Genomic DNA, 55,524 nt, shown 5'->3' with positions numbered 1-55,524 from the left:
TTCGGTGCTTGTTGATTGAGAGTATTGTTCACCAATCTCTGCTCTACTTATCGTTAAGGCATATGTCGTTTCGAAAAGGCATTAGAAATATTTTTCCGAAACAGGGCGAAATATTGTTGTCGTTATGACCAATATGCGACTAGAATCCGCGCTAAATCACAACCTCATATCGAGCTTCGTTCGAGTCACTATTTTTAAACTGCTTCACAAAATTGTGAGGCAGTTTTTAGTTGTAGGAAAGGTTACAAGCATGCCTAAAAGCCAAAACATCAACCAACGAATGTCCATCGTGGCATTAGCTTGGCCAATTCTTGTCGAAATTTTGCTACGGACGGCTTTAGGAACCAGTGACGTGTTCATGCTGAGTGGCTACTCAGACAAAGCCGTATCCGCTGTTGGTGTGATCACGCAGATTACCTTCTTTTTAATCATCGTTTCGACCTTTGTCAGTAGCGGTACGGGGATTTTGATTGCCCAATACAATGGCGCTGGACGCGAGCAAGAGTCAGTGAGCGTTGGTGTTGCGAGTATTGCGTTGTCTGTGCTCGTCGGTGTGCTATTGAGTGTGATTGCCGTGCTTGGTGCGATATATCTACTCCCGTATTACGGCTTGGAAGCGCAAGTCGAGCAGTACGCTCATGAATATCTGCTGATAAGCGGTGCGATGACGTTTAACGTTACGATTGGCGTTGTTTTTACAACTATTCTGCGTAGTCATGGTTATTCACGTTCCCCAATGGTGGTGAATTTGATCTCGGGTGTGTTCAACATCATTGGTAACTATATTGCGCTTTACCAGCCATTTGGTTTACCTGTGTATGGCGTGCAAGGCGTGGCAATAGCAACCGTCGTCAGCCAAGTCATCGGTACGTTAATGTTATGGTTTATTCTCGCGCGCAGCAGCATTGAGCTACCAATGTCGACCATGAAACAAGTGCCCGTAGAGATTTACAAAAAGATCTTAAAAATCGGCGGCATGAACGCGGGTGAGGTGCTGTCTTACAACGTGGCGCAAATCTGCATTGTGTATTTTGTGGTGCAAATGGGGACGGCATCGTTAGCGGCTTTCACTTATGCGCAAAACATTGCCCGTTTCTCGTTTGCTTTCGCGCTGGCAATTGGTCAGGCAGCGCAAATTCAGACTGGTTACTACATCGGTAAAGGTTGGGTGAGCAGCATTTTAAAACGCGTACAAATCTACTTCTTAGTAGGATTTGTGGCATCAACGGCGGCAACCACACTGATTTACCTGTTTAGAGAAGAGATTCTGCGCGTATTTACCGATCAACCAGAGATACTCGCATTGGCAGGTTCGTTAGTCATGGGCTCAATTTTGCTCGAGGCCGGACGTGTGTTTAACCTGATTTTTATCGCGGGGCTCAAAGGCGCGGGTGACATCAAGTTCCCAGTGCAAATGGGGATTTTGAGTATGTGGGGACTAGGTGTGCTTTTCTCTTACATCTTTGGCATTCACATGGGGTATGGCGTTTTAGGGGCTTGGATGGCAATCGCACTCGATGAATGGGTGCGTGGTATCATCATGGCAAGGCGTTGGCGCTCTCAGGTGTGGACCAAGTTTAAGGTGAGCTAACGGTTTTCGGTATCGCGCATCACGCTTATTCTGTTGTTAGAAACCAAAAAAGGCACTGATAGTCAGTGCCTTTTTGTTATTTAAACTCGGGAAGACGTTAGAATTCGCACTCAGCTTTGAACACCATGCGCTCTTTGCTGTATGGATGATCCAGCTCTAGCATCTCAGCATGCAGGTGTAAGCGGTTGGCTTTTTCGCCGTATAAACCATCACCAACCATCGGCATGTTTAACCCCATGTGATGAGCACTGTGTACACGTAGTTGGTGAGTTCGCCCGGTTTTCGGATACATGTATACCTTGCTGCGCCCATCTTTGACTTCAATCAGTTGCCAGTAGGTTTCTGCATGTTTCCCGTGTTCAAAACACACCAGTTGACGTGGGCGGTCGTCGGGGTCACCACGCATTGGCAGTGAAATTTCCCCTTCAGGCTCGTTTAATACGCCTTCGAGCAGTGCCATATAACGTTTTTGTACGCCGCGAGCCATAAACTGTTTTTGCAGACTTTTGTTCGCGCGCTTAGTTAAGGCAAACACCAAAATGCCAGAGGTCGCCATGTCGAGACGATGAATCACAAACGGCCCTTCCACATCAGGGTACATCGCTTGTAGGCGCGTATAAGCAGAGTCCTTGATGGTTTTACCAGGCACTGAAAGTAAGCCCGAGGGCTTGTTGACGACGACCATAGCGTCGTCTTGGTAGATTATCTCTAGTTCTTTGTCTTCTGCCCAATTCTCCGCCAATGGATTAGGTTCGACATCCAGCCCTTGCATCATATGGCCCAAAATCGGCTGACATTTGCTGTTGCACGATGGGTAGAATTTTTTGTGTTGGCGAACTTCAGACTTTGGCGACACACCCCACCAAAATTCTGCCAGCGCCAGCGGTTTGAATCCGTATTTAAACGCGTATTGGAGCAGTTTTGGCGCAGCACATTCCCCTGCACCTGCTGGTGGTATTGGGTTTGTGGTGTCCGCAAAAATGTCCACCAAGTCGCGTGCTTCGCCATGGCTGTTTAGAAAGCGGTACTGTTTATGCAGTTTGTGCTGTAAAGCGTTGGAGAGCGTTTTGCGCTGTTCTTTCAGATGAGCAAGTTGCTGCTCTAACTCAGCCAAGCGCGCTTCTTTGATTGCAAGCTTTTCATCCCACGCTTGCTTTAAGTATTTGAGAACGTTTTTCTCGGCGACACTTTGCTTACCCAACTCATCCAATAAGATTTTGAGGTCATCGGCATTGAGTGTTTGCTCGCCCTGTTGACGCTGTCGTTTGCGTGCTGCTCGGCCATCAATCATCACTTGGCGTTGTGTTTGCTCCTCTTGCTGATAAGCGGCTCGGTCGGCTTGTATTTGCGCTTTAAGATCCGCTAATTCCGGATTCGCGGCACAGGTTTTGTACTCCGCATTGGCGGCGTTGATGGCATCCGTTTCTGCGCGGAAGAAGCCTTCATCGGTCAGCATGTCATACACAGGAGGGACAAACCCTGGAATCAAGTTTTGGTCAGCAATTTTGCCAGAAAACGCACTTAAAAATCCGAGTTCGCCTTGAGGGTTTTCTACCAGCAATACGCCAAACATTTTGCCTCGCCCCGTTTCTTCATTAACCAAACCAAAATCGTGTTCGAAGTCGGTTTGCGCTAATAAGTGCTGTTGCAATTGCTTTGCGGCCATAACGCAAAGAGGATGCGGCGTGTAGTAGAACGGAAACGTAAACTGCGTTGGCAATTCATAGCCAGAAATATCAGCAGTAAAACGAGTAAAACAATGTTCAGGCGAGTGCATGGTGGGTATCCGCGAGAGTAAAAAATCGAGCGAGGATTGTACCTGTTTGAGTCAGGATTGCCATGTCGGTGTTGGCACTCGCTCTTGGATTAAGAACAAGAGCGAGTGGGGAAGAGCTTATCGCAGTTTTTGTAATGCAAGCTTCCACTGTGCCGGTTTGTCGTAGTAGGCCGAGTGCGGCAAGGTCAAGTACTCGCCATTTACTTCTGCAATCAGGGTTGGATAACCACCAACGTGTAACTGTCGCATCAATTGTCGGCTAGAGCGAATTCTCTCATCTAGTTCGGCTTCGCTTAACGCCATGTTTTGCTCCCACGCATCACTTGCTAAACCTAGCGATTCTGCAATGGCTTTGAGCGTCGATGCTTCATTCACTTTTAACCCGAGCTGATAATGCGCAGATTGGATGGCCTTTAGCATGTGCCATGGATTCAGCCCCATTTTTTCCGCACTCAAGATCGCTTGTGTTGGTAGATAAGAATCAAGAACAAACGCATCTTCGCTTTTCACGCGTTGCAGATATGCTTCACCAAACGTCGCTCCGGTTTCGGTTGCAATACGAGCGTCACTGTTGATGATGTGCTGACGAAATTCAGGTTCAATCGCGCGTTTCTCAATCATACCGCCGGGATGAAGCTCTACCTTAAATTGAGAGGTGTCCATCAAGGCTTCGATGAGTGGTGATGCCCCGTAGCACCAACCACACATGGGATCGAAGAAGTAATGCACGGTTACCATGACATTTCACCAGTATGCACTTTCGCACCGATTTCTAGCGCGATTGGCAATTGAGCTTCTGGGTATTTCGCAGACATGGTGTCAATGAGTTGAACACTGTTATTGCTGTGTTTTTTCGCTTGCTGAAAATCCTGCAAGTATTGTTGCGAGTAGCGAATGGTGTCTGCGTTCAGCTTTGTGCCTGCTTTCATGTGACCAGGAATGACCACTTGAGGTTTAAGCGCAAGCATCTCGCTAAGTTGCTGCTCCCAAGCATTGATGGCGGTCTGGTCAGCGGCATCTGCCATCCACAAATGTACGTTTGAGTACACGGCTACGTTACCTAGAATCGCTTTGTTATCTGGAATCCATAGGTAAGGGCGGTGTGCTGATGTGCCATGGTTACCACGAATTTCAATCTTATGACCTTCTAGCTCCAATGATGCTTTATCGTACGCGACAGGGATCACTGGTTTTACCGGTGCGTTTGCGCCAAGCTTTGGTCCCCAGTACGCCAGCTTTCCAGCCAATTTCTCTTTAATAATTTTTTGAACCGCAGGCGTTGTGATGATCTGCGCATCAGGGAACTGTTGGTGTAAGGCCTCTGCGCCAAAGTAGTAATCTGGGTCCGCTTGGCTGATAAAAATGGTTTTAAGCGTTTTGCCTGAGTCCAACATTTTGGCGGCAATGCGCATCGCGTCAGCTTTGGTGAAGCCAGTGTCGATGACCATGGCATCAGTCTTACCGTATACCAAGGTTGAGTTAACGTGGAAGCTGTTACCGTCGGCGTTGTAAACCTCAAGAGTAAGGGGAGAGGCTAGGACAGGGCTTGCCATTAAAATGGATGCAGCAATCAAAGTGAATTTTTTCATAATAAGTTCCTAAAGAATTTGGGGCCAAGCGACCATGGCTTGGGAACGGGAGCTATATTAGGAAATTGATACGCTCGGAAAAATACACAATAATGTGCATCACTATTTCTTATTTCGAGCAAATGTATGGACAGAGTAACGGCAGCAAAAGTATTTGTGGATGTGGTGTATTCTGGCAGTTTTACCGCGACCGCAGAACGGTTAGACATGTCTCGGCCAATGGTGACTCGTTACGTAGAGGTGATGGAGAACTGGTTGCAAACTCGTTTGTTGCACCGCACTACGCGCAAGGTGTCGCTCACCACCGCAGGGGAGCGCAGCTTGCCTCAGATTGAGCGCTGGTTAAAACAGGCCGATACATTAACGTCGAACATTGCCGCTGATGGTGAGCTGTCCGGAAAAATCCGTCTTGCGTCTAGTACTTCATTTGGATTCTCACAGTTGATCCCCGTAGTAAACAGTTTTATGCAAAAGCACCCCAAAGTGCATATCGACATAGATCTGCAAGATTCAGTGAGTGATCTAACCGAACAACGTATCGATCTGGCGATCCGAATTGCGTCAGATCCCGATCCTTCTTTGATTGGTAAGCCGATTGCGGTGTGCGAATCGGTGTTGGTAGCATCACCGCAATATTTACAAACTCACCACGCGATCGCGCATCCGCGAGATTTATCTTCACACGACTGTTTGGGTTACAAAAACTTTGAGCGTCACGTGTGGCATTTGTCTCAGGGCGACCAGTTCGAATCGGTGGGAATTGAGTGTCGTCTAACCAGCAATGAGGCCACGGCGTTATTGCATGGCGCTTTACAAGGCATGGGTATTTCGATGTTGCCAACTTACTTGAGCAATATCTATCTCAAATCGGGTCAGCTTGAGTCGGTGTTGCCGGATTGGAAGCCAAATGATCTCAACATTTACGCGCTGTATTCATCACGTAAACACTTGTCTCCTGCGGTGAGAGCTTTCATCGATCACAGTGAAGATTACTTTAAAAAGCACCCTTGGTGAATGCGAAAAGCGTCGTCATCCCGACTTGAGATTCATACAAGATCCTGTACCTTACATGGATATATTTTCGCAGCATCATTTAGAGTTTTCGTTAATGTCACAAGTTTGCATCAAATTTATTGCTTCCGATATGGATGGCACATTGCTTGACCAGTACGGTCGTTTGGATCCAGAGTTTTTCGATCTGTTTTTGCAACTGGAAGAGCAAGGCATTTTGTTCTCCGCTGCGTCTGGTCGTCAGTATTACAGCCTGCGAGACACGTTCGCGCCAATCAAAGACAGACTGTTGTATGTGGCTGAAAACGGCACCTTGGTGATGTACCAAGACAAAGAGCTCTACAGTTGTACCATTCCTAAAGCGGAAGTGTTGGAGATTGTGAAAGCGGCTCGTGAGATTGACGGGGCGAACATCGTATTGTGTGGCAAGCGCTCGGCGTACATCGAAACGCATGATCAGCAATCGCTGGAAGAATTTCAAAAGTACTACCACCGCTGTGAATATGTGCCGGATTTGCTTGAGGTCGAAGACGAGTTTATTAAGGTAGCAATTTGTCACTTTGACGGTTCGGAAGAGCTCCTGTTCCCGACCATGAACGCAAAGTTTGGCGCAACGCATAAAGTCGTGGTGAGTGCAAAAATCTGGCTGGATGTGATGAATGCCGAGGCCTCTAAAGGTGCGGCCATTCAGCATCTTCAAGAGACGATGAATTTTACTCCGGCAGAAACCATGACGTTTGGTGACTACCTCAATGACCTCGAAATGCTGCAAGTCAGTGAGCATTCGTACGCGGTTGCCAACGCGCACGAAGAGATTAAGAAAATTGCTCGTTATTCTGCGCCAAGCAACCAAGAGGCTGGGGTACTCAAAGTGATTAAAGAGAAAGTATTAGCGAAGTAACGCTCATTCTTTCGATGTTATTTTCTTCTTCACGTAAAAAGCCCCGCAGTGTATGCGGGGCTTTGTTTTTTTTGTGTGTGTGGTGGGAGGGGGTAGTAATGTTCCCGTTTTAGCGTACGTACTTGGCGGTTGCACTGACTAAAAAGTGTTGCAATTTCCCGTCTGATTTTGGCACCCACAAGTCGTTATGATAATGGTAAATACGGCCATTGACGGTCACAGACAAGGTATTATCACCCGTTTTCTCCATGCGAATAAACTGATCCGAAGTGACCAAAAACGGCTCTTGCTCTTCAATGCTCTGGCCCGTTGCCAATACGAAGTAGCCGAATCGGTTGCCAGCATCCGGATCGGTTGAGTAGATTCGATGTCCAACTAGGCTGTAGTCGTCGTTGAGTGCCTGCTCAAGCGTTTTTTGCCCGATGGTTTCGTGCGATGGAATAAATACCCAAGCCAACACACCTGCCGCAATGACTGCCAGTAGAAGCAGTACTTGCATGAACTTTCTCATCATATATACCGTTTAACGTTGAAATTTCATTTTGTACATGCGCTTATCCGCTATGCTGATAAGAAAGTCAACATTGTCACTGTCTTTAGGGTATTGCGCTAAGCCCATGCTTGTTGAAAGTGTTGAGACTTTATCGGAGTTTAATATTTGTGCATCAAAGACGGTATTTATCTGCTCACGTACGTTCTCTTCATTGAGATGTTCACCTTCAAGGATAACCGCGAACTCATCTCCTCCCATGCGATAAACAGTAAAATCATTGAGTGCCATAGAATTAAGTCGCCTAGCGATTTCCCGCAGTACAGTGTCGCCAACTTGGTGTCCGTGTGTGTCGTTGACTTCTTTAAAACCATTTAAATCTAGAATCCAGAGAGAAAAGGGCCTTTTTTCTTGAGTAAATTTGTTTAGGGTTATGAATAGTGCATTGCGGTTCCCTAGGTTCGTCAAAGGGTCGCTGAGCGCCAATTTTCTATGAAAATGGGATTCACGATAAAAGAAATAAGTTAGAGAGATAATCGACAAAACGAACGTCGCAAACAACATATATTGTGCTTGCATTAAGCGCTGGGTTTGACCTTTTTGTGCTTCATAAGCTTTACTGCTTAGACGGAAGTTTTGATTAACGAAGTCTATTAAGCCTAAATATAGTGTTTGAGTTGAACGATAAAATGCAGCAGCAGCTTGGCTATCACCTGTTCTAGCTTCTACTAGTTGTTTTTCTAGCTCTTTGAACTCTTCAAAAAGGTTAATGAAGTAAAGGTGCATGTTGTTCCGAGAAAAGAACTTATTGGCTTTCGTGCTACTGGTCAATAAGTCAAAGCGACTCCACGCTAACTCGTATTGAAGCTCTGCACCATCAATATTCAATACGTTTTCATCTAACCGTCTGGCCTCGCCGACAAGTTCTGATAGTTCTTTGGAGAGTTGGAATAAAAACCAAGTCGCTTGTTTTTGTTCGTTATTAAAATTCTGTGAGAGTGAACGTGTTTGCTGTAAAAGCACGACATTCGCGAGAAGCAAAGAAACGGCAAACACCACCAGCAGCATTTTGCTGGTGGTAGAATATTGCAATATTCTTTGTTTCTTAGAATAGGGTTCTGATAACTTCATTCTTATTATTTTTCTTTTATTTCATTTACTTGCCATACCATTTGCGCATGATATTTATTGTAGTTTAGCTCTGGATAGAGATTGAGTGGATATATCACCCAGAAAGGGCCTTTATTCCTGACTTTTATGTAATTCTGATCTTGTTGATAAGCCAGTATTGGTTGATATCGAAGAATATCTTGTCGGGACAATGTCGAGTGATAGTCGTTTAAGCTGCTGATATCAACCTGCTCTGGTACCTTTCCGTAGACGTGTGTAAGAAGCGTGCTGAGTTTAACGCCTAAAAACTCTGACGAGGCAGGAAGCCAAGGCAATGTCATCGTGTAGCTAGTGGTAGGTAAAGCTTGGATCTCTTCCAGTTCCAGTATGACACTAGGCTGCTGGCTACTACTAAATACGATCGTATTTGCAGACAAGAATGGCGCAACAAAAAACAGACCTAGCGCGACTATCTTTTTCATCATATGCCCTTTTGAGTTTTATTCTTTTTTCTTAGCTAGGACAAAGGTGCTAGCGGTAATTTATTTATAATTATAGAGCCAACCGGATGAGATTTTATAATACGTTATGTTTCAAAAATAACTGTCGGTTTACGTCACGTCAAGGTTATTAAGTTGCTTCTTAATTAAAAGCTCAGAGTATTGGGATGATGGTAGAGTTTCGTAATGATTTCGCGGTATTTAATTGGTTTTTAGTGCAACTTTGTGTCATTTTTAATAAAGATACTGTGTCGGAAATGAGAATTTAATAAGGCGAGAAATGGGATGTCGAATTTGTTCTTAAGTTACATTATTTTACATATTTAAATCATCGATATTCAGATATGTATTTGTTAGTACGTAAAGAAAATAAAGTCACCTAGTTTTGGTGACTTTATTTTTTATTTCATGAGCTTACTTAATTTAACTATGCAAACAAATATTTTGCATGGAAGTTGAGGTGCTCTTCAATAAAGCTTGAGATGAAGTAATAGCTATGGTCATAGCCTGGTTGCATTCTCAAGGTTAGGTTTGAATCGTGTATTTTTGCCGCAGCAATCAGCGCTTCCGGTCTAAGCTGCTCATTTAAGAAGCCATCAGCATCACCTTGATCAACCAAAATTGGTAATGGTGATTGTTGTTGTTTTAGAAGTTCACTTGCATCGTATTGCTTCCAGCTTTCAAGCTCCTTGCCTAAGTAAGCAGTAAAGGCTTTTTGTCCCCAAGGGCATTGCATTGGGTTACTGATTGGACTGAACGCTGAAATAGAACGGTACTGTTCTGAATTTTTCAGACCAATGGTGAGCGCTCCGTGGCCGCCCATGCTGTGACCGGAAATTGACTTCACGTCAGAGACAGGGAAGTTACTTTCGATGATCGCAGGTAACTCCTCGGTCACATAGTCGTACATGCAGTAATGCAGTGACCAAGGTGCTTGCGTCGCATTAAGGTAAAAGCCAGCTCCTTTTCCTAGGTCATAGCTTTCGTCGTCAGCGATACCTTCGCCTCTCGGACTTGTGTCTGGTGCAATGATCGCAATGCCAAGCTCGGCCGCCATACGAAATGCGCCCGCTTTCTGCATAAAGTTCTCATCGGTACACGTTAAACCAGAGAGCCAGTATAGCGCGGGTACGGGATTTGATTTCGTTGCGTTAGGTGGCAAGAATATCGCGAAGCGCATGGTGCAGTTTAGGGCATTGGATTCGTGTGTATATTGCTTGTGCCAACCGCCAAACACTTTGGCTTGGCTTACATTTTCAATGGTCATGAATAAACTCTCTAATTAGCAGAAGGAATTCAGGCTCCCCAAAAGGAGAGCCTGAGGCAGCATTATTGATCCATATGGATAACTGTTCGGATGCTCTTACCTTCATGCATCAGATCAAACGCTTTGTTGACGTCTGCTAATCCCATTGTGTGGGTAATGAACTCCTGTAAGCCGAATTCACCAGCCATGTAACGGTTTACGATTTCTGGAAGCTCAGAGCGACCTTTAACGCCACCGAAAGCGCTGCCACGCCATACACGACCAGTTACCAGTTGGAATGGACGAGTTGAGATCTCTTGACCTGCACCAGCAACACCAATGATGACTGACTCACCCCAACCTTTGTGACAGCACTCAAGTGCTTGGCGCATCACGTTTACGTTACCGATACATTCGAATGAGTAGTCAACACCACCGTCTGTCATTTCAACAATCACTTCTTGAATTGGCTTGTCGAATTTTTGTGGGTTGATGCAATCAGTTGCACCAAGTTGTTTCGCTAGGTCGAATTTGCTTTCGTTGATGTCTACACCGATGATGCGGCTGGCACCAGCCATGCGAGCACCGATGATTGCAGAAAGACCGATACCGCCGAGACCAAAGATTGCCACTGTGTCGCCTTTTTCAACTTTAGCTGTGTTTAATACCGCACCCATACCAGTGGTTACGCCACAACCGAGAAGACAAACTTCTTCAAGTGGTGCTTCTTTGTTTACTTTCGCTAGTGAGATTTCTGGAAGAACCGTGTACTCAGAGAAAGTAGAACAACCCATGTAGTGGAAGATAGTTTCGCCGTTGATAGAGAATCGGCTTGTGCCATCTGGCATTAGGCCTTTACCTTGAGTTTCACGAACGGCCTGACATAGGTTCGTTTTGCCAGATTTACAGAACTTACACTCACCACATTCAGCAGTGTAAAGTGGGATAACGTGGTCGCCAACTTCAACGCTTGTTACGCCTTCGCCAACCATTTCAACGATACCGCCACCTTCGTGACCAAGGATTGAAGGGAAGATACCTTCTGGATCGTCACCTGATAGTGTGAATGCGTCAGTGTGACAAACACCAGTTGCTACGATGCGTACTAGCACTTCGCCGGCTTTTGGAAGTTGTACATCCACTTCTTCCATTTTAAGCGGCTCACCTGCAGCCCAAGCGACCATTGCTTTTGATTTTATGTGAGTTTGACCAGGTTTGATTTCAAGCGACATTGGATGTTTCCTTTATATTTTCAGTATATGGAGTGACGTAATAAGCGTAGTTAAGGTTTGCTTACCGCGCTTCGTCGTTTTGTTGGTGCTCATTTTAGGTGTTTCAGTAAAAATGATAATCCGTCCATTTTGAAAATGATTTTTACATATGCGTAATAATGATAAGGTGAGCGTGTAAAAAGAGTGCGATGCCTCCTTAAAGCGGAAGGGAAATGGAAAAGGTGATTGACCTGAAGTTAGATAGAGGGGCTAAAGTAGAAAACTGTCAAACCATCAGCTAAGTAAGAGTGATTATGAATAAGACGGATCTGAGTGCCTATTTAACCAAGCTAGGCTTGCCTAGTGAATTGCCCGCCGATTTGGAGTCATTGCACAGAATTCACGTGGCGCAGCATCGTTGCCTGCCGTTTGAGAATTTTGACATCGCATTGCAGCGAGGCGTCTCTGTTGAGATTGAAGATATTATTCAAAAAACCGTGTACCACTCTCGCGGTGGTTACTGCTTTGAATTAAATGGTTTAATGCTTGATGTGCTCAACACTCTTGGGTTTGAAGCGCGAAGTTTGGTAGGGCGTGTACATGTGTCTGGTACACCAACAGGTCGTAGTCATCAAATCACGTTAGTGACGTTAGAGGAACAAACATGGATTGTCGATGTGGGTTTTGGCTCCAATACCCCTCGAGCGCCATTGCCATTTATCCTTGACCAAGTGATTCAGACGGATTTACAAACCTTCCGTTTTGTCAAAGATGCTCAGTTTGGTTATTTCCTCCAAGTGCTTTCAACCGATGGAACGGACACGTGGAACAATCTATACAGCTTTGACCTAGAGTTTGTGTTTGCTGGTGACATTGCATGTAGCAACTTCTTTACCTCGACTTCGCCTAATTCGCGTTTTACTAGCGCAAGAGTCGCTGCTAGAGCGACAGAAAGTGGGTTGGTGACGCTGCTTAACTACACACTCAGATGCACCAATCATGAAGAGCTAACAGAAATAGAGCTAGAGCCAGGTCAAACCTACCTGGATGCGTTGAAAGAATATTTTGGCATTGAGCTTGATGCGCAATACGACGATCTTCGTCCGTTACCTGACGCGTAAAGTTTTCCAGTTTTCAAAGCGTAGCGCGACGAGAACAATGTAATCACTATTTGTCTAGAAGAGGTCGACAGGAATACAGCATGGCGAATTGGGAAGGAGTCAGCGAGTTTGTTGCCGTAGCGGAAACTAACAGCTTTACAGCTGCCGCGGCTAAACTGAAAACGTCAGTGGCACAAATCAGTCGCCGCGTATCGGCACTTGAAGAGCGTCTTGCGGTCAAGTTACTGCATCGCACGACGCGAAAAGTTTCTCTGTCTGAAGCTGGACAGCTTTATTATCAGCAGTGCAAACATTTGGTCGAAGGGCTAGAACTGGCCGAGCTTGCTGTAACACAAATGCAGACCGAACCGCGAGGTTTGCTGCGTGTGACAGCGCCTGTGACCTATGGGGAAATGAACCTCGCGCCGCTCTTGCATCAGTTTTTGGAGAAGTACCCGCGTGTGGACCTCGATTTAGTTCTGACCAATCAAAAACTGGATTTGATAGAGCAAGGGGTAGACGTGGCGATTCGTCTTGGCCGCCTGCAAGATTCCAGCATGATCGCAAAGCGTCTTTCGTCGCGTCAAAATTACGTGTGTGCTAGCCCTATGTATTTGGAGCGATTTGGCGAGCCTCACACATTATCCGAACTGGCTCGACATCAGTGCTTGGTTGGTTCGGTCGATTATTGGCATTTTAAGGAAAATAAACGCGATAAGTCTTTGCGCGTGTCGGGGAGGATTAAATGCAATAGTGGTTTTGCGCTAATGGGCGCCGCCAAACGTGGTTTGGGTTTAGTGCAGTTGCCGGACTATTACGTTCAAGAAGCCCTAGATAACGGTGAGCTAGTCGAGGTGCTGACCGATTACCGAGACGACCGTGAAGGCATTTGGGCACTGTATCCACAAAGCCGAAATTTATCGCCCAAAGTGAGGTTGTTGATCGACTTTTTAGCGCAGGAACTAGCGGATTAGAGTTTTCATGAACTTTAATACAACTGAAGTTGCTAAAACGCCCGGTGATGCCGGGCGTTTTTATTAGGATGAGAGCTGGAATCGAAAAGACATGAATCACTATTGGTTGGATTCCGCGTCTTCACGTTTAATCACTTTGTGCCCATCTTCAGACACGCCTTGCTTCCAATAGCTGCTGATGTAGATATTCTCGCGATCGACTTCTTTCTCGTTGCGGAAATATTGGCGCAGCGCGCGCATTGAATCGAACTCACAGGCACACCATACCGAAGCGTTACCGTCTAACCATTCCAGTTCGCGAACGCTATCAGCCAAGGTTTGCTGTTCAGTTAGCCAAATCAACTCCATACCGGCTGGCGCGTGTAGGGGTTGAATGTCGGCTGGAGACATCACGCTGATCACAGCGTAGCCTTTGGCCTCTTCTGGCAGCGTACGAATTTTCGCAGAAAGTGCTGGAAGTGCTGTCATATCGGCAGCCATGAAGAACCAATCCGCCTCAGTATTTAAGTTGGAGATGCTACCTGGCCCAACAATGCTGATCGTGTCGCCTTTTTGCGCGGCCATTGCCCAACGCGCTGCAAATCCGCATTGCAGATCTTGCGTTACGTGTCGGACGAAATCCACTTCGATTGAACTGGTTTCTGGATGAAAGCGTCGGATAGTGTAGGTGCGCATGATTGGTCGGTCGTCTTCTGGCAGGATGCTCAGATCCGCGCCGCCCATATCGTTAAACAGTAATTTGATGTAACTGCCTTCGCAGTCACGAGGAAAGTGGCTCAGCGCCTCACCTTGCAAGGTAATGCGCTGCATGTTTGGAGTGATGGTTTCTGTGTCTGTGACAACAAGCGTTTTAGGTTGAGGCTTCTTTTTCATTGTTACTTTACTCGATAATTATTCTCTTTCTCATTTAAAGATTATCAAGTTCCCTAACAAGAGGGTAGCGTCTTTAAACAAATTTACACTGTGAATTAACGCCAAAGCCTCAAGAAAAATATTACCTCTATCCTTTCTCTAACCACGTAAAGTGAGTCGTTTTTTAACCATAAATGGACTTATATCATTGGAATCGTAGACAAAAGCAACAGCGCAGCCATGCTGTAGTTGAACCCCTTAACGCGTTTATCGGTGGTCAACCAACGCTGCAATTGCATACCTGCCGCCGTCCAAAATGTCACCGATGGCAAGTTGGCTAAACAGAAGATACCGGCGATAAAAGTCAGTTCGAGCCAAGAACCGCCACTGCTGTATACCGTAATGGCCGTCAACGCCATCGACCAACCTTTTGGGTTCACCCATTGGAATGCGACAGCCCCTAAAAAAGACATTGGGCGAAAATCGTGTTTTGCTTCGGTTTTGTCGCTGGTGGCGATTTTGTACGTCAAGTACAGCAAATAACTCAAGCTCAACACTTTCAAAATGGAGTGTGTAATTGGATATGCGTGGAACAGGCTCATCAAGCCAATACCCACCAAAATTAGCATGGCACCAAAGCCGAAGGTAATGCCCAACATGTGTGGGATAGTGCGTTTAAAGCCGACATTTGCCCCTGAGGTCATCAACATAATGTTATTGGGACCCGGCGTAAAAGTGGAGACAAAAGCGAACAACGCCAAAGCGCCCAGTTGATGATATTCCATAGATTGTTCCTTGAATCAGTTCTCGATAAGTTGAGAACAACTATAAGTAGAACTGAGGTCAATATTGTGCTTTTATTTGATGATTAGAAACTAAATAAGCAATGAAACATCATCATGGATAGATTTGACGAAAGAATATTGCAAGTGCTCAAACGAGATGGAAGAATCTCCAATGTGGAGCTGTCGGAACGCGTTGGTTTATCTCCGTCTGCAACCTTACGCCGAGTGCAAGATTTAGAGCGTAAAGGCGTGATCAAAGGCTACCGAGCAGTACTGGATAATCAGCAACTTGGCGTGGGCTTTGTCGCTTATGTGTCGATTGGTTTGGCCTCGCACTCTAAGCAGGCACAGCTGGGTTTCGAAGAGCATGTGCGTTTTGTAAACGAGGTGGTGGAATGTCACAACATTACGGGATCTAACGAATATCTCATACGCGTAGAGACGCAAAATCTCGCCGCTTATAAAGCGTTCCATGCTGATGTGTTGGGTGAGTGCGAACACGTCAAGTCGATCACAACGATGGTGGTGATGGACACACCAAAAGACGAGCGATAGCCAAACGAGAGTGACAGTTTTTGTGGCACATGAATTTGAAGTGACTCGAAAGAGTCAGTCGAGTATGAGAATGGTTCACAACAAATGCTGGAAAGCAGATGGCACTCTTACAATTTCCATATTTATTCTCACCTTCTAAATAATCCCATCCTGCTAGTTTTGCTTAAACCGCTTGTGTTTCAGAGCGGCGAGTCAGCAAAATTAAGGATGAACGATGAAATCACATGTAACACTTCCTCTTTTGAGCTTAAGCGCTGTTGCCGCATTGAGCTCATTTAACGTCAACGCCCACGGCTGGGTAGAGTTTCCAAGTGCTCGTCAAAATACGTGTTATTTAGACGGTGGCTTTTGGACCAACGAGATCCCTAACCAAGCGTGTAAAGCGGCTTTTGATGAATCTGGCGCGTATCCGTTTGTGCAGCGTAGCGAAATTGCAGCAAACGTACCAAATTACCGAGATATGGAGCATGTGAAAGCCGTGGTTCGCGACGGTGAGCTATGTTCTGCTGGCGATACAGCTAAGAAAGGCTTGAACATTCCTTCTCCAAACTGGCAGCGCACCAATGTTACGCCAGATGCAAATAACCAGATTGAATTGGTGTTTTACGGCAAAGCGCCGCACAACCCATCGTACTGGGAATTCTATCTCACCAAGCCAACTTATGATGATTCAAAACCTCTTACTTGGAGTGATTTAGAGCTGATCGACACCGCAGGTGATGTGTATGTTGATGCGGAAAAACGCTACCGTATTCAGGTGACTTTCCCTGCTGATCGTTCGGGCGATGCGGTACTTTACACTCGTTGGCAGCGTATTGATGTCGCTGGGGAAGGTTTCTACAACTGTAGTGACATTACGTTAAACGGAACAGGCACGACGCCACCGACTGACCCTGTTGATCCAACCGAACCGGGCAATAATCTGACATCTCTAGGCTACTTTGTTCAGCAAGGTTTCGGACCAGTAGAAGCGGGTGACACCATCCGTTTTCGTACGTTTAATGCGACAGGCAATGAAATTGTCGATATTTCACTACCAATCAGTGCGAACAATACGGCGACTTGGGCGGCAGAAATAGCAGATCAATTTAACGCGCAGCAAACGGGCGATTGGTATGTGGGCATTTGGCATCAAGAGATGAGCCACTACATGTTCGATAGTAACAACGTGAATGCGAACCAAGTATTAGCGCCAAGCGCAGACTTCAGTTATGCGTTGTCACTGATCAAAGCGGATGTACCGCCACCAGTTGAACCAACCAACTTGTGGGACAAGACGGCTGTTTACGACCAAGGTGATGTGGTGACGCACAACGGTAAAGAATGGACCGCTCAGTGGTGGACGTCTGGTGAGGAACCAGGCACAACGGGTCAATGGGGGGTATGGCGTTAAGCCAGTTATTCGGGCCCTGATCAATAAAACCCTTCTCATGTGAGAAGGGTTTGTTTTTTTAGCCTAAAACGATCACTTTGGTCGAGTGGTTGTCTTGAAAATCAGAGCACATATCGTTATTCGCTTGCTCTCCACTCGCTCCAGTTGAGCATCGCGTAGTCTGCCAGTTTGAGCATCGGAATGTCTTCGTGTGTATCACCGTAGGCATAAACAGACGCAAATTCGTCGAGCGAAAACGTGGCCCTAACGCGCGAGACTTTTTTTTCTAAACTACAATCACCTTGCTGGTAAAAGCCACTCAGTTTTGGCTGTTCTGAGATCAGTTCACTGCACAGCAAGTGGTAACCGTTCGCTTCACACCAAGGCTTGAGATACGCATTGAGTGATGCCGACACCACCACAATGGTATCGCCTCTGTGCTGATGCCACGCCAACCTTTCCATCGCTTCTGGCCGTAAGTACAGCGGGATCACTTCATGGGCAAACTGAGTGCCAATCGCTTCAATTTTCTGCGTTTCTTTCCCTGAAAATGCAATAAAACTGCTGAGAGGGCGCATAACACGAGCGGGTAACACTCCGAGTTTGTACAGCGCATAAAATGGCATGATAGCGACCTTTCCTATTCGTTTGCGCAGGCCATAAGCAGAATAGTGGAGGAAAAGGCTAAACATATCCTCTCGGGTGATGGTGCCATCAAAATCAAACAGTGCCAGTGACGGCTTAGTAGTATCGAGCAAATTCAGCGCCTATTTTTTGGTTTAAGATGGTTTTGTGTTTATTGATAAAACACCGCCAACCAGATGGTTTCTTGCGTTGGGTCAGTCCAGCTCACTTTGTGTTTGGTATGAGCTGGAATCGTAACGTGATCGCCTGCCTCAAGTCGTTGCACGACACCTGATTCAAAAGTCAGCTCTCCTGCTCCTTTAAGAACCAAGACCCATTCATGTTCTTCTTGATCGTACCAGCCACTTTCGGGCGAGGTTTGCCCCGTTGAGACAATGCGTTCTATACGCAGGTTTTTGTGGGTCAGCAGGTCTTCGAACACTTCCTCGTCGAGGTTATTCGGTAAGTCTTTAAACAGGTTCATGGCCTTTCCTTAGAGAATGATCAGTCCAAAAGGCGCAAGCAATTGCTCTTGTTGCCAATCACAAATTTTAACACCAAACAGAGAAACGCGGCGAACATCCAGCCCGTCTAGTTCGACATGAGTCAGATCACACTGCTCAACGTTAAAGGTTCCCCATTGTTCTGGCGAGAATTCGCAGCGAGATAAATCCGAGCCTTTGAGAGTTGCCCCTGCGAGGTTCGCACCGTTCCAACGGTTTTCAAAGAGGTCACATTTTTCTAGTAACACTCGCTCGAAGTTACAGTAGGTGAGGTTGCAGCCAGTAATAAAAGCAGAACAGAAAAACATGGTGTTACTGACGCGATTAGCAAAGTTCGCACCTTGGAAGTTTGCCCCTTTGAGATCGCACTTACGTAGCTCCAAGCCCATACAATTTGCGCCGTTAAACAGGCTCATCGCCAACATGCAGTTCGTAAAGCTAGCGTCTTTTAAGTTCGCGAAGCGAAAACTACACCCTTCTAGCGCTTTGGATTCGATAAAGCGACAGTCGATGAACTTAGCATCGCGCAGATCGGCATGGTCGAAACAGCACATATAAAAGTGGCAGTTTTTAAAGGTAGCATTCTGAAAATCGTGATGAGAAAAGTTTTCTCGTTCAAAAATGAGATCGGTTTTTAACATGTCTTCTCCTTAGCTGCGAGCAGACTAGCACTCCAAGTGACTGATTTTCCATAAAAATAACTTCTTGTATTTCAGTGCTTTACAAACCCCTCAAATCGCGATTTTAAGGGGGCAAACGAGCGTTTTAAGTGGGTTGTTTTTTGAAAATAGAATACGTAGAGGACGAAAAAAGTTTTTGCTGGCTACGAGCCTTAACGAGAGGATTCGCATTTATGGGTATGCATGGCAACTCACACGCACAGTTTGCATTACAGAATTGTATCCTATTTGCATAATTTGTTGATCAATATGGCGTTTCTCCATACAAAAAACCTATATTTTTCACAAATTGATTTCCATCAAAATAGTAGGGTTTCTATGTGCTAGATTGCGCACAGCTCAAAAAGATATAGATACCCGTGTGCTTCAAGGCGCTGAGTTTACTTGAAATCTCAGATCAGTTAGTAGGCACCCCTTTGGGTACGACATAACGAAGCCCTACGAAAGGAAATAAAAATGAAAAAAACAATCTGCAGTCTAGCAGTGGTTGCTGCACTCGTGTCACCAAGTGTTTTCGCTCATAAACAAGGTGACTTCGTTCTTCGTGTTGGTGCGGCGTCTGTCGTTCCAAATGACAGCAGTGATAAGATTCTTGGTTCTCAAGAAGAGTTAGAAGTTGACTCAAATACGCAGCTTGGTTTGACGTTTGGCTACATGTTCACAGACAACATCAGTTTAGAGCTTCTAGCAGCAACACCATTCAGCCACGACATTTCGACAGATTTGGTTGGTAGTGATATCGCGAAAACCAAACATTTACCACCAACGCTAATGGTGCAGTACTATTTTGGCGAGTCTCAAAGTAAGTTCCGTCCATACGTTGGTGCAGGTCTGAACTACACCATATTCTTTGATGAAGATTTCAATAGTACGGGTAAAGGCGCTGACCTGTCAGATTTGAAATTAGATGATTCATTCGGTCTAGCAGCGAATATTGGTGTGGATTATATGATCAACGATCAATGGTTCCTCAACGCCGCTGCGTGGTACGCAAACATTGAGACAGAAGCAACTTATAAAGCAGGTGGAGTGAAGCAAAAAACCGACGTCAAAATTAACCCTTGGGTATTTATGATCAGCGGCGGTTACAAGTTCTAAGAAAAACCAGTAGTTACACGCACATTACTATTATTGGCATGACTTTGGGGGCGGTTACGGGGACTGCCCCTCTTTTTTATCCTCGTTTTGATTGCACATCATTTACTCCACTTAGCAACATGCAAAATTGGATCTTTACCTTGCAGATCATTTTATTGTCGGAAGATCGAAAAGTCCTACACTGATCACATAATTGAACAAGTGGACAATATAAATGAGCGACGACATCGCAAAGCATTCCTCCTCCAGATCTAATCTGGTAAAAACTCTTTTCTTTACTCTCTGTGTTATCGCATTTGGTGCGATGTATTGGTCTTGGCAGTATTCAGACAGTCACCCAAGCACGGAAGATGCCTACGTTAGGGCAAAAATTTTGTCGGTAGCGCCTCAGGTAAAAGGCCAAGTGGTTTCTGTGGATGTCAAAGACTTCCAATCTGTTAACAAAGGTGACCTACTGCTGAAGATAGATTCACGCCCATATTTGTTGGCAGTGAAGCAAGCAAAAGCGGCATACCAATTGGCGGTCCAGCAACATGACGTTGCCGATAAGCAGGTAACTGAAGCTGTTGCGGGCTTAGATGCGGCGCGCTCTAACCTGATAGAAGCGCAAGTAGAGTACAAACGTACGGATTCCCTAGTGAAACGCAAACTGGCGTCGGACCAAGATTTAGATACGGCGAAAAACAAACTCGCCAATGCCCAAGCGAGCCTAGAGCAAGCACGTGCGACGGTAGAAAAAGCCATTGCGAACCGTGGTGAAGAAGGCGCAGAGGCTGCGGTCGTTCAACAAGCGGCAGCACAGTTAGCGCAAGCGGAGCTGAACTTGAGCTACACCGACATTACGTCACCAGTGGATGGCATTGCCGGTGAAATCAATACGCACGTAGGCTCGGTCGTTAGCGTGGGTCAAACGTTGTTCCCTGTGATTTTAAAAGACAGCTATTGGGTACGCGCGAACTTTAAAGAAACCGATCTTACTCATATTAAACCTGGCATGCATGCGGATGTGGTGATTGATATGTACCCAGACGTGGTTTGGAAAGCAACGGTAGAGCAGCTGTCGCCTGCGAGTGGTACATCGTTCTCCTTGATGCCACCAGAAAACGCAACGGGTAACTGGGTTAAAATCAAACAGCGTTTCCCTGTCCGTTTGGCATTAGAAGTACCGGCCGATGCGCCGCAACTTCGCGTGGGTGCGAGCTCAGAAGTCACCATTGATTTGCAAAGTAGCGTGCAATGAGCCATCAAATTACGGCAGACAAACGGGGGATTGCCACCGTTGCCGTGATGCTTTCTGCCATCATGGTGTTAATCGATATGACCGTTGCGAACGTGTCGCTATCGCACATGATGGGCGCGTTGGGCGCAACGGCAGACCAAATTACTTGGGTGCTGACGGGTTACAGCATGGCGGAAGCGATCTTCATTCCGATGACCAGTTTCTGGGTGTCGCGCTTTGGTGAACGCAAAGTCATGCTGGTTGCCGTGGTCGGTTTTGTGATTGCCAGTGCGCTTTGTGGGCAAGCACAGTCTCTTGAAGAGATGGTGCTGTTTCGCATTATCCAAGGCGCTTTCGGCGCGTCGGTGATTCCATTGGCGCAGTCGACGTTAGTGCAGATTTATCCGTACGAACAAAAAGGCAAAGCGATGGCGATTTTCTCCATCGGCATTTTGCTTGGTCCTATTTTGGGCCCAGTCGTGGGTGGTGTGATCACCGACAACATTAACTGGCGCTGGATTTTTTACATCAACTTGCCATTCGGTTTGATCTGTACCTCTTTGATTTATCGCTATATCCATATCGACAACAAATCCAAACCTAACTTTGACTGGTGGATCATCGGTTACATGGCGTTAGGTGTGGGCGCGTTGCAGTTTGTGTTGGATAAAGGGAATGAAGACGACTGGCTCGACTCACGTATGATTCAGACGGCGATATTGCTCGCAGTCATGGGATTGGTGATGTGGATCTATCGCAGTTGGAAAACCAAAAGTCCAATAGCGCCATTGTGGCTACTGAAAGACCGAAACCTTATGGTCTCGTCATTGATGATTGCCGTGGTGTCGATGGCGATGTTTGGTCTGACGACTCAACAACCAATGCTGTTGGAAAGCTTGCTGGATTATCCGGTCTCAACCACTGGCTTATTAATGGCACCGCGAGGGTTGGCGTCGGCGGCGATGTTGATTTTAGTGATTAAGCTCAATCCGCAATTCGATCCCAGAATCAAAATAGTCTTTGGCTTAAGCTGCATCGGGATTGGTAGTTATTTGATGACGCAATACTCACTGCAGATCGATACATTTTGGATTGTGATGCCGAGTATGATTCAGGGGATGGGGCTTGGTTTAACCTTCTCGACGCTATCCACCTTGGCGTATTTAACGATTCCGAAAGAGCAATCTGTTGCGGCGGCGAGTATTTACAATCTGTTCCGTACCATTGGTAGCTCGTTTGGTATTTCTATCGCCACCACGTTCCAATATCGTGATAGTCAGCAGCAATGGCATGCGCTGGGAGAGGGTATTAATCCTTATAATCCTAACTTGCATGACTGGGCGGCCAATCAGGGGCTTTCTATTACCGATCCGGTTGCGTTAGACCAATACCAACAGATGTTGCAGCAGCAATCGCAAATGGTCGCGTTTGTGCACACCTTCCAGCTTGTGGGAGTGATGTTCGTGATCATGATGCCGATGCTGGTTTTCATCCGGTCGCGAGAATAACAACAAGTTCCGGTGAATCGTGTAAGAGAACGCCTCTCAAGTTGTATTTGCTTGAGAGGTGTTTTTTATTGGACGGTGTCAATGAAAGACGGACGTTTACTCAAACGTCACTTCATCAAAATGCGGATTGGCTTTGAGCGCGCGCATTGCGACTAATTGTTCAGTCGGGAAAGCGGTGTGCTCACCATCCATATCTAAAAACAAGCACTCTTGTCGCTGCATGTCGTAGCCTGTGTCGAACGCGTTGCCCTGATGAGTTTCACCATTTTTTAGCGTGATCTCGATAGGGAGCTTAAACATACAGGCGATTTCAATAAAATCGTATTGGCTGCAAGTCACCATAGTTTTCTCCTTTCAAACCGACGCAGTATTCAGAAGGTTTGAGAACCGCTTCCTTAAATAGAAGACGTTTGATTGAAACTGAATCTTCATCTTACACCTCATTTTGGTCACGAAATAGACATACACGCACGTTTTAATAAACCTACTGTTGAGCGTTCACAAGCGAGACAAAATAACGATATGTCTGAGACGATACTTAAGCGCACATACCTAACGAGTGAACAAAAGCCAAGTTCACTGATTCCGCCTCAAACCTACCATGCGCAGTTGGCGCACCGTGTTTACCACTCGCCTCAATTTGAAAACGGCCGCGTTAAAAACGAGATGCCAAATGTCCCTAGCCCGCAATCATTCTGGCAGGTGTGTTGGAGCTATCTTGGTGGTAGAACGCCATTGAGTCCTAACGAACATCTGCCACATTTCCCAATTCAACCTACGCAGTTTGCGCAGCGAAGTGAATCGATGCGCGTTACTTGGCTGGGCCATTCCACCATGCTGGTGGAGGTCGATGGCATTCGAATTCTGACTGATCCGGTATTTGATTACGCTTCTCCGTTCATCGCAAAAGCGTGGTTTGAACGCAATATTCCCAATACCCATGCCAGAGATTGTTTGCCGATTCCTGAAATTATCGTGATTTCGCACGATCATTACGACCATTTAGAAGCATCGACCATACGTTTCTACGCCGATAAACCCGTGACGTTTTATGTACCCTTAGGGGTTGGCAAGCATCTGATAAAGTGGGGCGTTTGCGCAGACAACATCGTGGAATTCGATTGGTGGGATAGCGTGCACTATGCCGGAATCGAACTGATTTGTACGCCCGCTAACCATAATTCTGGTCGTACTTATTTCGATAAAAACTCGACCTTGTGGGCTTCTTGGGTCATCAAAGGTAAAGAAGAGACGCTCTATTTTAGTGGCGATTCAGCTTACGATTCGCACTTTTCCGAGATCGCACTGCGATGTGGACCAATCGACATTGCCTGTTTGGAAGTGGCTGCTGATGTGAAAGGCCAAGGTTATCCGGTCGAAAACTGGGGGCACATGCAGGCTCATCATACCGTGCAAGCGTTTCGCGACTTAAATGCGAAAAAACTGTTGCCAGTACATTGGGCTACATACGAACTGTTTACTCACCGCTGGGACGAACCGATTTTAGATTTGCTTACCCATTGTCAAAAAGAACATATAACGCTGCTGACGCCAATGCCGGGGGAGAGTTTTTACGTTCATCAAGAACATATAAATAAACAATGGTGGCGAGAAAAAGAAATAGGTGAGCCAGATATAATTTTGACTTAATAATATGTTCTTACTTCAATAATTATTTTAGAAATTAACCTTGTTATTTTCAGAATATAACAAGGTTTTTACTCGCTTACTCATCAATCACTTGAGGTTTTAACTCGACGACATTTCCTTCCGGATCATGAATATAGAGTGAGCGACCGAATCCTTGTGCGCCGTAGCGTTTCGCAAACTCTTCGGTTTCAATGCCGCGCGCACGCAGATATTCCAGTAATTCATCCTCGGGAAAAGGCGCCAATTGCAGGCAAAAATGGTCAATATTACGACCATTTTGAACTGGTGGCTTACCGCCGAGTTGGCCCAATTCGCTGTCTACCGTCACTACATCAATTAATGCGTTACCTGCCCTAAGTTGAGTTAAACCAAGTTCCGTTACTTCGCGTTCGACAGGGCAGCCCAAAATGTCTCGATAGAAATGCAACATAGCATCGAGGTTACAGGTCCTTAAAACAACATGATCAAGCGCTTTGATGGCGATTGGATTTTTGGTGGGCATGCTTCACTCCTTTTTGCATTGTGTTGAGGTAAGTATAAAGTGACCTTAAAAGTGGTGAGAGAAATGATCAAATTCCAGATGTTTTTTTCTAGAGCGAGTGCAGAAACACTGCAACTCAAAGCAAACAAAAAAGGCTAGCGTATTGCTAGCCTTTTGGAATATGGATGGGGCTATTACTCGTAATCAGAAGCGTAAGTTTCTTCGTAAGTGTGTGAGTAAAGCTCGAATAGGTTGCCGAATGGGTCTTCTAGGTAAACCATTTTCGCAGGCTTATTATCGTCTTCTGGGTGGTAACGCATGATGTCCATGCGAACTTTGCCACCTAGTGCTTCGGTGCGTTTGATAGCACCTTCAAAATCGTCTGTCTGCAAACAGAAATGGAAGATACCGATGCGAGAAAAATCCACTTCATGGCGCTCTTGACGCTCTTTCATTTCGAATAACTCAAGGCCAATGCCATCACTTGTCACAAGGTGCGCAATGTTGAAGCCTTTAAAGCCTTCCCCAAAGACCGCAATACACATTCTGCCAATTGCCGTTTCGCGTTCTTCAATCACTTTCGTGTTGCCCATAACGACTTTTAGACCTAGCGCTTGCGTGTAAAACTCAACCGCTTTGTCCATATCTCCGACCATAATACCGACATGATTCATTTTCATTTGTTTGCTCCCAACATGTGTGTTTGAACGTTGTCTTGTTTCGATGTGGGAGAGTATATGGCGTGATATTGATTACATGAAATTATCATAAATTATAAAAATGATAATTTTATTTAATGATGTGCGTATTGGGATTGATTTAGTGAGCTAAGGCCTCAACAGCTTGCCTCACCGAGGTGAAATGAATCTTGATAATGCACCGTTGCGCGAGGCTGAATTCATGCGATTGGATTAATGACGTAACCTCTTCTACGGACAGCGTTCGTTCTTTTAGATGTAAAAGAGTGGTGTTCGAGCCATTGTTTTTCAATTCAAACGTGTTGCCATTTGAGTCGATAACGTAATCATCTTGCCCAAAAATGAGGGCTTCGCATTCAGAGTCTAAGTCGGACTGGGAATGCGTGTAGATCAGCTCATCGTCGCCGTCTAGTTTTAGCAAGCATGGCCAACATACTGCGTGGTCTCTCATGGTTAACTCATTATTCATTGTTATTTAGAAACTTGACCCAGGTTGTTGCAAAAACGCTAACTCTTCGGGAGTGCTCTTTCTTCCCAGTATCGCATTGCGATGAGGATAGCGCCCAAACTGGTCGATGATGGCTTTGTGTTTTAGCTCAAAATCGTAGTTATTTTCAAGCCCTGATGCGCGAAACAATTTTTCAGCTTGGACATGAATGAGGCGAGATTCGCTGTGCATAAACGGCATGTACAAAAAGCTTAGCTGCTCGGGCGCTAATTCTTTGTCGTGACCTAACCGAATTGCCTCTTGAGCCAATGCTAATGCGAGTGGGTCTTGTGCAAACGCTTTTGGGGTGTTGCGATACACATTACGTGAAAACTGGTCGAGGACGATGATTTCGGCCAATCGTCCTTGTGCGCTGTCACGCCAATTAAACAGTTCACAACGAGCGGCTTGTTCTAATACCGAGGCAAATCGCGATGTAATACGCTTGTCCAGTTCTGGGTTGTTTTCAAACCAATTTTGGGGCGATAGCTCCTCGAACCAAAATTTGATGACTTCTTGGTACATGGATCTTCCTTCCTATTGCATTAGCTAAAGAATAAAAAGCCAGAAGGCGAGCTCCTGGCTTTCTGCGTGTTATCGACCGTAAGTCTCTACGATGTAACGTTCAAAATCGTCACACATTTGTTCGTCAGAGATGGTGTTGCTTGCCAGCTCTTTACTGCCGTCGACGACTTTAATCGCGGCGTTCAGTGAAGCGACTGATGCTCGCTCTCGCGTCGCAAGTGAGTCGATTTTCTTCTGCTGCACTTCCCATGCCTGTTCTGGCGACAGGTTACACACGTCTGCAAGGTATTTGGCATTGAAGCCTTCGCCAGTCAGGCTGACAATGGTTTCGTTGTGCGACAAGTGATTGCCTGCGTGCCAGTAGTGTTTTGCCAGCAGTGGGCCAATTTCTGGGTTATCCGTCAGGTAACCAAACTTCTCAAGGAAGTATGCACGGGTCTGATACACCGCCATGTGCGCGAGTAGATAACCTTGATACGCACAAGCTGCTTCGTCGGATAGCAAATGTGGAATCGCCATCAGTGGGCGAGGGCTGCATTCCAAACCAAGGATCTGTTTTTCACAATCGCGAGCGAGCTTAGTGATGCGCTCTGGCGTTAACTCGTCATCGCTCAATTGATACAACGCGCGCTCAAAATATGGCACAACCAAGATGCTACGTTCTTCATAAGCTTTGAATGGCTGACGACTGTTGATCATCGCTTGAATGATCTCATTAGGAACCGAATTCCCTTCATCATCCAGTGCGTACTGTTTTAGCCAATCGGCATCGGTTAACAGGCTGTCACAGAACATCGACTGAGTTTCTGCATAAGCCATCGACGTCGGCGCAAACTCCTGCGAAAAACAAGGCGCGTTCATTTTTACGTTCGCAAAGTGTGCTGCGTGACCACCTTCGTGGAACAGCGTGTTTATGCCATCGTAGCCGCTGCCCACTTGGTCTGGTTTGGCATTGCTGGTGAAGTTCACCTGTGCTGCGACCCATTCGCCTTGATTGTAGAATGAAGGGATAGGGCCGTGGCAGAACCCGTTCGGGTACTTACCTTTGCGGTCTAACAAATCCAGCGTTAGCGTCGCGCCAGAGTAATCAATATTCAGACGACCAAACGATTCTACCCAGCGTCTCAGAGATTTAGAGAACGGCACGTATGGGTCAAGGTCACGCATGACGTCACCCGCGAACGAGTAAACAAAGTTGAAGCCGGTGAGTGCGCTTGCGCCTTTCTCTTTCGCCAAGTTTTCTAAGCTGTTGAGGTGCGCATCTCGCGTGCGTTGTTCGAAATCTTCCAAAATCTCGAATAGCTGCTCAGAGCTCATCTTTTCCGTTTTTTGCACGGAGTAATCAAAGAAGGTCGCATAACCCAGTGAGCGAGCGAACTGGTTGCGTAGTTTGATCAGTTCTATAAAGCCGTTTTGCAGTAGCCATTGTTCAAGGTTCAGCAACGCTTGATGAGCCGATTGGCGAACTTCTTCATGATTGTTGGTGCGAATGGTTGAGCTCAATACTGGCAGTGAACCTTCCACTTGCTCGCCGTTTTCATCGGTAAACGTTTGTACGTGGTTCTGTTTTTTCTCGAACAGCTCAGCTTCAAAGGCAATGAGCTGATTTTTCAACGCTTGTGCTTTTTCGCCCTCGATAGCGTGAGATTCAAACATCGCCAGCCAACCAGATAGACCCGTCATGGTTTGTTGTTTCTCTTGTGGGTCGGTAATTGAGTCCGCGGCTTCAAGCTGTTGTTTGATGGCAGTAATTTGCTCGGCGTTGCTTAAAAAGCTTGTCCATGCCGTTTGTGCTTGCGTCGAGCCATCATGGTCATCGCTGATCCCCATGTAAGTTTCCCAAAAGAAATCTTCTTTGGTGCGGTGAATCGCAAGGTAACGTTGATTGAGGTCGTTGAGGTAATCCGTTGCGGTCATTTTGATCCTTCAAATGGTTTCGTTATGTAGACAGTTGATTATTGCACGCTTGGTCGCGAGAAAGGAACGCTAATCTCATTTGTCGATTTTGCATCGCGTAAAGGTGATTTTACTATTTGTTTACCTTTGGGTGAGTTAATAGGAGTTCTGAGCTTGCAGTATTAAGACTGGTATGGAGTTTACAGTTTATTAAGTAATTAATCCGCGATGCGCTATCGATGATCCTTATCAGGTGTAATAAGATTTCCATATCGTGGCGATACAGTTGGAAACAATATGATAAATAAAACAAAAGTTACGTTATTGGCGGTAGGTACGATTTTAGTTGGATGTTCTACAGTCGCGCCACCAAGAAATGATGCGGTTGAAAGCATTCAACAAAAGTGTTCTGTGATTTTAAGCAATGATGTTGCTGGCGACCAGCGCTGGCAGACTTATAACGGCTTGCTTGTAGAATATGCCGTGCATGGCGTTAAGAGTCAGGCGCAACTGGAACGTTTTGAAGCGTTTGTGCAGAGAGTGCAAGATGATGAGTCTGGACAGTTAGTTACAGAGTTGATTGAGGTCACCGACTGGGGATGCTCAAACGGCAACTATCTTGAAGAGATGAGCTTGTTTATTCAAGAAGTTCAGAAGTAAAAAACCGAGCGTTAAGTCGCTCGGCTTTTCTGTTTGTGGAGCGCTTTTTTGCGCTGGTTCGTCAGGACGTTTACTCCTCTGGATACTCGCCCATACCTTGCGTTTTACCTTCCGCTTTCCAATGCTCTCCAGGAGCAAATGCTTCATCGCATAAATCTACGGTGTAGCCCATTTCTGTGATTTCCTTCAAAGTGAGGTTATCAGCAATATTTGCAACTTCCCCCGATTTATTCCGTAACTCCATGTTGATCTCTCCTCTGTAGGTAGACGAGTGGCATCAATGCACAGTGAAGAATGCATTGGTAACCTTTGTTCTAAGTATATAACCCGCTGCTAAAAATGAAGGTTAATCCACTTTTTAAATATGGGTAATTGGATAATGCTTTGAGCTGCTTCCGTTATTTAGAACCGCAGCATCGCGATAGTTTGCCATTTGTGATTTATTGAGTGATTAAACGGTCAATTTGGAAACTCGAAATGGTGATTCTCGACCACGCTTTAGCACAACAAATTGTTGATCGAACCATGTCCATCATTGGTCACAATGTGAATGTGATGAACTCGGCAGGCATCATCATTGGCAGTGGCGACCCTAAACGTGTTGGGCAAGTGCATGATGGCGCGGTACTGGCGCTGAATCATGGCGATTCGCTAGAGCTTAATGAGCAGCAATGTTTGACGTTGCAGGGTGTCAAACCCGGTATCAATATGTTGTTGAAATTACATGGCGACGTGGTCGGTATTGTTGGCGTCACAGGCGAGCCGGAGAAAATCCGAGATTTTGCAAAACTGGTTAAAATGACCGCTGAACTAACAATCGAGCAAGCTGCGCTGGTGGAAAAATTTCAGTGGGACAGACGTCATCGTGAAGAGTTTATTCTGGCTTGGATCAATGGCAAATTGACCGATGAAGAGCTGAAAGATTGGGCGATGCGTCTTTCTATCGATGTTACTCAACCACGGGTGGCAACGGTGATTGAAGTCTCGACGCCGTCCGCCTCGAAAAGCATGAAGAGTGTGCGCAATATTGTTGAGCTGCTTGAATACCCAGAGCGTAACAACCTGGTTGCGATTGTCTCGGTGAATGAAATTGTGGTGTTGAAACCGTGTCATTCCGCCAAGCAGTGGGATAGCCAAGTTGAAAGTGAACGCATTGATAAGTTGATGTCGCGTTTAAGCGATCACGATTCACATACGTTTCACATTGCGCTAGGGCAGCTGTTTAATGAACCTAAAGATGTCGCGTTGTCATACCAAAGCGCGAAACAGGTATTAGCCATTGGCAAGCAGTTCTACCCAGAGAAACGTAAGTACCTGTTCGATGAACTTCGTTTGCCTGTGCTGTTAGCGCCGTTGGCGGATATTTGGCAAGGTGAACAAATTATTGATGGTGTGAAACGGTTGAAAGAGAAAGACAAATCTGGGCAATTATTGAAAACCCTAGATGCACTGTTTGAATGCAATGGCAACGTAACAGAATGCTCTAAAATGCTGTTTATTCACCGGAACACTCTGCGCTATCGGTTAGAGAAAATCACCGAGATAACAGGGCTACCAACTACCAATTTTGTGGGGTTAGCGGAGCTTTATATTGCGACTCGGCTCTCAAAAATGTCGTGATATTGTGCATCTGCACAATACGCGTCATTTTTTGACCACATCATTTGTCACTCCGCCTAAAGGAATTCTAAAGCAAACGATTAATAATTCATGCGTCCCTACATGTTGAGTGAGCCAACACGGACTCGCTCAGCAAAATAAGAATAAATGGAGTTATCATGAACCTTATATTAATCCTGCTCGGGGTGATCGCATTTATTGTGCTCACGACCACCAAATTCAAATTACATCCCTTTTTAGCGCTGATCATCGCGGCGTTCCTTGCGGCATTTGCTTACGGCTTACCGGCAGATAGCATTGCCAAAACCATTGCTTCTGGCTTTGGCGGCATCCTTGGTTACATTGGTTTGGTTATCGTTTTAGGTACTATCATTGGTGTTATTTTGGAAAAAAGTGGTGCGGCGATCACCATGGCCGATACGGTCATCAAAGTGTTGGGTGAGCGTTTCCCAACATTGACCATGAGTATCATAGGTTACATCGTTTCTGTTCCGGTATTTTGTGATTCAGGCTTTGTCATTCTGAACTCGCTCAAAGAATCACTCGCGAAGCGTTTAAAAACCTCAAGCGTTGCGATGAGTGTGGCGTTGGCAACTGGCCTATACGCAACGCACACGTTTGTGCCGCCAACTCCTGGCCCGATTGCCGCTGCGGGTAACTTAGGCCTGGAATCTAACCTTGGTTTAGTGATTGGTGTGGGTGTGTTTGTTGCAGCGGTTGCGGCGTTAGCGGGTATGTTGTGGGCGAACCGATTCCAACATGTTGAACCAGATGGCATTGAAGCCGTAGAAGAAATTCAGCAAGACTGGCAAGCACTCAAAGCGTCTTACGGCAAATTGCCAACGGCGAGCCAAGCATTCGCTCCTATTTTTGTTCCTATCTTATTGATCTGTTTTGGCTCTATCGCGAAATTCCCAAGCCTACCGCTGGGCGAAGGTTTTGTGTTTGATGTTCTGACTTTCTTAGGACAGCCACTAACGGCATTGGTGATTGGCCTGTTCCTTTCTGTTCGCCTACTCAAGTCAGACAACAAGATTGAAGAATTTGGCGAGCGAATCAGCCAAGGTATTACGGCTGCTGCGCCTATTCTTTTGATTACCGGTGCGGGTGGTGCTTTTGGCGCGGTATTAAAAGCAACGCCGCTAGGTGAATACTTAGGTACGACGTTATCGGCGCTGGGCGTGGGTATTTTCATGCCATTTATCGTTGCGGCTGCGCTAAAATCGGCGCAAGGTTCATCAACGGTTGCGCTGGTGACCACATCAGCTTTGGTTGCGCCTATGCTTACGCAATTGGGGCTCGATTCAGAAATGGGCCGCGTATTAACGGTGATGGCGATCGGTGCAGGTGCGATGACGGTTTCTCATGCAAACGACAGTTTCTTCTGGGTAGTTTCGCAGTTTAGTCGCATGTCGGTGGGCTTAGCGTACCGCGCGCAAACCATGGCTACGCTCGTTCAAGGTGTCACGGCAATGGCGTTGGTGTACATTTTGAGCCTCGTTCTCTTATAAGTCTCTGGAAATACGTATGAAAGTGGTAATTGCACCTGATTCATTTAAAGAAAGCTTAACCGCCAAACAAGTGAGCGAGGCGATCAAAACGGGTCTTGCTCGCGTATGGCATGATGCCGAGTTTGTTACGGTTCCGGTCGCAGACGGTGGCGAAGGCACGGTTCAATCTTTGATAGATGCAACTCAAGGCGAACAAGTCTTCACAACGGTGACCGCGCCATTAGGGAATGATGTTGAAGCGTTTTATGGCATCCTCGGCGACGGCGAAACCGCGGTTATTGAAATGGCGGAGGCCAGTGGTCTGCACCTTGTGCCGAGTGATGCTCGCGACCCAAAACTGACCAGTAGCATTGGTACTGGACAGCTGATCAAACACGCGCTAGATAGAGGTATTCAACGCTTAATCATTGGTTTGGGCGGCAGCGCTACCAATGATGGTGGCGTGGGCATGTTGACCGCGTTGGGGGTGGCGTTTCTTGATGAGTCTGGTCATGCAATTACCCCAAATGGAGGCGGGTTAGCGGCGCTTGCGTCCATCGATATTTCTGGTCTTGACCCTCGTTTAGCAACTTGCGAAGTGTTGGTAGCGTGCGATGTTGATAACCCACTCTGTGGTGACAAAGGCGCGTCGGTTATCTTTGGCCCTCAAAAGGGAGCGACCGTATCAGACGTCACTCTGCTCGATAACGCATTGCGCAAGTTTGGCGAGTTGACGGAACAAGCGACGGGTAAGCATGTAATGACTCGTGAAGGGGCGGGTGCTGCTGGTGGTATGGGCGCAGCCTTGCTTGGGTACACGCCAGCACGTTTGCAACCGGGAATTGAGATTGTGCTTGAAACGGTCAAACTTGCTCAGCATGTTGCGGATGCGGATATCGTATTTACAGGCGAGGGTCGAATCGATCATCAAACCGCACATGGTAAAACACCGATGGGCGTTGCTCAGGTGGCTAAGCAGTGTAATTTACCAGTCATTGCATTAGCAGGCTGTGTGGGCGACAACTATCAGGCGGTTTATGAGTGCGGCATTGATGCGGTGTTTGCTTGTGTACCAAGGGCGATGAGCTTACCTGAGGCCATGAAAGAGGCCGACGTCAACGTTGCTAACTTAGCCGAAAACGTCGCGAGAATGTGGCAAATTAAGTCGCACTGAAGGCTATGACGATATGAAAAACTCCACCTTTGCGTGGAGTTTTTTGTTGTTACGTGTTTGCGTGTGTAGGCATAAGTTCATTTAGCAAGAGCGAGTTAACAGGCATGCTTTGCTATCAATTTTGCCAGTGTTTGCATCGCTTGACTCCAATCGGTTTCATGACCAAAGTTTGCCACGCTGAGGCGTACGCAATGCCGATATTGCCCTTGAGTGCCAAATACGGTGCCGGGAAGTAGGCTGATTCTGTGCTTATTGCATGCTTGATACAACGCATAGCTGTCCGTGTCTTCGGGCAGTCGCAACCAAAGTAAGAACGAGCCTTGTACGGCGTTGATCTGGTATCGATTTTTTAGAGGTTCGTATTCATCCAAGTATTGATGAAGCATCTGGATAAATCGTCGCATGTTGTTTTGATAAACCCGACCCATTCGCGCAGTATGCGCTCGATACTTGCCTGACGTTAGAAACGTTGCCACGGCGGATTGCATCAGGTTCAAACTGCCCATATTCTCACACAGTAGATATTGTTCAATTTGGTCTCGATATCGCCCCGCCAACATCCAACCAATTCTCAAACGCGAATCGAGCGTTTTGGATAACGAATTCACGTAAATTACGCGTTGCTTGTCATCGAGCAATCTCAGGCTTGGCAACGGCTTATCATAACTTAACCCGCCAAACACATCGTCTTCGATAATAGGAATATTGCCGGACGCCAATAGTAATTGTTGACGCTTTTCTAGCGGCATCATGGCACCAGTTGGATTGGTGAAGTTTGGCGTTACGATGATCGCTTTTATGTCCCATGTCGCCATTGCTTTTGCTAAGGCTTCGGGGCACATACCGTCGCGTGGGCAACTCGGAATTTCCACCACTTTGAGGCCGAGTGATTCTAGCATCAATAAGTTGCCAAAATAGCAAGGGGACTCCACCGCGACGATATCGCCTTTTTGTGTCGTTGCGCGCAGCGCTAGGCTAATGGCTTGTTGCGCGCCGTGCGTCACCATGATCTCATCCAACTTGGCTGGCGTGCCCAAATCTTGTGTGATTTTCGCTAGTTGTTTGATTAAGAGGTGATCACCGGGTGGTAATTGGTAATGGCTCGGTACATGCGTTTGCTGGCGGCTGTGGCGGCCGATCTCGGCGTACAAGCTTTTGATCGCGGGGGAGTCAATGTTTGGGTGGGCAGAACCGGTAGGCAAACGCTCTTGGTATTCAGGATAAGTAAGGATTTCTTTGCAGATCGAGAGCAAATCCACGCGAGTCGGATCCGGAATTGATCGAGAGGTCGGCAAGGCGACTTTAACTCGATAACCCGATTTGGGAACCGAGTAAACCAAGTTTTGTGCTTCCAGCTCTTGATACGCACGAATCACGGTATTTTTACTGACGTTTAATTCTTGGCTCAACGAGCGAATGGAGGGCAGTCGATCATCCGCCTGATAAACGCCACCATTGATGGCTTGTTTGAGGTGTTTTTCCACCACGAGGTACTTATTCCCTTCACCGCTTCCCAATAAATCTGTACCCATAAAAACACTTCCATCTGTCACTTTTTGAAAACACTGTACCTAATTACATTAGCAGTATCTCAAAACATAAAACAAGCGTGAGTGAGGCGATCATGTTCATCCGAGCCATCCCTTTTGTATTTGTCATCCTTTGGGCTTCTGGATTCGTTGGTGCGCGTTTTGGTTTGCAATATGCCGAGCCAGCGACACTACTTTCTATCCGTATGGCATTCAATGTCTTATTGTTTTTGGTTCTTGTGGCGGTATTGCGTAGAAGGTTGCCGACAGGAAAAGATTTATGGCACAGCTGTGTGGTTGGTGCATTGATCCACGGTTTCTATCTGGGCGGTACTTATTTCGCTATCGCCTTGGGTATGCCTGCTGGGTTGAGTTCGTTGCTGGTGGGTATTCAACCGATTTTAACCGCGGCTTTGCTGGTGGCGTTTGTTCGTGAGGAATTTAAACCCTCGCAATGGTTGGGTTTGGCTCTTGGTTTTGTCGGTATCGCTATGGTGTTGATGGGCAAAATGGAGTGGCAATCCGAGCAGCATAAAGTGTTGGCCATTGGTTTGTGTTTGTTGGCTTTGGTTGGTATCACGCTAGGGACGCTTTATCAGAAAAAACATTGCCAACAAGTGGATATGGTGGGTGGTGCGACGGTGCAATATTTGGCCGCGCTCATCATGTTTCTGCCCGTTGCGATGCAGTTTGAAACCATGCAAGTGCAGTGGGAACTGGAGTTTATTTTGACTGTGTTGTGGTTGGTCGTCGTGCTCTCTTGTGTAGCTATTCTACTGCTGCTGTACATGGTTAAGAACGGTGCTGCATCGAGCGTAGCTTCTGTATTCTACCTGGTGCCGCCAACGACGGCGATTCAGGCTTGGCTCGCGTTTGGAGAGTCATTTGATTGGATGGGGATTTTTGGTTTCGTACTGGCAGCTACGGCGGTGTATTTGGTGGTTAAAAAGCCGGATCTGACGATAAAGAAATCGATTCAAACAGAATATACCTAAATTGGGTAGGGACATTTTCGTACCAGTGGGTACAATCTGCTTCATCTTAATCCGTGGAGCAGAATGATGAAGGTAAAGCCAGATCGAATGACCGCCATGCGTAGCATCATCGAGCAAGTAAAAGCGGAACTACCAATTTATGAACCAGAAACGTTTGTATGTGGACCAGAAGGGCAGTGCATTGGCTGTCCGAAGAAATTGTTGGAAATGGTCGATTCAGAAGTCACTTATTGGGAGTCAGCCATGGAGCGCGGCATTGTTCCGCAGTTCGATGAGATTCGTCGTTTTGGCAAAATGTGCACGAATGTTCGTCGTGGTCTGGTGCGAAATAATGTGCCTTTACTCAGTAACTAGAGAGTAAAAATCGTCTAATATCTGACACATAGCGTCGTTTTGTTACACTGCTCTTTGGCTGCTGTTCTCAAGTTTGAGTGGTGTTTGTCTCTTCTTACCCCTTAAGCCTTTAATCGTAAGAAATTGGCGATATATTGGCTCGGTCTCACATGGATGTGGGGCTATTGTCTTGGGCTAGTTGAGATAAGAAACGTGAAATCAAAGGGATTTACGCTGATGGAAATCACCATAGTGCTCACCACTTTGGCTTTCATCGCATTAGCTGCTTTACCAGTACTACTCGATATTCATCGCCAAGCATACGCTGCGATGCTGCACAGTTCTCAGTCTTCTTTGGGTACGGCTCTCAAATTCTTTCATGCTCAATCAGTGATTGATAACGCTTACGGCCAAGAGCACGTTCACTACATTGACCGACATGTCAAAACACGCAAAGGCATGCCAGAAGCGAGTGCCGATAGTATTCGAGCTTTGTTAGAAATCGATCTACCAGCCAGAGGTTATTCGAAAATTGACGTGCCGTGCAAAGGCAGTGATTTTTGCATCATCGGTCAGCAGCACCCAAACAGTGCTCATTTTGTCGCGATTCCTGATTATCAGTTCTTAGATAAATCGGGTGTTGATCGCGTTGTGTACATTTGGCCGCAAGGTTACACACTGGCAGAAGAAGCATGCTATTTCTACTACGTGAATCAAGCCTCTAACGATTCAATTGTTCGAGGGCATGTGACGCAAGGGTGTTAACCCCGAATAAGTGTTGCGAACAACGGTTATCGTGACTCTACAAATCGGGGTTTTTCGAACGGCTTTGCGCTTTATACAATACCATTTTTTGACTCATCAAGACTTTACCATTTGGCAAGGTCACTTCCCCAAGTTCCCCCTGATATTCAAATCCAAACCGTTCATACAAAGCAATCGCTGGTGTGTTGGTTTTATATACGTAGAGTGCGATTTGGTCGTAACCAAATTCCCAACCACGTGCGATCGCGACAGCCAACAGTTTTCGCCCCAATCCTTTGCCTCGGTAGTTTTTGTCGATGTGAATACCAAGAATACCGACGCGAAGGCGTTGCTCTCTTTCGTAACCGCACATCTCAGCTGGGTAGATTTCAACACTACCGATAAGTTTTTGGCGGTCAAACGCGACAAACTGAGGGATGGACTCGTTTTCCACACGTTGCAGGATTCTGCGAAGCGTTGCGTTATCGGGTGCAGGAGAAATCAAAAATTCCCCTTCGGAGTACACTCGATTCCACAGCGCGGTGAAGCGCGCGATATCGCTCACCTTGATGGATCTGATTTGCATTCATCTTCCTTGATTAGTGCAGGTTAGTAACGGTTAGGGGATAAGCTCAGATAAACAACGAATTTGGTTAGGAATGGCTTCGGCTGGTGCATCAGCGCCCGTTGGGTTAAACCAAATTGTGTTTACGCCCGCTTTCATCGCAGGGTAAATATCTTTGTGAGGTAAATCGCCAACCATGGTTATTCCACTCACGTTAACCCCTAACTGTTTTGCGATGGCGAGATAAAACTCAGGTTGGTTTTTAGCGATACCGAGGTTGGCAAAACAAAAATAGCCATTTAAGTATTGGTCTAAGTCGACGCGAACAAATGCACGCTGAACCTCTTCCATGTTGGAATCAGATGCACTGGTCGCAATGTAGATGGGATGATTTTGGGAAAGTATTGCCAGTGTTTCTCTGGCTTGAGGAACTGCTTCTACGTGTTCCCAATCGCACATTTTTCCTTGTGCGTGAGGGAAATCTACCATCAAGGTGTTCCCCCAATCGAAAAGATAAATCATGTTCGAATCTCCTTATCCGCACATCATATCGTCTTTTTCTAAAATCAGGGGGTAAATTGCATCGATAAATGCGATTTAGGTGGGTTTAGTCGTGAAAAGCGCTTAATTGTCGTTATCGTTACAAATGTTTCAGCATAATGCGTGAGTTAGTTTTAAAACCTTGATTATCGTAAAAGCGCTGTGCTGGCTGATTGAATTCCATCACTTCCAATCGAATTTGTGTGGCATTGGCGTCGCGCGCCCATTGCTCACAGGCTAGGAGCAGTTGGCGGCCGATTCCTTGCTGCTTTTGCGCTTCATCGACAACAATTGTTCCCACGCGACAAATTGGGTCTTTGATCAGAAAACTGACGGTGTCGTTTTGGGTGATCATCGCGGTTAAGAAGCCGAGAATTTGCTGTTCGCGTTCGGCAATCAAAAAGAGTCGCTCTTTGTTCTCTAGTGCTTGTGCAAGAAATTCGCGGTCAGCTCCTGAAGGCGCAACAAAGGCTTCTGGCGCATTCGCAAAATGCAGTGAATTAATTTGAAAATTAAGCTGAAAAATTCCGTCTAAATCTTCGGGAATCGCTTGTCGGATATGGACTTGCATTCTATCTGCCCCCTGCAATATCGATAAATGAACCTGTGACATAAGAGGCTTCGTCACTTAATAGCCAAGCGATCGCATTTGCTACTTCTTCTACCGTGCCACCGCGTTTAAGAGGAATTTGAGGGCTGAGTCTATCTACTCGGTTTGGTTCTCCGCCGTCGGCATGCATATCAGTGTAAATGAAACCAGGTCGAACGCCATTGACGCGAATATTGCGCTCTGCCAACTCTAGCGAGAGCCCTTTAGTTAAGGTATCCATCGCGCCTTTTGATGTGGCGTAATCGACATACTCAAATGGCGCGCCTGAGCGCGACGCTCCAGAGGAGACATTCACAATTGCACCGCCTGCACTGAATCGCCTCGCCGCTTCTCGACAGCAGAGAAAACAGCTATTCACATTGGTGTTCATTACTTTCTGAAAGCGTTCCAAGCTGATTTCTGACAAAGGCGATTGAGTAAATAGGATGCCAACGTTGTTGACCAAGTGCGTCACTGCACCAAATTCACGTTCTGTTTCATCAAACAAGGAGAGCACTTGCTTCTCATCGGCTACGTCTGCGGCGATGGCAATCGCTTTTCCACCGTTTGCTTGTATTTCTGCCACAACTTGGTCGGCGGCCTCTTGCTGAGTGCGGTAATTAACGCAAACGCGATAGCCTTGCTCGGCCAGCTTTTTTGCCGCTGCGGCTCCAATGCCTCGGCTTGCGCCGGTAATGATGACTACTTTATTCAAAATACGTCCTTATTTATATAGTGAGTAGATTTTATCGGCGTAGGGTTTGCCACCAATTTGGTATGCGTCTGGAATGACCTCAATGAGTTCGAAACCACATTTTATCAGGACACGCTCTGACGCAATATTGCCTTCAGTGACCGTCGCGGAAAAGTGGTTGATGTTATGTGTCGAGGTTGCCCAATATAGAAGCGCTTGAAGAGTTTCTGTTCCAAACTGTTGGCCATGAAATTCCGGCAAAAGTAAGTAACCTACCTCTGCCTTACCGTTTTCAATAGCAAAGCCAGTGATGCCGATGGGTTGCTCAGATTGCTTATCGAGTATTACAAGGCAAAGCCAATGCTGGCTATTTGGGGTCCATGGTAATAATCGCGAAGCAAATTTTTCTCTTATTTCTGTTTCGCTGGGACGATCGAAACAGAGCGCAATAACCTCTTGTTCGGAGAGTAATCGTTGAAAGAGTTCCCAGTCACTGGCTTTGATGGGTCTTAATTGGCTTCTGTGTGTCTCGATATAAACTGACATGCGTGTCCTTACTGCATCAATGTGGAGATTCAGTCTCTCATCCTCTTATCTGTTTAATCAAATAGTTGCATTCATAAAAGTGATTTATGTGGTGAATGGTTGGCTGGGTAATGGATTATTGCCATATATTCATCTTTGAGATGCAAATAACAAAATTTCATACTTGAGGCATACAGAGCAACACGGAAATGATGTGGATCAAGAGAGGACTACCCATAAAGTAGTAATTTGCGACCTATAATTACATTTTATTTGGAAGTGTTGCTAATTATGTCAATAAAAAAACGATATGTTGCACTGCTGGTTGCTGCTGGCATTGGTGTGGGCTGGTTAACTTTGGGGGGGAGTGCGGCAGTAATGCATTACACCTCAGATACTGAATTTTGTCTCTCGTGCCACTCTATGGAAACCCCTTACAAAGAGTACCAAGGCTCAGTGCACTTCAGTAATGCGAAAGGCATTCGCGCGGAATGTTCTGACTGTCATATTCCTCAAGAACCAATGGATTACCTGATCACCAAAATTCGCGCGTCGAAAGACATCTACCATGAATTTGTGACAGGTAAGATCGACACGCCAGAGAAATATGAAGCACATCGTAAAGATATGGCTGAAACGGTATGGGCTCAGTTCCGTGAAAATGATTCAGCGACGTGTCGTTCGTGTCATGATTTCGATGCAATGGAAGAGTTTGAGCAATCACGTGATGCGGCGAAGATGCACGCTTACGCGAAAGCAAACGATCAAACGTGTATCGATTGTCATAAAGGTGTGGCGCACTTTGCACCAGAAGCAGAGCTAGACAGCAAGGCATTTGAAACGTTGATGAGCTTCACCACAAAAACATCACCTGGTGCCAAAGTCGTTTACCCTGTGACTGAAATCGCAATGGGTGAGATGGGTAAAATTAACCCAACGACGAAGTTGGAAGTAATCAGCTCTGAAGGCGACAACCGCACTGTTAAGTTGAACGCATTCCAAATGAAAGGCGCAGAGCAAGTGCTTTACATGGGAGAAGGTCAACGTGCCATCGTTGCAACGCTAACAGAGCAAGGCCAACAAGCGCTTGAAACTGGTGAATTTGAGGCAGATGTTTACGGCAACGAATGGCGCGCGGTTTCTCTAACTGGCGCTATTGATTCTCCAGTTGTTGACACGCTTGAACCCGTATGGTCATACGCAGAAGAGTTGGACAACGTTTACTGTGCAACTTGTCACGCGAAAATTCCTTCAAATCACTTCACGGTGAATGCATGGGGACCGGTAGCGAAAAGTATGGGTGATCGAACTGATATTTCAGCCGAGAACCTAGAAATTCTAACCAAGTTCTTCCAGCACCACGCGAAAGATGTGGTTGGTCACTAACGATAAATAGAAGGATAAGATTATGACTAATATGACCCGTCGCGGATTTCTAAAAGGCACTGGTATGGCGGCTGGTGCAATGGCATTCACTTCATTTGCACCTATGTCTGTTGCGTCTTCTAATGCTCGCGGCAAAGGCATTCTAACGGCGGGCCGCATGGGCCCAATGTTATGTGAAGTGAAAGATGGTAAGTTGGTTTCGACTACTAATGCTCTTCCACAAACTGTACCAAATAGTCTACAAACTACTGGGCCTGACCAAGTGCATACCAAGGCGCGTGTGAAGTACCCAATGGTACGTAAAGGCTACTTGGCAAACCCATCGTCGCCAGAAGGTGTGCGCGGTAGTGATGAGTTTGTGCGTGTGTCTTGGGATGAAGCTTACAAGCTGATCCACGAGCAGCACATGCGAATTCGCAAAGAATATGGCCCGGCTTCTGTGTTTGCAGGCTCTTACGGCTGGCGTTCAAGTGGCGTGCTGCACAAAGCACAAACCTTGCTGCAACGTTACATGAGCATGGCGGGTGGCTATTCAGGCCACTTGGGTGACTACTCAACGGGTGCTGCGCAGGTCATCATGCCGCACGTTGTGGGCTCTATCGAAGTGTACGAGCAGCAAACCACGTACCCAGTGGTACTAGAGCACAGCGATGTGGTTGTGCTTTGGGGCTTAAACCCGATCAACACTCTAAAAATCGCGTGGAGCTCAACAGACTGCGCGGGTCTTGAGTTCTTCCATCAATTGAAAAAATCAGGCAAGACGGTCATTGCGATTGACCCTATTCGTTCTGAAACCATCGAGTTCTTTGGCGAGAATGCGGAGTGGATTGCTCCTCACCCAATGACCGACGTGGCAATGATGATGGGTATCGCACACACCTTAGTGAAACAAGGTAAGCACGAAAAAGCCTTCCTCGATAAATACACCGCAGGTTACGACAAGTTTGAAGCGTACCTGATGGGCGAAGAAGACGGCGTAGAAAAATCAGCAGAATGGGCATCACAAATCTGTGGCGTACCTGCGAAGCAACTTGAGCTATTGGCTGACATCTTCAGTAAAAACCGCACCATGCTGATGGCGGGTTGGGGCATGCAGCGCCAACAATACGGTGAGCAGCGTCACTGGATGCTGGTTACACTGGCAACGATGTTGGGTCAGATCGGTTTACCGGGCGGTGGTTTTGGTTTCTCTTACCACTACTCAAACGGTGGTAACCCTGCTCGTGATGCTGGCGTACTTCCTGCGATTTCGGCATCGCTGGGTGGCGGCTCTTCTGCGGGGAACGACTGGGCGGTGTCTGGCGCGGTGCAAAGCTTCCCTGTGGCGCGTATCGTCGAGGCGTTGGAAAACCCAGGTCAATCCTACCATCATAACGGTCATGAACTGACGTTCCCGGACATCAAGATGATTTGGTGGGCAGGTGGTGCGAACTTTACTCACCACCAAGACACCAACCGTCTGATCAAAGCGTGGCAAAAGCCTGAGCTGATCGTGATTTCAGAGCCTTACTGGACGGCGGCTGCGAAGCACGCGGACATTGTTCTGCCAATCACCACATCGTTCGAGCGTAACGACTTAACGATGACGGGTGACTACAGTAACCAACACTTGGTGCCAATGAAGCAAGTGGTTGAGCCGCAAGGTGAAGCGCGTAATGACTTCGATGTATTCGCGGACATGGCAGAGATGCTAGCTCCGGGTGGCCGTGACGTATACACCGAAGGCAAAACCGAAATGGAATGGCTGTACGGCTTCTACAAGGCGGCGCAACAAGGTGGCCGTGGCTCTCGCGTAGCAATGCCGAACTTCAGCAAGTTCTGGGAAGATAACCAACTGATCGAGATGAAGTGGAACGAGAAGAACGCACAGTTTGTTCGTTACGCAGATTTCCGTGAAGACCCGATCATGAATCCACTCGGTACACCAAGTGGTAAGATCGAAATCTTCTCGAAAACCATTGAAGGTTATCAGTTGGAAGACTGTCCTCCACATCCAACGTGGATGGCACCAACCGAGTACACGGGTACTGCGAAAGATGGCGAGTTGCAGCTAATGACCGCGCATGCAGCGCATCGTCTACACAGCCAATTCAACTACGCGAAGATTCGCGAAGAGTACGCAATTGCAAACCGTGAACCTATTTGGATTCACCCTGAAGATGCGAAAGCGCGTGGTATTAAAACGGGCGATCTAGTTCGTGCGTTTAACAACCGTGGCCAAGTATTGGTTGGTGCAGAAGTGACTGACCGAATCAAGCAAGGTTCAGTGTGTATTCATGAAGGCGGTTGGCCGGATTTGGATCCTAAAACCGGCATTTGTAAGAACGGCGGTTGTAACGTGTTAACGTTGGATATTCCGACCTCTCGACTTGCAAACGGCTGTGCGGCGAACTCGGCACTGGTTCGTATTGAAAAATACACTGGCCCAGAATTAGAACTAACAGCGTTTGAACCACCAAGAAATGGCTAGAAAAAAGTAGCGATTGAAAGCAAGAAGCCAGCGAATCGCTGGCTTCTTTTTATCTAGTCATCGTTCACATTAGCGCGAAGCGAGAGAAACAAACGGCATCTGTTTCTTAATCTGAAATGTCGGGAGTAAAGTAAATACAATCGCGACAAACAAGACTGAGCCTATTAAATCTTCAGGGCGATGCATGCCCAGCCATAAGCGGCTATATGCGACGCTCATTCCCCACATCCATAATGACAGTGCAGAGATATAGCACTTGTTCTGTAAGAACAACCCGCCAAAGAAAGCCAAACAAATCGAAACGAAAATCGTATGGCCGGATGGGAAAGAATAGTCTTTTTCGCCTTGCCAATGGCGCGTTCGCCAATCACTGACGTGTTCAGAAATCTGGTTAATTACGTTGGCTTGCTGCTTTGTATCCAACTGATAAAACGTTTCTGGTGTTTCAATCAATTGTTCTGCTGCGAGCAATTCCGTGTAGGGACGCGGGCTTTCTGTCATCAGTTTTAGCCCCGTTTTGCTGGCAAAGCCAATCACCAGTAACAACCCTAACATTGAGAGTTTTTGCATCCACTCAGTGCGATTTGGTTTAAAGCGAAATAAAGAAAGCAGTAGCAGTGTTAACGTAATTAAAAAGCCTTTGCTACCAGCAGAATCTGTGAGCAAAGTAAAAGTAATACCCAGACTTTCAGGCACCTGTGACGTGAGATTGTGATAAGAGCCAAACAGCGACATCGGGATGATGCCAAGAACAAGCAAGGCGAGCATCATCAATCCATATTTTTTGGTTTTCATTGAGAGCGTTTTGTTTTTATTGAGGGTTATTCAACCACGTGAAAATAAGGGGCTTATCTTACGTTATCTGGCGTGAAAAACTTATCAACGCTCTGTCAATTTGACGAGGGAATGAAGGTTGAGTGATGAATTGATGACATTTATCCGGAGGGTAAAGGCGCTCATCCTTAAGCGTTGGGGTCTTAATCCATCAGAGAAAGTAAGTACTCTGCTGCTTTGGTTGGGTTTTCTGCATGACAAATGGCAGAAACCAAAGCCAAACCGTGTACACCTGTCGCACTCAGGGCAGGAATGTTGGTTTCGTTAATGCCGCCAATGGCAACAATCGGCAGTGAAGTCGTCTCTAACGCCATTTTCAAACCATCAATACCCCAATGTTTTTTGGTGTTGGTTTTGGTCGGCGTCGCGAAGATGGCACTCAAGCCGATGTAATCAATGGGCAGAGACCCCGCCTCTGCCAACTGCTCTTCAGTCTCAATCGATAAGCCGAGAATCTTGTTTGGGCCAATCAATTGACGAGCGATCTCTGCTGGCATGTCTGACTGCCCGAGGTGAACACCATCGGCATCGACGGCAAGGGCAACATCAACACGATCATTGATGATTAACGGGACGCCAGTGCCTTCAAGGATCGTCTTCACGGCTTGAGCTCGTTCAATAAATGCACGAACGTCACCATGTTTTTCGCGCACCTGTACCATGGTGACCCCACCTTTCACGGCTTTTCTCACAACACGCTTTAGTGTGGCTAAATCTTGTTGGTCGTCGGTGACCAAATATAAACGATAGGCGTTCATTGTGTTTCCTTTGGGCCTCTCCTAGATGGAATGAGAGGCCGGTATTTATTAGAGCAAAGCTTAGCTCACTTGCAGCTTTAAGCGTTTTGCCAGCGTTTCTTCATCCAACTGGTAAAGCTCATCCAACAGGTTCATTTGCAGGCTACCTGGGCCGCGAGCTTGTTCCGCTGCAATCTCGCCAACAACGCCCAGTACCGCCGCTGCAGCAAGGCCGGTATCATCACCAACAGCAGCGAAAGCACCCGTCAGTGCCGTTAGTGTACAGCCCATTCCGGTTACGTAAGGCATCATCTCGTGACCATTATTCAACTGGACGGTTTGCTCTTTCGTGACGATGTAATCAGTCTCGCCAGAAATCACTACACTTGCACCATACTCTGCGACTAAGAAGTTGGCTGCGCCAAGTGCTGCGTCGCTGCTGTCTAACGCATCAACGCCTTTGCTTTGTGCTTGCTCGCCAGCGAGAGCGATGATTTCTGAAGCGTTACCACGAATGATCAACTTGTCTGCAAGGCGTGCGATTTCACGTGATGTCTCTGTACGTAGTGAGCTTGCTCCGCAACCGACAGGGTCGAGTACAACGATTTTACCATTGGCATTGGCTTGCTCTACGGCATAGCTCATACGTGGTGTCCAAACGCTGTCTAGGGTACCAATGTTGATAACCAGTGAACCCGCGAACGACATCATCTCTGCCATTTCCTGCTTGGAGTGCGCCATGATTGGAGAAGCGCCGATCGCTAATAGTGCGTTTGCTGTGTTATTCATCACCACGTAGTTAGTGATGTTGACGACTAATGGCTTTTGCTGGCGTACTGCGGTTAATGCTTGGGTGATTTGTTCAATTAACATGAGACTCTCCGATTAATCTTGCTGAGCGTTTAGACCTTGTTGCCAGAATGCCACTTCCATACGCGTTGCAGTTTTGAATACCTGAATCAGGTTTTGACCACGCTGACTATTGATATCGATTTCCGCCAATAACTGATTAAAGTGTTCTGCACCTTTTGCGACACCAGATTGGAATTCCTCACCACCGTAGAGGTTGATCCAACTTGCGTATGGGTTACCTTCGAGCACAGTGCTTTCGTCTTCAATCAGCATCTTACCGATTACGGCATAACCGATAGAGCATGGTGCTAGTGCCGCGTATAGATCAACAAGATCGCCCGTCATGCCAGCATCTAATACGTAACGGGTGTAAGCCACAGTGCCGAAATCTTCCGGCTCGTTTTCTAAGTCGGATTCCGTCAGTCCCCATTGCTCACAGTAAGTCACGTGGTGGGCGATTTCAGAATCTAGCAATGCATGTACGCTTGGGAGAGCACGGCGCATGTCATCCAAAGTACGCGCTTTGTAGATCGCTAATGCGTAAGCTCGTGCGTACTGTTTTAGGAAAAGAAAATCCTGTTTTAGGTAATGTAGAAAACAAGGCTGAGCCAGAGTGCCTTGCGCCAATTGCTGCACGAAAGCATGCTCAGTGTATTCTTGCCAATCTTGGTGGCAAGCGTCGATCAAGTCTTGGTATTTCATTATGGATATCTCGTTATCAAAAGACCTTAGGCTTTGAGCCTAAGGTCAGTAGAATTAGTCAAAGCTCGGTACGTAATCTTTCGCTTTTGGCAGTGTCTCGATGATTTTTTGTGAATACATGAATTCGGCATAATCATCGTAGCGTTTCAGATCTACTGCAGATGGACGAAGAGCGAAACGAGTTAGCGTGTCATTCCAAGCGCGTTGGTTAAGCTCGTTGTTGAGGGTGTCTGGTGAATAAGCCACAAACTCTTTCCAAGATTCTTTTGGATGGTTAACGATGTAAGTGGTCGCTTGCTCCAGTGCTTTGTTGAATGCCTTGATGGCTTCTTTGTCGTAGGTTTTTGCATTGGCTACGAAGACTAACTCGTCATACGCTGGCACGCCGTGTTCTTCAGGGAAGAAGGCTTTAGCTTTATAACCTTCTAGTGCCAGTTGGTTGGTTTCGAAGTTACGTAGACCGCCCCAAATCGCATCCACCTTGCCAGACGCAAGAGACGAAGATAGCGCCCAACCTACGTTGATGATTTGTACGTCAGAAAACTTCACGCTCTCTTGAGCGAGCATGGTGCCGATTGTCGCTTCTTCGTTGCCTGCGATCGCAATACCGATCTTCTTGCCTTTCAAGTCGCCAAGGTTTTCATTCTTACCGTTATCCAACACCATCAGCGTGTTGAGTGGCGTAGCAATCAAAGTCGCAGAGCGGATTAGTGGCAAACCAGCTGCGACATCGATAGTTAGGCTCGGTTGGTATGAAATCGCCATGTCGACCTTGCCAGCAGCGACCAACTTAGGTGGTGTACTTGGATCTGCAGGCTCTTGAATGTTGACCTTCAAACCTTGTTCTTTGAAGTAACCGCGCTCTTTGGCAATCACGATAGGACCATGGTTTGGATTGACGAACCAATCCAACATCAGTGTCATCTCTTTTTCAGCAGCGAGTACGTTGGTTGATACAACTGAAGCGAGTAGAGCAGCAGCGCTCATAAGTTTGTTTTTATTCACGGGGTTCTTCCTTTTCTTTCCCAATTTCCTTTGGTTATTTTCTGCAATTACTTGCTTTCCCAAGGGATGGCTTTTTTCAATAATTTATCGGTGATGAAGTAGAGTGAGATAGACAGTACGGCGAGGATAAACAGCGCCGCAAACATCTCATCAATGATCATGCGAGCGTTGGCTTGGAGCATCAGATAACCCAAGCCTTCACTTGAACCTACCCACTCACCGACCACTGCTCCAATTGGCGCAATAACGACGGCAACACGAATACCTGAGGCTAAAGTTGGTAGTGCGGCTGGCAATTGAATATGACGAAGTAGCTGCCATTTAGACGCGCCCATGGTCTTGGCAAGATCGAGGTAACCTGTTGGTGTATTACGTAAGCCGTCGTAGCAACATGTGGTGACGGGGAAAAAGATGATGATCGCCGCCATGACGACTTTCGATGCAATGCCGTAACCCAGCCAAAGCATGAGTACTGGCGCGATGGCGAACACAGGGATCGCTTGGCTAGCAATCAGAATGGGCAGTAACCAACGCTTCAGCGGTTCGAACATCAGCATTTGCAATGCGAACAGCAAACCCATTGATAATCCAAGCGCCAAACCAAGTAAAATCTCTTGCGCGGTAACCCAAGTATGTTTGAGCAAGACATCGTAACGAGTGACCAATCTATCCAGCACTTCAATTGGTGAAGGTAAGATGAAGCTTGGCATGTCGAATACCACAACAACCAACTGCCACAATCCCAAGATCACCGCTGTGCTAATGACCAAGCGCAGAGCCGGATGGGTCACGCGTTCTTTTTTACTAATGCGTGCCGAAACGGAGTTGTACTGAGTCATATCACTCATAGTCTTTCTCCAGTTGATCCAAAATCGCTTGTTGTAACGCCGCGCACTCTCCATCGAGAACTCGGGGCGGCTTGGAGTCTGGAACGACCAAGTGCTGAGCTTGCGCAGGTGTGCCTTGCAACACATAGAGTTGGTGAGCTAATCGCACCGCTTCTTGTGGGTCGTGGGTAATCAGAACAACCGTCTTATCTTTCAGCAATTCGGCAGACAAGGTTTGCAACTTATGACGAGTAACCGCGTCCAGTGCAGAGAAAGGCTCATCCATCAGAACTAGAGGCTTGTCTTGCATCAGAGTGCGAGCAAGGGCAACACGTTGTCTCATGCCGCCAGAGAGCTGAGCTGGCTTAGCATCCGCGTAATCGGCGAGTCCCACTTGGCTTAGTAAAGTCAGTGCACGTTGTCTATTTTGCTCTGGTGCTTGCACTTGAGAAAATCGAGAACTGAGGCAGACGTTGTCTAACACATTCAACCACGGTAGCAATAAATCCTGCTGAGCCATGTAAGCGATACGGTCATGCAGTGCAGCGCCATCCGTTGTGATGAGTTCGCCATGCCAGTCAACTTGGTCATCCAGTAGGCCAGCTAAGTAACGCAATATTGTGGTTTTCCCGCAGCCACTGCGACCAAGTAACACTGTCCATTGATTAGCAGGAATAGTCATACTCAACCCTGCTAGCGTTGGTGTTTGGCTGTCTTTGTATCGCAGACTAGCATCGGAAAGCTGAATGCCAATCGCGTTAGCGAACATAAGTATGACCCGCAAAAAAGTGGTTCACAGGGCCATGGCCTTTACCTACATCCAATTCATCAGCGTGTGCGATAGCTTGGCTGATGTACTGCTTACCCAGGTGCACCGCTTTGTGTAGGTTGTTGCCTTGGCCAAGATAAGACGCAATGGCGGAAGAAAGTGTACAGCCTGTGCCATGAGTGTTTTTGGTTGGAAATCGCTTGGCGCTAATTAACTCGGCACTGTCTTGCATGATAAGCAGATCGTTGCTGTTTTCATTTTCTTCAAGGTGACCGCCTTTGAGCAGAATAGCTTTGGCGCCAAGCGCACGAAGGTCGGTAATCATATCGTTCATTTCAGATTCTGATTGAGGCATTGGCTTACCCGTCAATGCTGCGCCTTCGGGTAGGTTAGGGGTAATGATGTCTGCGAGCGGAATCAATTCTTCTTTTAAAGTGCGGATTGCCGACTGTTCCAGTAATAGATCGCCGCTGGTGGCCACCATTACAGGGTCAATCACGAGGTGTTTTGGCTGGTATTGTTTAATTTTGTCTGCAACGACTTTGATGATGTTGGAATCTGCCAGCATGCCCACTTTGACTGCAACGATGTTGAGGTCGGTAAATACTGCATCAAGTTGGCTCTCTACATGGTCGAGAGGAATGGGGAAAATCGCAGAAACGCCTTGGGTATTTTGCGAAGTAATCGCCGTGATTACCGAGCAAGCAAAACTGCCGGTTGCGGACATCGCTTTGATGTCGGCTTGAATACCTGCACCGCCACCACTGTCTGAGCCCGCGATGGTCAATACGATAGGGGTAGGCAAGGCTGGCGTGTGATGTGAATGAGGTTGTGATTGCTGCGTCATGGTCGCTCCTACTACAAGACGTATAGGAACTGACTTTGACCGTTGCAGATAGATCGATTTTTCGATCGCTATCGCTTACCTAAGAGGGGCGACGAAAGGCAAAGTGTGCATAGTTCCCTACGTCAGTGCTAACTGAATCAGGTTCAACGGGTCTCGAATTTCGATCTCAGCCAACACTTGTCGTGTGGCCCCCCGACTATTTCGTTCGGATGATAGCAGGACCATTGCGGAAGGGATACGTTTTTTGAGCGTAATTATAATGAGTATTCAATTATGCGAGGTGAGTGATAAAGTAAGCACCTAAATGGTTTGCTGGGTGGAATTTACTAGTGCAACGCTCTGGTGAATGAGCAGAACCTGGAATATTTAATAAATAATCGTGGTCTCGTTAAGCAAGGATTAGCACAAAACAAGGTTAAAAAACTGTTAAAATTTAACGTGTTGCCAATTTAACTTTGTTGAACTTTTTCACAGTTAATTAGGAAGGCTAAGACGATCATCGAGCAAGGAGACTTCATGCTTAATTCTGTAACAGCGAAGTCAGTGATCGATCATGCGCTCTTTTTGGGGGCTGATTTCGCTGAACTATTCGTTGAACATCACCAAACCAACACTGTCCAGATCGCATCTGGTGAAGTGGATAAGGTTAACTCGGGTATCGATTTTGGTATCGGTATTCGTCTTTTTTTCGGTCATAAGGTGCTTTACGGTTACACCAACAGCACAGATGAAGCCGAACTAAAGCGCGTAACCTCGCTGCTTGCTGCAAAAGACAAGCGTGAGCAAATCGCGTCAGCGGGTTCTTTGAATTTGAACCGCTACCCAATCCAACATGGTTGCCGCATGCCGCTAGGTAAGGATGCTAACCTAGATTCAAAAATCGCGTTTCTATTGAAAGTTGACCAAGCCGCACGTGCTGAGAGTGAACATATCAGCCAGTTTATTGGCAGCGTTCTTCAGCGCGAGCAACAAGTGTCTATCTTCAACTCAGAAGGTCTACACGTTGACGATACTCGCCACTACATTCGTGTTGCTGGTAACACTGTCGCGCAAAAAGGTAATGAGCAGTCTTCTGGTATGGAAGGTCCTGGCGCTCTTGCTGGTTGGGAATTCAGTGAACAGCTTGATGCCAAAGAGCTAGGTCAAACTATCGCGCAGCAAGCGTTAGTAAAACTTGGCGCGGATGCTTGTCCATCGGGTGAAATGCCGGTGGTGATTGGTAACGGCTTTGGCGGCGTTATCTTCCATGAAGCATGTGGTCACTTGCTAGAAACCACTTCAGTTGCGAAGAAAGCATCAGTCTTCCACGACAAGATGGGCGAAATGGTTGCTCACACCGCAGTGAATGCAGTCGATGATGGCACCATGACCAACGAATGGGGCTCGATTCACATTGATGATGAAGGTATGAAGACTCAGCGCACTCAACTGATCAAAGACGGTAAGCTAACCAGCTTCATGGTCGATAAAATGGGTGGCATGAAGACAGGTTATGAGCCTACGGGTTCTGGTCGTCGTCAAAACTACAAGTTCGCACCAACCTCGCGCATGCGTAACACCTTTATCGAAGAGGGCGAGCATTCACTTAATGACATGCTGGCAGGCATCGAACGTGGTATCTATGCGAAGAAGATGGGCGGTGGCTCTGTTCAACCGGGTACGGGGGAGTTTAACTTTGCTGTTCGTGAAGCCTACCTCATTGAAAATGGCAAAATCACCAAGCCTCTGAAAACAGCAACGCTGATCAGCACGGGTCCAAAAGTGTTGAAAGAAATCAGCATGGTCGGCAAAGACATGGCGCTTGCGCCGGGCATGTGTGGTTCCGTGAGTGGTTCAGTACCAACAACTGTCGGTCAGCCAACGCTGAAAGTAGATAACATTCTGGTAGGAGGCGGTAACTAATGAGCCAAGAACAACAACTTCTTAATGCGGTTGATTACGTCCTATCAGAAGCAAAACGCCAAGGTGCAGAAGCGGACGTCATTGTAAACCGTAACAGTAGCTTTTCTTTGAAAGCGAACCAAGGAAAGCTGGATGAGTACAAAGTAAGCTCAAGCCAAGTTCTGGGTGTTCGTGTTGTGAAAGATGCGCGTGTTGCAACAAGCTATTCTGAGTCGTTAGAGCAACCAAGCTTGGATTTAATGCTAACTAATGCGCTGCAAAGTGCTCGCTTTTCCAAGCAAGATGAACATCAGACTATTAGTTGCGTTAACAGCCAAATCACGACTGATGTTGCTGAGATTGTGCAAGAAGATACCACTTCTGTTGACGAAAAAATCGAACTGTCTCTCGCACTTGAGCAAGGCGTAGTGGCTCTGCCTCACGCTTCTAGCGCACCTTACAATGGTTACAGCGATGGCGAAACACAACTGATCATTGCCAATACTCAAGGCACATTGTGTCAACACTTCGAGCGCTCGTTCACTTGTTACGCGTATACCTTGTTTGAAAAAGACGGCAAACAGTCAATGGCGGGTAGAATGTCACTTGGTCGCCGTTTTGATGAGTTGAATCCAGCTTACTGTATCGAAGGTGGCTACAACCTTGCTCGTGATCTTCTGGAAGGTGCTCCGGTTGCGACAGGTAACTACCCTGCTATTTTCCACATTAATGCGCTAGCAAGTTTATTCGGTGCTTTCGGCAGTGCTTTCTCTGGCGTAAGCGCGATGAAAGGCATTACGCCACTGGGTGACAAGCTTGGTCAACGTGTTGCGAGTGATTTAATTACCTTTACTGATACGGCTTACATGCCAAATGGTATGGCAATCGCGAGTTTTGATAGTGAAGGCTTCGCTACTCAAGATAATGTCATGATTGCTAATGGTGAGTTGAAAACCTTGCTACACAACAGCCAGACCGCAAGTTATTTGGGCGCAGTCTCGACAGCAAGTGCCGCTCGCGGTGCAAAATCGAGCCTAGACGTATCAGCGAATCACAAAGTGATTGCGACAGGCAACAGCAGTGCGTCAGAAGTAAAAGCGGGTGAGTACCTAGAGTTAGTCGAGCTTCAAGGTGTCCATTCTGGTGCGGATGCAGTGAGTGGTGATTTCTCATTTGGTGCGAGTGGCTTCTTGTGCCGTGATGGAGAGCGCGTTCAACCAGTTCGTGGGATCACGGTAGCGGGTAACTTCTACAAGATGCTGCAAGAAGTTGAGGCAGTGGGTGATACTCAGTTAATTAACGATAGCCGAACTTTCTTCTCGCCAGACGTTCGTTTTGCTCGTTTGAGCATTGGTGGTAAGTAAACTTAGCATCCCTATAGAAACAAAAAAGAGGACTCAATGGAGTCCTCTTTCATTACCTAGCAACGTGTGCGCGAATAACTAGAATTCGCGTATGTCCAACTCATTGTGGATCAATACCACACACTGAGAAGCGAAAAGCATCTTAGGACCTAAGCTGATCTTCTCTGTGCCAAGGCGCTTTAAGCTGTTAAAAGACTTTTTCGGCATCGGTATATGGTCAGTTAGCAAGAAACATGGATTTTCACCAATTTCTGCATCACGAACAAATTCGCCTTTCTTATCCAACATATATAGTTGGTGATCTTCTGCCAGCTCTTGTACTAGGCGTTCAAAGCTCACTGTACGAACGGTAATACCAGGTTCGACTTCACGAAGTTGCTCTTTGCCCATACCAACCGAAGCATCCAAAGCGCGAGCCACTGCTGCAATCAAGGTTGACTCATGGAAGCCGCCAATGTTGGTGATGTCGTTAGAGCGAATAGTAATGGTGCGTGAGAAATCTTTTGTGCTTTCTAAAACCAAGTGAACAACCACATCTTCACGGTGTGATTGAGCAACGAACATCGTGTTCATCATGGTATGAGCAAGAATCTCTGTATGCGCTTCATTACCAACACCTTCTAACAGTGCTTTGCTGGTGGTTGGCGCCGCGCGAGCTCGTAAAACAAAAGAGCGCATGAATTTAGCCTCTATATAGGAAGAGTGAATGCGCGGAAGTATATACCCAAGCAGGGAAGGGATGCGAGTTTAATAGCAAATGTGAACTTACTTACAAAGCTTCGATTGTCGTGCGGAGTGAGCTGGTTAAAATAGAGGTAACCTGTTAGGGGCGGTATATGGAAATCAAACAGATAAATAAAGACATTTATAAAAAGAAAGTAAACCTTGTGATTGGCGGTTTTGTTGCGTTGCTCGCCATCTCCTCTCTTGCCTTTAGTACCTTGTTGATTGTTTTGTTTGGCAACACTGAAGTCGTACCAGAACAATCAACGGGCAATTTCCATTGGAATTTGATTGGTGTCGTTCTCGCAGTTGCAACTTCCCTCTCTTTATTGAATCAAATTAAAACTCGACCATACATGGAAGAAGTGCTGTACGTTTGGAAACTCAAGCAGCTGCACAACAAGATCTTTCGTAAACTAAAAAGCATTAAAGCAGCCGCGAACAATGGCGATGTAAAAGCGCTGACGATCCTTAAGTTCTACTATACGACTCAAAGTCAGGTGTTTGAGCTAGACAACAACACACTGACGATGAGCAGTGTAAATAAAGAATTGGAGGCTATCGAGCAAATCGAAGCGGCGCAATCAATGAGTCTCGATATCACAGGCTTTGAAGAGTCTTGGCTAGACACATATTGATTGCCTATTTGCTACTTGAAGTTAACAACTGAGTGCTAAAATTAAGCGTTTGAGTGAGATTTAATCATTCGACGCTTTTTTTTGATTTTTTTTCTGAAAAGGGGTTGCCAAGAAAAATCATCTCCCTATAATGCGCCTCCGTTGTCAGGGCAAAGCGGAAACGCAAAAGCGGTTGGCAAGAAGGCGAAAGAAAACTTCTAAAAATTAATTTAAAAAAGTGTTTGACACTGAAAATTAATTCCTTAGAATACGCCTCCGCTTCGATAGCAAAGCTTACGAAGCAAGCTCTTTAACAATATAGACCTATCAATCTGTGTGGGCACTCGTTGATGATAATCCAATTAGAAGCTTCGGCTTCAAATTAGGTTTCAATGAAACGAAGTGACCAATCAAGTCTTCGGACTTGGCACAGTCAATTCATTATCGTTCTATTGGAACGATAATAGCTTTAAAATTACATTAGTAGTTTTGAAGTCAGTATTCATTGAGCCTCTCCCTATTTATTTAGGGAATCAAAAACTTTAAATTGAAGAGTTTGATCATGGCTCAGATTGAACGCTGGCGGCAGGCCTAACACATGCAAGTCGAGCGGAAACGA

General features: G+C 46.5%; 58 protein-coding genes, 1 rRNA gene and 1 riboswitch. Of the genes, 24 read left to right on the top strand and 35 right to left on the bottom strand.

Annotated features, from left to right (window positions below; genetic code table 11):
* Positions 1-250 precede the first annotated feature (250 nt).
* The gene (locus R7Z47_RS00295; protein WP_064354450.1) at positions 251-1,591 is read left to right on the top strand and encodes an MATE family efflux transporter; all 1,341 of its coding nucleotides are present in this window, start codon (positions 251-253) and stop codon (positions 1,589-1,591) included.
* Between the two features lie 97 nt (positions 1,592-1,688).
* Here R7Z47_RS00295 and R7Z47_RS00290 read toward each other — a convergent pair whose 3' ends face one another.
* The 3 genes from R7Z47_RS00290 to R7Z47_RS00280 all read right to left on the bottom strand — a co-directional run bounded on the left by R7Z47_RS00290 (position 1,689) and on the right by R7Z47_RS00280 (position 4,957).
* Positions 1,689-3,368: an RluA family pseudouridine synthase gene (locus R7Z47_RS00290; protein WP_250654519.1), complete on the bottom strand. Its 1,680-nt coding sequence runs from the start codon at positions 3,366-3,368 to the stop codon at positions 1,689-1,691.
* Positions 3,369-3,485: 117 nt separating this feature from the next.
* Positions 3,486-4,106, bottom strand: coding sequence for a DsbA family protein (locus R7Z47_RS00285; protein WP_017633828.1), 621 nt, complete (start codon positions 4,104-4,106; stop codon positions 3,486-3,488).
* The gene (locus tag R7Z47_RS00280) at positions 4,100-4,957 is read right to left on the bottom strand and encodes an MBL fold metallo-hydrolase (protein WP_318129739.1); all 858 of its coding nucleotides are present in this window, start codon (positions 4,955-4,957) and stop codon (positions 4,100-4,102) included. The genes R7Z47_RS00285 and R7Z47_RS00280 overlap by 7 nt, the downstream gene beginning before the upstream one ends.
* 126 nt (positions 4,958-5,083) lie before the next feature.
* On the opposite strand from R7Z47_RS00280, the gene R7Z47_RS00275 reads away from it, so the two are divergent.
* Together R7Z47_RS00275 and R7Z47_RS00270 are read left to right on the top strand one after the other, a co-directional pair.
* A complete protein-coding gene (locus tag R7Z47_RS00275; protein WP_318129738.1) occupies positions 5,084-5,971 on the top strand; it encodes a LysR family transcriptional regulator in 888 nt (295 codons plus the stop codon).
* A 94-nt stretch (positions 5,972-6,065) separates the two neighbouring features.
* Entirely contained in the window at positions 6,066-6,869 is an 804-nt protein-coding gene (locus tag R7Z47_RS00270; RefSeq protein ID WP_042522338.1) for a Cof-type HAD-IIB family hydrolase, read from the top strand.
* 109 nt (positions 6,870-6,978) lie between these two features.
* Here R7Z47_RS00270 and R7Z47_RS00265 read toward each other — a convergent pair whose 3' ends face one another.
* From R7Z47_RS00265 to R7Z47_RS00245, 5 genes are all read right to left on the bottom strand, one after another.
* Positions 6,979-7,368, bottom strand: coding sequence for a hypothetical protein (locus R7Z47_RS00265; protein WP_005374387.1), 390 nt, complete (start codon positions 7,366-7,368; stop codon positions 6,979-6,981).
* Positions 7,369-7,392: 24 nt separating this feature from the next.
* Complete coding sequence (locus R7Z47_RS00260) at positions 7,393-8,490, bottom strand: GGDEF domain-containing protein (protein WP_005383270.1); 1,098 nt, start codon at positions 8,488-8,490, stop codon at positions 7,393-7,395.
* Positions 8,491-8,495: 5 nt separating this feature from the next.
* The gene (locus R7Z47_RS00255) at positions 8,496-8,951 is read right to left on the bottom strand and encodes a hypothetical protein (protein ID WP_005374384.1); all 456 of its coding nucleotides are present in this window, start codon (positions 8,949-8,951) and stop codon (positions 8,496-8,498) included.
* Positions 8,952-9,396: 445 nt separating this feature from the next.
* Positions 9,397-10,236 carry an S-formylglutathione hydrolase gene (gene fghA / locus R7Z47_RS00250; RefSeq protein ID WP_005374382.1) on the bottom strand — a complete coding sequence of 280 codons (840 nt, stop codon included), beginning with the start codon at positions 10,234-10,236 and terminating at the stop codon, positions 9,397-9,399.
* 62 nt (positions 10,237-10,298) lie between these two features.
* A complete protein-coding gene (locus R7Z47_RS00245; RefSeq protein ID WP_017821027.1) occupies positions 10,299-11,447 on the bottom strand; it encodes an S-(hydroxymethyl)glutathione dehydrogenase/class III alcohol dehydrogenase in 1,149 nt (382 codons plus the stop codon).
* Positions 11,448-11,740: 293 nt separating this feature from the next.
* Here R7Z47_RS00245 and R7Z47_RS00240 point away from each other — a divergent pair, with 293 nt between their 5' ends.
* Together R7Z47_RS00240 and R7Z47_RS00235 are read left to right on the top strand one after the other, a co-directional pair.
* Positions 11,741-12,547 carry an arylamine N-acetyltransferase gene (locus R7Z47_RS00240; RefSeq protein WP_318129737.1) on the top strand — a complete coding sequence of 269 codons (807 nt, stop codon included), beginning with the start codon at positions 11,741-11,743 and terminating at the stop codon, positions 12,545-12,547.
* A gap of 80 nt (positions 12,548-12,627) precedes the next feature.
* Positions 12,628-13,500 carry a LysR family transcriptional regulator gene (locus tag R7Z47_RS00235; protein ID WP_017633836.1) on the top strand — a complete coding sequence of 291 codons (873 nt, stop codon included), beginning with the start codon at positions 12,628-12,630 and terminating at the stop codon, positions 13,498-13,500.
* A gap of 99 nt (positions 13,501-13,599) precedes the next feature.
* On the opposite strand, the gene R7Z47_RS00230 is transcribed toward R7Z47_RS00235, so the two are convergent.
* Positions 13,600-14,373, bottom strand: a complete 774-nt coding sequence (locus R7Z47_RS00230; protein ID WP_062730859.1) for a siderophore-interacting protein — start codon at positions 14,371-14,373, stop codon at positions 13,600-13,602.
* A 179-nt stretch (positions 14,374-14,552) separates the two neighbouring features.
* Complete coding sequence (locus R7Z47_RS00225; RefSeq protein ID WP_064369529.1) at positions 14,553-15,137, bottom strand: LysE family translocator; 585 nt, start codon at positions 15,135-15,137, stop codon at positions 14,553-14,555.
* 114 nt (positions 15,138-15,251) lie between these two features.
* On the opposite strand from R7Z47_RS00225, the gene R7Z47_RS00220 reads away from it, so the two are divergent.
* Positions 15,252-15,692, top strand: coding sequence for an Lrp/AsnC family transcriptional regulator (locus R7Z47_RS00220; RefSeq protein ID WP_031780811.1), 441 nt, complete (start codon positions 15,252-15,254; stop codon positions 15,690-15,692).
* A 214-nt stretch (positions 15,693-15,906) separates the two neighbouring features.
* Positions 15,907-17,085: a lytic polysaccharide monooxygenase gene (locus R7Z47_RS00215; protein WP_149191659.1), complete on the top strand. Its 1,179-nt coding sequence runs from the start codon at positions 15,907-15,909 to the stop codon at positions 17,083-17,085.
* A gap of 116 nt (positions 17,086-17,201) precedes the next feature.
* Here R7Z47_RS00215 and R7Z47_RS00210 read toward each other — a convergent pair whose 3' ends face one another.
* The 3 genes from R7Z47_RS00210 to R7Z47_RS00200 are packed head-to-tail and all read right to left on the bottom strand — an operon-like array spanning position 17,202 to position 18,832.
* On the bottom strand, positions 17,202-17,822 hold the full coding sequence (locus R7Z47_RS00210; RefSeq protein ID WP_215810140.1) for an HAD-IB family hydrolase: 621 nt from the start codon (positions 17,820-17,822) through the stop codon (positions 17,202-17,204).
* Positions 17,823-17,860: 38 nt separating this feature from the next.
* Positions 17,861-18,172, bottom strand: a complete 312-nt coding sequence (locus R7Z47_RS00205) for a cupin domain-containing protein (RefSeq protein ID WP_005383281.1) — start codon at positions 18,170-18,172, stop codon at positions 17,861-17,863.
* A 9-nt stretch (positions 18,173-18,181) separates the two neighbouring features.
* On the bottom strand, positions 18,182-18,832 hold the full coding sequence (locus R7Z47_RS00200; protein WP_005374358.1) for a Qnr family pentapeptide repeat protein: 651 nt from the start codon (positions 18,830-18,832) through the stop codon (positions 18,182-18,184).
* Between the two features lie 495 nt (positions 18,833-19,327).
* Between R7Z47_RS00200 and ompW the strand changes: the two genes are divergently transcribed.
* The 3 genes from ompW to R7Z47_RS00185 all read left to right on the top strand — a co-directional run bounded on the left by ompW (position 19,328) and on the right by R7Z47_RS00185 (position 22,696).
* The gene (ompW, locus tag R7Z47_RS00195) at positions 19,328-19,969 is read left to right on the top strand and encodes an outer membrane protein OmpW (protein WP_017634373.1); all 642 of its coding nucleotides are present in this window, start codon (positions 19,328-19,330) and stop codon (positions 19,967-19,969) included.
* Between the two features lie 214 nt (positions 19,970-20,183).
* Entirely contained in the window at positions 20,184-21,209 is a 1,026-nt protein-coding gene (locus tag R7Z47_RS00190; RefSeq protein ID WP_149191658.1) for an HlyD family secretion protein, read from the top strand.
* Positions 21,206-22,696, top strand: coding sequence for an MDR family MFS transporter (locus R7Z47_RS00185; protein WP_033907201.1), 1,491 nt, complete (start codon positions 21,206-21,208; stop codon positions 22,694-22,696). The genes R7Z47_RS00190 and R7Z47_RS00185 overlap by 4 nt, the downstream gene beginning before the upstream one ends.
* A 96-nt stretch (positions 22,697-22,792) precedes the next feature.
* On the opposite strand, the gene R7Z47_RS00180 is transcribed toward R7Z47_RS00185, so the two are convergent.
* Positions 22,793-23,038: a Rho-binding antiterminator gene (locus R7Z47_RS00180; protein ID WP_005460845.1), complete on the bottom strand. Its 246-nt coding sequence runs from the start codon at positions 23,036-23,038 to the stop codon at positions 22,793-22,795.
* Positions 23,039-23,218: 180 nt separating this feature from the next.
* Here R7Z47_RS00180 and R7Z47_RS00175 point away from each other — a divergent pair, with 180 nt between their 5' ends.
* Entirely contained in the window at positions 23,219-24,346 is a 1,128-nt protein-coding gene (locus R7Z47_RS00175; RefSeq protein WP_137282900.1) for an MBL fold metallo-hydrolase, read from the top strand.
* Positions 24,347-24,422: 76 nt separating this feature from the next.
* On the opposite strand, the gene R7Z47_RS00170 is transcribed toward R7Z47_RS00175, so the two are convergent.
* From R7Z47_RS00170 to R7Z47_RS00150, 5 genes are all read right to left on the bottom strand, one after another.
* Positions 24,423-24,848 carry a VOC family protein gene (locus R7Z47_RS00170; RefSeq protein WP_137282899.1) on the bottom strand — a complete coding sequence of 142 codons (426 nt, stop codon included), beginning with the start codon at positions 24,846-24,848 and terminating at the stop codon, positions 24,423-24,425.
* A gap of 173 nt (positions 24,849-25,021) precedes the next feature.
* On the bottom strand, positions 25,022-25,507 hold the full coding sequence (locus R7Z47_RS00165; RefSeq protein WP_005374344.1) for a VOC family protein: 486 nt from the start codon (positions 25,505-25,507) through the stop codon (positions 25,022-25,024).
* 139 nt (positions 25,508-25,646) lie between these two features.
* A complete protein-coding gene (locus tag R7Z47_RS00160; RefSeq protein WP_017634368.1) occupies positions 25,647-25,976 on the bottom strand; it encodes a DUF4144 domain-containing protein in 330 nt (109 codons plus the stop codon).
* A 24-nt stretch (positions 25,977-26,000) separates the two neighbouring features.
* Positions 26,001-26,537, bottom strand: coding sequence for a DUF924 family protein (locus R7Z47_RS00155; protein WP_151515199.1), 537 nt, complete (start codon positions 26,535-26,537; stop codon positions 26,001-26,003).
* Positions 26,538-26,606: 69 nt separating this feature from the next.
* Entirely contained in the window at positions 26,607-28,454 is a 1,848-nt protein-coding gene (locus tag R7Z47_RS00150; protein WP_151515198.1) for a M3 family metallopeptidase, read from the bottom strand.
* A gap of 276 nt (positions 28,455-28,730) precedes the next feature.
* Here R7Z47_RS00150 and R7Z47_RS00145 point away from each other — a divergent pair, with 276 nt between their 5' ends.
* A complete protein-coding gene (locus R7Z47_RS00145; protein ID WP_017634365.1) occupies positions 28,731-29,093 on the top strand; it encodes a hypothetical protein in 363 nt (120 codons plus the stop codon).
* A 70-nt stretch (positions 29,094-29,163) separates the two neighbouring features.
* On the opposite strand, the gene R7Z47_RS00140 is transcribed toward R7Z47_RS00145, so the two are convergent.
* Positions 29,164-29,337 (bottom strand): hypothetical protein, encoded by a 174-nt coding sequence (locus tag R7Z47_RS00140; RefSeq protein ID WP_005374332.1) that lies wholly within the window; start codon positions 29,335-29,337, stop codon positions 29,164-29,166.
* 233 nt (positions 29,338-29,570) lie between these two features.
* Between R7Z47_RS00140 and R7Z47_RS00135 the strand changes: the two genes are divergently transcribed.
* The 3 genes from R7Z47_RS00135 to R7Z47_RS00125 all read left to right on the top strand — a co-directional run bounded on the left by R7Z47_RS00135 (position 29,571) and on the right by R7Z47_RS00125 (position 33,377).
* Positions 29,571-30,713 (top strand): sugar diacid recognition domain-containing protein, encoded by a 1,143-nt coding sequence (locus R7Z47_RS00135; protein ID WP_005374330.1) that lies wholly within the window; start codon positions 29,571-29,573, stop codon positions 30,711-30,713.
* Between the two features lie 158 nt (positions 30,714-30,871).
* Complete coding sequence (locus tag R7Z47_RS00130; protein WP_005391886.1) at positions 30,872-32,224, top strand: GntP family permease; 1,353 nt, start codon at positions 30,872-30,874, stop codon at positions 32,222-32,224.
* 16 nt (positions 32,225-32,240) lie between these two features.
* Positions 32,241-33,377 (top strand): glycerate kinase, encoded by a 1,137-nt coding sequence (locus tag R7Z47_RS00125; RefSeq protein ID WP_262606667.1) that lies wholly within the window; start codon positions 32,241-32,243, stop codon positions 33,375-33,377.
* Between the two features lie 95 nt (positions 33,378-33,472).
* Here R7Z47_RS00125 and R7Z47_RS00120 read toward each other — a convergent pair whose 3' ends face one another.
* Positions 33,473-34,909, bottom strand: a complete 1,437-nt coding sequence (locus R7Z47_RS00120) for a PLP-dependent aminotransferase family protein (protein WP_262606668.1) — start codon at positions 34,907-34,909, stop codon at positions 33,473-33,475.
* Positions 34,910-35,001: 92 nt separating this feature from the next.
* On the opposite strand from R7Z47_RS00120, the gene R7Z47_RS00115 reads away from it, so the two are divergent.
* The 3 genes from R7Z47_RS00115 to R7Z47_RS00105 all read left to right on the top strand — a co-directional run bounded on the left by R7Z47_RS00115 (position 35,002) and on the right by R7Z47_RS00105 (position 36,999).
* On the top strand, positions 35,002-35,901 hold the full coding sequence (locus tag R7Z47_RS00115) for a DMT family transporter (protein ID WP_005383307.1): 900 nt from the start codon (positions 35,002-35,004) through the stop codon (positions 35,899-35,901).
* Positions 35,902-35,967: 66 nt separating this feature from the next.
* On the top strand, positions 35,968-36,255 hold the full coding sequence (locus R7Z47_RS00110) for a hypothetical protein (protein WP_005374318.1): 288 nt from the start codon (positions 35,968-35,970) through the stop codon (positions 36,253-36,255).
* Between the two features lie 153 nt (positions 36,256-36,408).
* Entirely contained in the window at positions 36,409-36,999 is a 591-nt protein-coding gene (locus R7Z47_RS00105) for a type II secretion system protein (protein ID WP_225455765.1), read from the top strand.
* A gap of 37 nt (positions 37,000-37,036) precedes the next feature.
* Here the strand turns inward: R7Z47_RS00105 and R7Z47_RS00100 are convergent, their stop codons facing one another.
* The 5 genes from R7Z47_RS00100 to R7Z47_RS00080 form a co-directional block, all read right to left on the bottom strand.
* The gene (locus R7Z47_RS00100) at positions 37,037-37,564 is read right to left on the bottom strand and encodes a GNAT family N-acetyltransferase (protein ID WP_005383312.1); all 528 of its coding nucleotides are present in this window, start codon (positions 37,562-37,564) and stop codon (positions 37,037-37,039) included.
* 33 nt (positions 37,565-37,597) lie between these two features.
* The gene (locus R7Z47_RS00095) at positions 37,598-38,065 is read right to left on the bottom strand and encodes an HAD family hydrolase (RefSeq protein WP_005374312.1); all 468 of its coding nucleotides are present in this window, start codon (positions 38,063-38,065) and stop codon (positions 37,598-37,600) included.
* Positions 38,066-38,183: 118 nt separating this feature from the next.
* On the bottom strand, positions 38,184-38,654 hold the full coding sequence (locus R7Z47_RS00090; protein ID WP_005383318.1) for a GNAT family N-acetyltransferase: 471 nt from the start codon (positions 38,652-38,654) through the stop codon (positions 38,184-38,186).
* Position 38,655: 1 nt separating this feature from the next.
* Positions 38,656-39,387, bottom strand: a complete 732-nt coding sequence (locus tag R7Z47_RS00085) for a glucose 1-dehydrogenase (RefSeq protein ID WP_017821007.1) — start codon at positions 39,385-39,387, stop codon at positions 38,656-38,658.
* A 9-nt stretch (positions 39,388-39,396) separates the two neighbouring features.
* Positions 39,397-39,912 (bottom strand): GNAT family N-acetyltransferase, encoded by a 516-nt coding sequence (locus R7Z47_RS00080; RefSeq protein WP_154204132.1) that lies wholly within the window; start codon positions 39,910-39,912, stop codon positions 39,397-39,399.
* 270 nt (positions 39,913-40,182) lie between these two features.
* On the opposite strand from R7Z47_RS00080, the gene R7Z47_RS00075 reads away from it, so the two are divergent.
* On the top strand, positions 40,183-41,277 hold the full coding sequence (locus R7Z47_RS00075; RefSeq protein ID WP_017634357.1) for a NapC/NirT family cytochrome c: 1,095 nt from the start codon (positions 40,183-40,185) through the stop codon (positions 41,275-41,277).
* A gap of 22 nt (positions 41,278-41,299) precedes the next feature.
* On the top strand, positions 41,300-43,747 hold the full coding sequence (locus R7Z47_RS00070) for a trimethylamine-N-oxide reductase 2 (RefSeq protein WP_213886352.1): 2,448 nt from the start codon (positions 41,300-41,302) through the stop codon (positions 43,745-43,747).
* Between the two features lie 69 nt (positions 43,748-43,816).
* Here R7Z47_RS00070 and R7Z47_RS00065 read toward each other — a convergent pair whose 3' ends face one another.
* The 8 genes from R7Z47_RS00065 to thiD form a co-directional block, all read right to left on the bottom strand.
* On the bottom strand, positions 43,817-44,542 hold the full coding sequence (locus tag R7Z47_RS00065; RefSeq protein ID WP_262606669.1) for a phosphatase PAP2 family protein: 726 nt from the start codon (positions 44,540-44,542) through the stop codon (positions 43,817-43,819).
* A 182-nt stretch (positions 44,543-44,724) separates the two neighbouring features.
* Positions 44,725-45,339: a thiamine phosphate synthase gene (thiE, locus tag R7Z47_RS00060; protein ID WP_253657617.1), complete on the bottom strand. Its 615-nt coding sequence runs from the start codon at positions 45,337-45,339 to the stop codon at positions 44,725-44,727.
* Positions 45,340-45,399: 60 nt separating this feature from the next.
* Positions 45,400-46,191: a hydroxyethylthiazole kinase gene (gene thiM / locus R7Z47_RS00055; RefSeq protein WP_151515186.1), complete on the bottom strand. Its 792-nt coding sequence runs from the start codon at positions 46,189-46,191 to the stop codon at positions 45,400-45,402.
* Positions 46,192-46,203: 12 nt separating this feature from the next.
* On the bottom strand, positions 46,204-46,872 hold the full coding sequence (gene tenA / locus R7Z47_RS00050) for a thiaminase II (protein WP_054576481.1): 669 nt from the start codon (positions 46,870-46,872) through the stop codon (positions 46,204-46,206).
* A 54-nt stretch (positions 46,873-46,926) separates the two neighbouring features.
* Positions 46,927-47,877: an ABC transporter substrate-binding protein gene (locus R7Z47_RS00045; RefSeq protein ID WP_009697280.1), complete on the bottom strand. Its 951-nt coding sequence runs from the start codon at positions 47,875-47,877 to the stop codon at positions 46,927-46,929.
* Between the two features lie 47 nt (positions 47,878-47,924).
* Entirely contained in the window at positions 47,925-48,725 is an 801-nt protein-coding gene (locus tag R7Z47_RS00040) for an ABC transporter permease (RefSeq protein ID WP_009706843.1), read from the bottom strand.
* Positions 48,718-49,473 (bottom strand): ABC transporter ATP-binding protein, encoded by a 756-nt coding sequence (locus R7Z47_RS00035; RefSeq protein ID WP_033907185.1) that lies wholly within the window; start codon positions 49,471-49,473, stop codon positions 48,718-48,720. Before R7Z47_RS00035 ends, R7Z47_RS00040 begins: the two co-directional genes overlap by 8 nt.
* Positions 49,463-50,320 carry a bifunctional hydroxymethylpyrimidine kinase/phosphomethylpyrimidine kinase gene (gene thiD / locus R7Z47_RS00030; RefSeq protein ID WP_151515184.1) on the bottom strand — a complete coding sequence of 286 codons (858 nt, stop codon included), beginning with the start codon at positions 50,318-50,320 and terminating at the stop codon, positions 49,463-49,465. The genes R7Z47_RS00035 and thiD overlap by 11 nt, the downstream gene beginning before the upstream one ends.
* Before the next feature lie 97 nt (positions 50,321-50,417).
* Positions 50,418-50,525: riboswitch (TPP riboswitch) on the bottom strand.
* A gap of 311 nt (positions 50,526-50,836) precedes the next feature.
* On the opposite strand from thiD, the gene R7Z47_RS00025 reads away from it, so the two are divergent.
* Together R7Z47_RS00025 and R7Z47_RS00020 are read left to right on the top strand one after the other, a co-directional pair.
* Positions 50,837-52,222, top strand: coding sequence for a TldD/PmbA family protein (locus R7Z47_RS00025; protein ID WP_017820998.1), 1,386 nt, complete (start codon positions 50,837-50,839; stop codon positions 52,220-52,222).
* Complete coding sequence (locus R7Z47_RS00020) at positions 52,222-53,565, top strand: TldD/PmbA family protein (protein ID WP_130545267.1); 1,344 nt, start codon at positions 52,222-52,224, stop codon at positions 53,563-53,565. The genes R7Z47_RS00025 and R7Z47_RS00020 overlap by 1 nt, the downstream gene beginning before the upstream one ends.
* A 78-nt stretch (positions 53,566-53,643) precedes the next feature.
* Here R7Z47_RS00020 and trmY read toward each other — a convergent pair whose 3' ends face one another.
* Positions 53,644-54,243 (bottom strand): tRNA (pseudouridine(54)-N(1))-methyltransferase TrmY, encoded by a 600-nt coding sequence (gene trmY, locus R7Z47_RS00015; protein ID WP_017634347.1) that lies wholly within the window; start codon positions 54,241-54,243, stop codon positions 53,644-53,646.
* 158 nt (positions 54,244-54,401) lie between these two features.
* Here trmY and R7Z47_RS00010 point away from each other — a divergent pair, with 158 nt between their 5' ends.
* Together R7Z47_RS00010 and R7Z47_RS00005 are read left to right on the top strand one after the other, a co-directional pair.
* Entirely contained in the window at positions 54,402-54,926 is a 525-nt protein-coding gene (locus tag R7Z47_RS00010) for a DUF3087 domain-containing protein (RefSeq protein ID WP_033907183.1), read from the top strand.
* Positions 54,927-55,449: 523 nt separating this feature from the next.
* Positions 55,450-55,524 (top strand): 16S ribosomal RNA (locus tag R7Z47_RS00005); the annotation flags it as partial.

Source organism: Vibrio sp. 1641 (genome assembly GCF_033339995.1).
In the GTDB taxonomy this organism is placed as follows: domain Bacteria; phylum Pseudomonadota; class Gammaproteobacteria; order Enterobacterales; family Vibrionaceae; genus Vibrio; species Vibrio alginolyticus.
Note: the sequence above shows the minus strand (reverse complement) of the source record. Positions and strands in the feature narration are given on the sequence as shown.

What these genes read in the sequence shown, in the direction of transcription:
- thiE (WP_253657617.1), bottom strand. Translation starts at nt 45,339, where the DNA reads ATGAACGCCTATCGTTTATATTTGGTCACCGACGACCAACAAGATTTA.
- R7Z47_RS00090 (WP_005383318.1), bottom strand. Translation starts at nt 38,654, where the DNA reads ATGCAAGTCCATATCCGACAAGCGATTCCCGAAGATTTAGACGGAATT.
- R7Z47_RS00025 (WP_017820998.1), top strand. Translation starts at nt 50,837, where the DNA reads ATGCTTAATTCTGTAACAGCGAAGTCAGTGATCGATCATGCGCTCTTT.
- R7Z47_RS00175 (WP_137282900.1), top strand. Translation starts at nt 23,219, where the DNA reads ATGTCTGAGACGATACTTAAGCGCACATACCTAACGAGTGAACAAAAG.
- fghA (WP_005374382.1), bottom strand. Translation starts at nt 10,236, where the DNA reads ATGACCATTGAAAATGTAAGCCAAGCCAAAGTGTTTGGCGGTTGGCAC.
- R7Z47_RS00095 (WP_005374312.1), bottom strand. Translation starts at nt 38,065, where the DNA reads ATGATTTATCTTTTCGATTGGGGGAACACCTTGATGGTAGATTTCCCT.
- R7Z47_RS00240 (WP_318129737.1), top strand. Translation starts at nt 11,741, where the DNA reads ATGAATAAGACGGATCTGAGTGCCTATTTAACCAAGCTAGGCTTGCCT.
- R7Z47_RS00200 (WP_005374358.1), bottom strand. Translation starts at nt 18,832, where the DNA reads ATGTTAAAAACCGATCTCATTTTTGAACGAGAAAACTTTTCTCATCAC.
- R7Z47_RS00040 (WP_009706843.1), bottom strand. Translation starts at nt 48,725, where the DNA reads ATGAGTGATATGACTCAGTACAACTCCGTTTCGGCACGCATTAGTAAA.
- R7Z47_RS00295 (WP_064354450.1), top strand. Translation starts at nt 251, where the DNA reads ATGCCTAAAAGCCAAAACATCAACCAACGAATGTCCATCGTGGCATTA.
- R7Z47_RS00180 (WP_005460845.1), bottom strand. Translation starts at nt 23,038, where the DNA reads ATGGTGACTTGCAGCCAATACGATTTTATTGAAATCGCCTGTATGTTT.
- R7Z47_RS00035 (WP_033907185.1), bottom strand. Translation starts at nt 49,473, where the DNA reads ATGTTCGCTAACGCGATTGGCATTCAGCTTTCCGATGCTAGTCTGCGA.
- R7Z47_RS00100 (WP_005383312.1), bottom strand. Translation starts at nt 37,564, where the DNA reads ATGCAAATCAGATCCATCAAGGTGAGCGATATCGCGCGCTTCACCGCG.
- R7Z47_RS00065 (WP_262606669.1), bottom strand. Translation starts at nt 44,542, where the DNA reads ATGAAAACCAAAAAATATGGATTGATGATGCTCGCCTTGCTTGTTCTT.
- thiD (WP_151515184.1), bottom strand. Translation starts at nt 50,320, where the DNA reads ATGACGCAGCAATCACAACCTCATTCACATCACACGCCAGCCTTGCCT.
- R7Z47_RS00080 (WP_154204132.1), bottom strand. Translation starts at nt 39,912, where the DNA reads ATGTCAGTTTATATCGAGACACACAGAAGCCAATTAAGACCCATCAAA.
- R7Z47_RS00010 (WP_033907183.1), top strand. Translation starts at nt 54,402, where the DNA reads ATGGAAATCAAACAGATAAATAAAGACATTTATAAAAAGAAAGTAAAC.
- trmY (WP_017634347.1), bottom strand. Translation starts at nt 54,243, where the DNA reads ATGCGCTCTTTTGTTTTACGAGCTCGCGCGGCGCCAACCACCAGCAAA.
- R7Z47_RS00230 (WP_062730859.1), bottom strand. Translation starts at nt 14,373, where the DNA reads ATGAAAAAGAAGCCTCAACCTAAAACGCTTGTTGTCACAGACACAGAA.
- R7Z47_RS00290 (WP_250654519.1), bottom strand. Translation starts at nt 3,368, where the DNA reads ATGCACTCGCCTGAACATTGTTTTACTCGTTTTACTGCTGATATTTCT.
- R7Z47_RS00125 (WP_262606667.1), top strand. Translation starts at nt 32,241, where the DNA reads ATGAAAGTGGTAATTGCACCTGATTCATTTAAAGAAAGCTTAACCGCC.
- R7Z47_RS00245 (WP_017821027.1), bottom strand. Translation starts at nt 11,447, where the DNA reads ATGTCGCTTGAAATCAAACCTGGTCAAACTCACATAAAATCAAAAGCA.
- R7Z47_RS00255 (WP_005374384.1), bottom strand. Translation starts at nt 8,951, where the DNA reads ATGAAAAAGATAGTCGCGCTAGGTCTGTTTTTTGTTGCGCCATTCTTG.
- R7Z47_RS00225 (WP_064369529.1), bottom strand. Translation starts at nt 15,137, where the DNA reads ATGGAATATCATCAACTGGGCGCTTTGGCGTTGTTCGCTTTTGTCTCC.
- R7Z47_RS00185 (WP_033907201.1), top strand. Translation starts at nt 21,206, where the DNA reads ATGAGCCATCAAATTACGGCAGACAAACGGGGGATTGCCACCGTTGCC.
- R7Z47_RS00135 (WP_005374330.1), top strand. Translation starts at nt 29,571, where the DNA reads ATGGTGATTCTCGACCACGCTTTAGCACAACAAATTGTTGATCGAACC.
- R7Z47_RS00260 (WP_005383270.1), bottom strand. Translation starts at nt 8,490, where the DNA reads ATGAAGTTATCAGAACCCTATTCTAAGAAACAAAGAATATTGCAATAT.
- R7Z47_RS00220 (WP_031780811.1), top strand. Translation starts at nt 15,252, where the DNA reads ATGGATAGATTTGACGAAAGAATATTGCAAGTGCTCAAACGAGATGGA.
- R7Z47_RS00070 (WP_213886352.1), top strand. Translation starts at nt 41,300, where the DNA reads ATGACTAATATGACCCGTCGCGGATTTCTAAAAGGCACTGGTATGGCG.
- R7Z47_RS00110 (WP_005374318.1), top strand. Translation starts at nt 35,968, where the DNA reads ATGAAGGTAAAGCCAGATCGAATGACCGCCATGCGTAGCATCATCGAG.
- thiM (WP_151515186.1), bottom strand. Translation starts at nt 46,191, where the DNA reads ATGTTAATTGAACAAATCACCCAAGCATTAACCGCAGTACGCCAGCAA.
- R7Z47_RS00205 (WP_005383281.1), bottom strand. Translation starts at nt 18,172, where the DNA reads ATGAACCTGTTTAAAGACTTACCGAATAACCTCGACGAGGAAGTGTTC.
- R7Z47_RS00120 (WP_262606668.1), bottom strand. Translation starts at nt 34,909, where the DNA reads ATGGGTACAGATTTATTGGGAAGCGGTGAAGGGAATAAGTACCTCGTG.
- R7Z47_RS00170 (WP_137282899.1), bottom strand. Translation starts at nt 24,848, where the DNA reads ATGCCCACCAAAAATCCAATCGCCATCAAAGCGCTTGATCATGTTGTT.
- R7Z47_RS00215 (WP_149191659.1), top strand. Translation starts at nt 15,907, where the DNA reads ATGAAATCACATGTAACACTTCCTCTTTTGAGCTTAAGCGCTGTTGCC.
- R7Z47_RS00130 (WP_005391886.1), top strand. Translation starts at nt 30,872, where the DNA reads ATGAACCTTATATTAATCCTGCTCGGGGTGATCGCATTTATTGTGCTC.
- R7Z47_RS00190 (WP_149191658.1), top strand. Translation starts at nt 20,184, where the DNA reads ATGAGCGACGACATCGCAAAGCATTCCTCCTCCAGATCTAATCTGGTA.
- R7Z47_RS00275 (WP_318129738.1), top strand. Translation starts at nt 5,084, where the DNA reads ATGGACAGAGTAACGGCAGCAAAAGTATTTGTGGATGTGGTGTATTCT.
- R7Z47_RS00270 (WP_042522338.1), top strand. Translation starts at nt 6,066, where the DNA reads ATGTCACAAGTTTGCATCAAATTTATTGCTTCCGATATGGATGGCACA.
- R7Z47_RS00105 (WP_225455765.1), top strand. Translation starts at nt 36,409, where the DNA reads ATGTGGGGCTATTGTCTTGGGCTAGTTGAGATAAGAAACGTGAAATCA.
- R7Z47_RS00285 (WP_017633828.1), bottom strand. Translation starts at nt 4,106, where the DNA reads ATGGTAACCGTGCATTACTTCTTCGATCCCATGTGTGGTTGGTGCTAC.
- ompW (WP_017634373.1), top strand. Translation starts at nt 19,328, where the DNA reads ATGAAAAAAACAATCTGCAGTCTAGCAGTGGTTGCTGCACTCGTGTCA.
- R7Z47_RS00020 (WP_130545267.1), top strand. Translation starts at nt 52,222, where the DNA reads ATGAGCCAAGAACAACAACTTCTTAATGCGGTTGATTACGTCCTATCA.
- R7Z47_RS00115 (WP_005383307.1), top strand. Translation starts at nt 35,002, where the DNA reads ATGTTCATCCGAGCCATCCCTTTTGTATTTGTCATCCTTTGGGCTTCT.
- R7Z47_RS00145 (WP_017634365.1), top strand. Translation starts at nt 28,731, where the DNA reads ATGATAAATAAAACAAAAGTTACGTTATTGGCGGTAGGTACGATTTTA.
- R7Z47_RS00165 (WP_005374344.1), bottom strand. Translation starts at nt 25,507, where the DNA reads ATGAAAATGAATCATGTCGGTATTATGGTCGGAGATATGGACAAAGCG.
- R7Z47_RS00235 (WP_017633836.1), top strand. Translation starts at nt 12,628, where the DNA reads ATGGCGAATTGGGAAGGAGTCAGCGAGTTTGTTGCCGTAGCGGAAACT.
- R7Z47_RS00075 (WP_017634357.1), top strand. Translation starts at nt 40,183, where the DNA reads ATGTCAATAAAAAAACGATATGTTGCACTGCTGGTTGCTGCTGGCATT.
- R7Z47_RS00150 (WP_151515198.1), bottom strand. Translation starts at nt 28,454, where the DNA reads ATGACCGCAACGGATTACCTCAACGACCTCAATCAACGTTACCTTGCG.
- R7Z47_RS00160 (WP_017634368.1), bottom strand. Translation starts at nt 25,976, where the DNA reads ATGAGAGACCACGCAGTATGTTGGCCATGCTTGCTAAAACTAGACGGC.
- R7Z47_RS00280 (WP_318129739.1), bottom strand. Translation starts at nt 4,957, where the DNA reads ATGAAAAAATTCACTTTGATTGCTGCATCCATTTTAATGGCAAGCCCT.
- tenA (WP_054576481.1), bottom strand. Translation starts at nt 46,872, where the DNA reads ATGAAATACCAAGACTTGATCGACGCTTGCCACCAAGATTGGCAAGAA.
- R7Z47_RS00155 (WP_151515199.1), bottom strand. Translation starts at nt 26,537, where the DNA reads ATGTACCAAGAAGTCATCAAATTTTGGTTCGAGGAGCTATCGCCCCAA.
- R7Z47_RS00265 (WP_005374387.1), bottom strand. Translation starts at nt 7,368, where the DNA reads ATGCAAGTACTGCTTCTACTGGCAGTCATTGCGGCAGGTGTGTTGGCT.
- R7Z47_RS00140 (WP_005374332.1), bottom strand. Translation starts at nt 29,337, where the DNA reads ATGGAGTTACGGAATAAATCGGGGGAAGTTGCAAATATTGCTGATAAC.